General features: G+C 72.0%; 47 protein-coding genes (2 of these 47 running past the window's edge). 18 read left to right on the top strand and 29 right to left on the bottom strand.

The genetic code is table 11. The features are described 5' to 3' along the window. On the bottom strand, window positions 1-780 hold the 5' portion of the coding sequence (locus tag ACZ4NB_RS05785; RefSeq protein WP_467658544.1) for an aldose epimerase family protein. 75 nt of this gene lie to the left of the window's left edge; the window shows 780 of its 855 coding nt (coding positions 1-780); the start codon lies at window positions 778-780; the stop codon falls past the left edge of the window. 500 nt (window positions 781-1,280) lie between these two features. Further along, window positions 1,281-2,564: a DUF6986 family protein gene (locus ACZ4NB_RS05780; RefSeq protein WP_467658543.1), complete on the bottom strand. Its 1,284-nt coding sequence runs from the start codon at window positions 2,562-2,564 to the stop codon at window positions 1,281-1,283. A gap of 203 nt (window positions 2,565-2,767) precedes the next feature. Here ACZ4NB_RS05780 and ACZ4NB_RS05775 point away from each other — a divergent pair, with 203 nt between their 5' ends. Then, a complete protein-coding gene (locus tag ACZ4NB_RS05775) occupies window positions 2,768-3,286 on the top strand; it encodes a DinB family protein (RefSeq protein ID WP_467658541.1) in 519 nt (172 codons plus the stop codon). A gap of 146 nt (window positions 3,287-3,432) precedes the next feature. Here the strand turns inward: ACZ4NB_RS05775 and ACZ4NB_RS05770 are convergent, their stop codons facing one another. The 4 genes from ACZ4NB_RS05770 to ACZ4NB_RS05755 all read right to left on the bottom strand — a co-directional run bounded on the left by ACZ4NB_RS05770 (window position 3,433) and on the right by ACZ4NB_RS05755 (window position 6,607). Beyond that, window positions 3,433-4,395 carry an electron transfer flavoprotein subunit alpha/FixB family protein gene (locus tag ACZ4NB_RS05770; RefSeq protein ID WP_393495381.1) on the bottom strand — a complete coding sequence of 321 codons (963 nt, stop codon included), beginning with the start codon at window positions 4,393-4,395 and terminating at the stop codon, window positions 3,433-3,435. Between the two features lie 50 nt (window positions 4,396-4,445). Continuing rightward, a complete protein-coding gene (locus ACZ4NB_RS05765; RefSeq protein WP_393495383.1) occupies window positions 4,446-5,234 on the bottom strand; it encodes an electron transfer flavoprotein subunit beta/FixA family protein in 789 nt (262 codons plus the stop codon). A gap of 212 nt (window positions 5,235-5,446) precedes the next feature. Next, entirely contained in the window at window positions 5,447-5,953 is a 507-nt protein-coding gene (locus tag ACZ4NB_RS05760; protein WP_399144509.1) for a flavin reductase family protein, read from the bottom strand. Window positions 5,954-6,178: 225 nt separating this feature from the next. Further along, entirely contained in the window at window positions 6,179-6,607 is a 429-nt protein-coding gene (locus ACZ4NB_RS05755; RefSeq protein ID WP_467658539.1) for a thioredoxin family protein, read from the bottom strand. Between the two features lie 76 nt (window positions 6,608-6,683). Between ACZ4NB_RS05755 and ACZ4NB_RS05750 the strand changes: the two genes are divergently transcribed. Then, the gene (locus ACZ4NB_RS05750; RefSeq protein WP_467658538.1) at window positions 6,684-7,100 is read left to right on the top strand and encodes a DUF4395 domain-containing protein; all 417 of its coding nucleotides are present in this window, start codon (window positions 6,684-6,686) and stop codon (window positions 7,098-7,100) included. Between the two features lie 166 nt (window positions 7,101-7,266). Next, window positions 7,267-7,974: a lysophospholipid acyltransferase family protein gene (locus tag ACZ4NB_RS05745; RefSeq protein ID WP_467658537.1), complete on the top strand. Its 708-nt coding sequence runs from the start codon at window positions 7,267-7,269 to the stop codon at window positions 7,972-7,974. A gap of 76 nt (window positions 7,975-8,050) precedes the next feature. Here ACZ4NB_RS05745 and ACZ4NB_RS05740 read toward each other — a convergent pair whose 3' ends face one another. From ACZ4NB_RS05740 to ACZ4NB_RS05725, 4 genes are all read right to left on the bottom strand, one after another. After that, entirely contained in the window at window positions 8,051-8,746 is a 696-nt protein-coding gene (locus ACZ4NB_RS05740; RefSeq protein WP_467658652.1) for a B3/B4 domain-containing protein, read from the bottom strand. Between the two features lie 233 nt (window positions 8,747-8,979). After that, complete coding sequence (locus ACZ4NB_RS05735; protein ID WP_399143964.1) at window positions 8,980-10,068, bottom strand: threonine aldolase family protein; 1,089 nt, start codon at window positions 10,066-10,068, stop codon at window positions 8,980-8,982. Beyond that, entirely contained in the window at window positions 10,047-10,871 is an 825-nt protein-coding gene (locus ACZ4NB_RS05730) for an SDR family NAD(P)-dependent oxidoreductase (protein ID WP_467658535.1), read from the bottom strand. The genes ACZ4NB_RS05735 and ACZ4NB_RS05730 overlap by 22 nt, the downstream gene beginning before the upstream one ends. Beyond that, window positions 10,868-12,265 (bottom strand): DUF6421 family protein, encoded by a 1,398-nt coding sequence (locus ACZ4NB_RS05725; RefSeq protein WP_467658534.1) that lies wholly within the window; start codon window positions 12,263-12,265, stop codon window positions 10,868-10,870. Before ACZ4NB_RS05725 ends, ACZ4NB_RS05730 begins: the two co-directional genes overlap by 4 nt. Before the next feature lie 464 nt (window positions 12,266-12,729). Here ACZ4NB_RS05725 and ACZ4NB_RS05720 point away from each other — a divergent pair, with 464 nt between their 5' ends. The 4 genes from ACZ4NB_RS05720 to ACZ4NB_RS05705 all read left to right on the top strand — a co-directional run bounded on the left by ACZ4NB_RS05720 (window position 12,730) and on the right by ACZ4NB_RS05705 (window position 16,142). Beyond that, window positions 12,730-13,413, top strand: a complete 684-nt coding sequence (locus ACZ4NB_RS05720; RefSeq protein ID WP_467658532.1) for a glycerophosphodiester phosphodiesterase — start codon at window positions 12,730-12,732, stop codon at window positions 13,411-13,413. Window positions 13,414-13,528: 115 nt separating this feature from the next. Further along, window positions 13,529-14,410 carry an ABC transporter substrate-binding protein gene (locus ACZ4NB_RS05715; RefSeq protein WP_467658530.1) on the top strand — a complete coding sequence of 294 codons (882 nt, stop codon included), beginning with the start codon at window positions 13,529-13,531 and terminating at the stop codon, window positions 14,408-14,410. Continuing rightward, on the top strand, window positions 14,407-15,315 hold the full coding sequence (locus ACZ4NB_RS05710) for an amino acid ABC transporter permease (protein ID WP_467658528.1): 909 nt from the start codon (window positions 14,407-14,409) through the stop codon (window positions 15,313-15,315). The genes ACZ4NB_RS05715 and ACZ4NB_RS05710 overlap by 4 nt, the downstream gene beginning before the upstream one ends. Beyond that, entirely contained in the window at window positions 15,312-16,142 is an 831-nt protein-coding gene (locus ACZ4NB_RS05705; protein WP_467658526.1) for an amino acid ABC transporter ATP-binding protein, read from the top strand. Before ACZ4NB_RS05710 ends, ACZ4NB_RS05705 begins: the two co-directional genes overlap by 4 nt. A gap of 38 nt (window positions 16,143-16,180) precedes the next feature. Here ACZ4NB_RS05705 and ACZ4NB_RS05700 read toward each other — a convergent pair whose 3' ends face one another. Next, window positions 16,181-16,714 (bottom strand): GNAT family N-acetyltransferase, encoded by a 534-nt coding sequence (locus tag ACZ4NB_RS05700; protein WP_467658524.1) that lies wholly within the window; start codon window positions 16,712-16,714, stop codon window positions 16,181-16,183. Between the two features lie 151 nt (window positions 16,715-16,865). Between ACZ4NB_RS05700 and ACZ4NB_RS05695 the strand changes: the two genes are divergently transcribed. The 6 genes from ACZ4NB_RS05695 to ACZ4NB_RS05670 all read left to right on the top strand — a co-directional run bounded on the left by ACZ4NB_RS05695 (window position 16,866) and on the right by ACZ4NB_RS05670 (window position 22,074). Further along, window positions 16,866-17,252, top strand: coding sequence for a VOC family protein (locus tag ACZ4NB_RS05695; protein ID WP_467658523.1), 387 nt, complete (start codon window positions 16,866-16,868; stop codon window positions 17,250-17,252). Window positions 17,253-17,639: 387 nt separating this feature from the next. Next, window positions 17,640-18,791 carry an ABC transporter substrate-binding protein gene (locus ACZ4NB_RS05690; protein ID WP_467658521.1) on the top strand — a complete coding sequence of 384 codons (1,152 nt, stop codon included), beginning with the start codon at window positions 17,640-17,642 and terminating at the stop codon, window positions 18,789-18,791. Between the two features lie 252 nt (window positions 18,792-19,043). Next, a complete protein-coding gene (locus ACZ4NB_RS05685; protein WP_467658519.1) occupies window positions 19,044-19,622 on the top strand; it encodes a DUF5134 domain-containing protein in 579 nt (192 codons plus the stop codon). A 137-nt stretch (window positions 19,623-19,759) separates the two neighbouring features. Beyond that, window positions 19,760-20,695, top strand: coding sequence for a M56 family metallopeptidase (locus ACZ4NB_RS05680; RefSeq protein WP_467658518.1), 936 nt, complete (start codon window positions 19,760-19,762; stop codon window positions 20,693-20,695). 9 nt (window positions 20,696-20,704) lie between these two features. Then, a complete protein-coding gene (locus ACZ4NB_RS05675; protein WP_467658517.1) occupies window positions 20,705-21,370 on the top strand; it encodes a phosphatase PAP2 family protein in 666 nt (221 codons plus the stop codon). A gap of 5 nt (window positions 21,371-21,375) precedes the next feature. Next, window positions 21,376-22,074, top strand: coding sequence for an HAD family hydrolase (locus ACZ4NB_RS05670; RefSeq protein ID WP_467658516.1), 699 nt, complete (start codon window positions 21,376-21,378; stop codon window positions 22,072-22,074). Between the two features lie 57 nt (window positions 22,075-22,131). On the opposite strand, the gene ACZ4NB_RS05665 is transcribed toward ACZ4NB_RS05670, so the two are convergent. Both ACZ4NB_RS05665 and ACZ4NB_RS05660 read right to left on the bottom strand, forming a co-directional pair. Next, window positions 22,132-22,665 (bottom strand): HAD domain-containing protein, encoded by a 534-nt coding sequence (locus ACZ4NB_RS05665; protein WP_467658514.1) that lies wholly within the window; start codon window positions 22,663-22,665, stop codon window positions 22,132-22,134. Window positions 22,666-22,792: 127 nt separating this feature from the next. Continuing rightward, entirely contained in the window at window positions 22,793-25,012 is a 2,220-nt protein-coding gene (locus ACZ4NB_RS05660; RefSeq protein ID WP_467658513.1) for an NADP-dependent isocitrate dehydrogenase, read from the bottom strand. Between the two features lie 286 nt (window positions 25,013-25,298). On the opposite strand from ACZ4NB_RS05660, the gene ACZ4NB_RS05655 reads away from it, so the two are divergent. Further along, on the top strand, window positions 25,299-26,078 hold the full coding sequence (locus ACZ4NB_RS05655; RefSeq protein ID WP_467658511.1) for an SDR family NAD(P)-dependent oxidoreductase: 780 nt from the start codon (window positions 25,299-25,301) through the stop codon (window positions 26,076-26,078). A 90-nt stretch (window positions 26,079-26,168) separates the two neighbouring features. Here the strand turns inward: ACZ4NB_RS05655 and ACZ4NB_RS05650 are convergent, their stop codons facing one another. From ACZ4NB_RS05650 to ACZ4NB_RS05625, 6 genes are all read right to left on the bottom strand, one after another. Then, window positions 26,169-26,714 (bottom strand): hypothetical protein, encoded by a 546-nt coding sequence (locus ACZ4NB_RS05650; RefSeq protein ID WP_467658510.1) that lies wholly within the window; start codon window positions 26,712-26,714, stop codon window positions 26,169-26,171. Window positions 26,715-26,777: 63 nt separating this feature from the next. Beyond that, complete coding sequence (locus ACZ4NB_RS05645; RefSeq protein WP_467658509.1) at window positions 26,778-27,005, bottom strand: hypothetical protein; 228 nt, start codon at window positions 27,003-27,005, stop codon at window positions 26,778-26,780. Between the two features lie 176 nt (window positions 27,006-27,181). Beyond that, a complete protein-coding gene (locus ACZ4NB_RS05640) occupies window positions 27,182-28,303 on the bottom strand; it encodes an amidinotransferase (protein WP_467658508.1) in 1,122 nt (373 codons plus the stop codon). Window positions 28,304-28,560: 257 nt separating this feature from the next. Continuing rightward, the gene (locus ACZ4NB_RS05635) at window positions 28,561-28,791 is read right to left on the bottom strand and encodes a DUF7683 domain-containing protein (RefSeq protein ID WP_467658506.1); all 231 of its coding nucleotides are present in this window, start codon (window positions 28,789-28,791) and stop codon (window positions 28,561-28,563) included. After that, window positions 28,788-31,757: a colicin E3/pyocin S6 family cytotoxin gene (locus ACZ4NB_RS05630; RefSeq protein ID WP_467658505.1), complete on the bottom strand. Its 2,970-nt coding sequence runs from the start codon at window positions 31,755-31,757 to the stop codon at window positions 28,788-28,790. The genes ACZ4NB_RS05635 and ACZ4NB_RS05630 overlap by 4 nt, the downstream gene beginning before the upstream one ends. 80 nt (window positions 31,758-31,837) lie before the next feature. Continuing rightward, window positions 31,838-32,293, bottom strand: coding sequence for an ALF repeat-containing protein (locus tag ACZ4NB_RS05625; RefSeq protein ID WP_467658504.1), 456 nt, complete (start codon window positions 32,291-32,293; stop codon window positions 31,838-31,840). A 247-nt stretch (window positions 32,294-32,540) separates the two neighbouring features. Between ACZ4NB_RS05625 and ACZ4NB_RS05620 the strand changes: the two genes are divergently transcribed. From ACZ4NB_RS05620 to ACZ4NB_RS05610, 3 genes are all read left to right on the top strand, one after another. Further along, window positions 32,541-33,125: a hypothetical protein gene (locus ACZ4NB_RS05620; RefSeq protein WP_467658502.1), complete on the top strand. Its 585-nt coding sequence runs from the start codon at window positions 32,541-32,543 to the stop codon at window positions 33,123-33,125. A 185-nt stretch (window positions 33,126-33,310) separates the two neighbouring features. Further along, complete coding sequence (locus ACZ4NB_RS05615) at window positions 33,311-34,912, top strand: S1 family peptidase (RefSeq protein WP_467658501.1); 1,602 nt, start codon at window positions 33,311-33,313, stop codon at window positions 34,910-34,912. Window positions 34,913-35,150: 238 nt separating this feature from the next. After that, on the top strand, window positions 35,151-36,227 hold the full coding sequence (locus ACZ4NB_RS05610) for a S1 family peptidase (protein ID WP_467658500.1): 1,077 nt from the start codon (window positions 35,151-35,153) through the stop codon (window positions 36,225-36,227). Between the two features lie 170 nt (window positions 36,228-36,397). Here ACZ4NB_RS05610 and ACZ4NB_RS05605 read toward each other — a convergent pair whose 3' ends face one another. After that, entirely contained in the window at window positions 36,398-36,691 is a 294-nt protein-coding gene (locus ACZ4NB_RS05605) for a hypothetical protein (RefSeq protein WP_384428364.1), read from the bottom strand. A gap of 259 nt (window positions 36,692-36,950) precedes the next feature. On the opposite strand from ACZ4NB_RS05605, the gene ACZ4NB_RS05600 reads away from it, so the two are divergent. Next, complete coding sequence (locus tag ACZ4NB_RS05600) at window positions 36,951-37,466, top strand: hypothetical protein (RefSeq protein WP_467658498.1); 516 nt, start codon at window positions 36,951-36,953, stop codon at window positions 37,464-37,466. Window positions 37,467-37,478: 12 nt separating this feature from the next. Here the strand turns inward: ACZ4NB_RS05600 and ACZ4NB_RS05595 are convergent, their stop codons facing one another. The 9 genes from ACZ4NB_RS05595 to ACZ4NB_RS05555 all read right to left on the bottom strand — a co-directional run. Next, window positions 37,479-38,096 (bottom strand): GDSL-type esterase/lipase family protein, encoded by a 618-nt coding sequence (locus tag ACZ4NB_RS05595; protein ID WP_467658497.1) that lies wholly within the window; start codon window positions 38,094-38,096, stop codon window positions 37,479-37,481. 53 nt (window positions 38,097-38,149) lie between these two features. Then, window positions 38,150-38,704 carry an EF-hand domain-containing protein gene (locus ACZ4NB_RS05590; RefSeq protein WP_467658495.1) on the bottom strand — a complete coding sequence of 185 codons (555 nt, stop codon included), beginning with the start codon at window positions 38,702-38,704 and terminating at the stop codon, window positions 38,150-38,152. 120 nt (window positions 38,705-38,824) lie between these two features. Continuing rightward, window positions 38,825-39,217, bottom strand: a complete 393-nt coding sequence (locus ACZ4NB_RS05585; RefSeq protein ID WP_467658494.1) for a hypothetical protein — start codon at window positions 39,215-39,217, stop codon at window positions 38,825-38,827. A gap of 133 nt (window positions 39,218-39,350) precedes the next feature. Then, a complete protein-coding gene (locus ACZ4NB_RS05580) occupies window positions 39,351-40,562 on the bottom strand; it encodes a cytochrome P450 (RefSeq protein ID WP_467658492.1) in 1,212 nt (403 codons plus the stop codon). Between the two features lie 114 nt (window positions 40,563-40,676). Next, entirely contained in the window at window positions 40,677-41,528 is an 852-nt protein-coding gene (locus ACZ4NB_RS05575; protein WP_467658491.1) for a methyltransferase domain-containing protein, read from the bottom strand. Between the two features lie 318 nt (window positions 41,529-41,846). Beyond that, window positions 41,847-42,863 carry an NADP-dependent oxidoreductase gene (locus ACZ4NB_RS05570; RefSeq protein WP_467658489.1) on the bottom strand — a complete coding sequence of 339 codons (1,017 nt, stop codon included), beginning with the start codon at window positions 42,861-42,863 and terminating at the stop codon, window positions 41,847-41,849. A 31-nt stretch (window positions 42,864-42,894) separates the two neighbouring features. Beyond that, complete coding sequence (fabD, locus tag ACZ4NB_RS05565; RefSeq protein ID WP_467658488.1) at window positions 42,895-45,228, bottom strand: ACP S-malonyltransferase; 2,334 nt, start codon at window positions 45,226-45,228, stop codon at window positions 42,895-42,897. Between the two features lies 1 nt (window position 45,229). Next, on the bottom strand, window positions 45,230-51,214 hold the full coding sequence (locus tag ACZ4NB_RS05560; RefSeq protein WP_467658487.1) for an SDR family NAD(P)-dependent oxidoreductase: 5,985 nt from the start codon (window positions 51,212-51,214) through the stop codon (window positions 45,230-45,232). Then, a protein-coding gene (locus tag ACZ4NB_RS05555; protein WP_467658485.1) for an SDR family NAD(P)-dependent oxidoreductase crosses the window boundary here: on the bottom strand, window positions 51,211-57,443 show its end. 18,022 nt of this gene lie beyond the right edge of the window; 6,233 of the gene's 24,255 nt are visible here — the last part of the coding sequence; its start codon lies beyond the right edge, outside the window; its stop codon occupies window positions 51,211-51,213. The genes ACZ4NB_RS05560 and ACZ4NB_RS05555 overlap by 4 nt, the downstream gene beginning before the upstream one ends.

Below are 57,443 nucleotides of genomic sequence, written 5' to 3'. Positions count from 1 at the left end.
CCACGGCATCGTGTTGAGACCGTTCGGCGGCCCGGACTGCGGCTCGACGCAGACCGCGGCCTCCTGCTCGTCGTAGATCACGACCCACTCGGCGCGGCTGGTGACCCTCAGCTCCAGACGGCCCGGCCAGGTGAGGGTGACGTCGACGCCCCGCGGCATACCGAAGCAGTCGTCCCAGGGCCCCGGCTGCGGCATGATCCGCCGCCCGGTCGGCAGATGGTCGGCGCCCCGCTCCTCCTGCCACTCCGGTGCGAAGTCGAGCTGCGCGTCCTCGCCGCCCTCGCCCAGATTCCGCCGGAACCATGGGTGCCAGCCGGCCTGCGCCGGGAAGGAGTCGGCGGCCGCCTCGACGCCCATGGTGAGGGTGAGCGAACCGCCGTCCTCGGCCAGTTCGACGATCTGGGTGACCTGCCCCGGGTACGGCCACGGAGCGGCCGGGTCCGCGAGGTCGTAGATGAAGACCGCCTGCGTCGCGCTCGAACGCGCGGTGCGCCAGCGGAGGTTGCGGCCGGTGCCGTGGATGGCGTGCGGTGCGGCGTTGACCGGCATCTGGTGCAGCTCCCCGCCGTTGCGGAACCGACCGTTCTCGATCCGGCCGCACCACGGGACCATGGGGAAGCAGCCGTAGTGGTCGCCCTGCCGCAGCAGCTCCGTACCGCCCACACGGAGGCTGCCGATGCGGCAGCCGTTGTCCGGATGAACGGTCACTTCGGCGGCCCCGGCCGCCAGCCGCACGCCCGCCGCCTGTGGCGCGGGCTGAGTGGGGTTGTCGGTACTCACGGAACCGACCTTGCCATGTCTTCATCCCTTTCGCCGGTTCGCTGCGCTTGGCCTGCTTCCCACGTTGTCGGCTGCGGCGCCATGGTGGTGTCTCGCCGTTGCTCCCCCACTGCCTAAAGGGCGTGGGAGGTACCCCCAGCGGCGGGCGTTTGTGTGTCGGGTGCGGTGACAGCCCTACGGACTCCGTCCTACGGTCTGTCCCCTCCCGTGGGTGGATGGTGAAGAGGCCGGTGGGGGCGGGCCTGATTCGTCGACCGCGCGCGCCCGAAGGCTGACGTCCACCCCCACGGTCTTCTCCCACCCCCAACGGGAGGGGGCGGGCCGGAGGGGCTGGGTGTCCGGACGTAAAGCGCAGCAGTCCGGACACCCAGCCCCGGAGGACCGCCACCGGCACCCGAACAGCCCCGCGCAGCGGACCCAGCCCGCCGCAGGCGAACCCAGAGAAACCCCCACGGCGGGACAGCCGAAAACGTGGGAGGCGGGCAAAGCGCAGCGAAAAGCTAGCCAAGCCCAGCCGACCGCCCCGCAAGCGCATCGAGGTCTGCCCGAGTGAGCCCCGTCAGGCGGGCGACCTCGGGGAGGTCGACCGCACCGCAGTCCAGGCCGCGCAGGAGGTAGCCGCTGAGGGCCTTGGCCGTGGCGGGCTCGTCCATGACGTCGCCGCCGGCCTTGGCCACGTAGGCGGCGAGGCGGGCCGCGGCCTGTTCGAGGCCCTCGCGGTAGAAGGCGTAGACCGCCGCGTAACGGGTCGGCAGATGGGCCGGGTGCATGTCCCAGCCCTGGTAGTAGGCGCGGGCCAGCGAGCGGCGGACCAGGCCGTGGTGCAGCCGCCAGGCGTCGTGGACCTGGGCGGTGGGGCCGACGGGCAGGACGTTCGTCGAACCGTCGGACAGCCGCACCCCCGTGCCCGCGGCGGCCACCTGCATGACGGCCTTGGCGTGGTCGGCCACCGGGTGGTCCAGGGACTGGTGGGCGGCGCTGACGCCGCAGGAGGCGCTGTAGTCGAAGGTGCCGTAGTGCAGCGAGGTGGCGCGCCCCTCGGCGGCCTCGATCATGCGGGCGACGGTGGCGCGGCCGTCGGCGCCCAGGATGGACTGGGTGGTCTCGATCTGGATCTCGAAGCCGATCCGGCCGCTCTCCAGGCCGCGCGCCTTCTCGAAGGCTTCCAGCAGCCGGACCATGGCGGTGACCTGCTCGGCGTAGGTCACCTTGGGGAGCGTGAGGACCAGGCCGTCCGGCAGGCCGCCGGCCTCCATCAGGCCGGTGAGGAAGATGTCGAGGGTGCGGATGCCGCGGTCGCGTACGGCGGCCTCCATGCACTTCATCCGGATGCCCATGTAGGGGGCGGCGGTGCCGTCGCGGTAGGCGGCGGCGACCAGCTCGGCGGCGCGGGCCGCGGCCTCGTCCTCCTCGGCGTCGGGGCGGGGGCCGTAGCCGTCCTCGAAGTCGATCCGCAGGTCCTCGACGGGCTCACGGGTCAGCTTGGCGCGGACGCGGTCGTGGACGTCGTCGGCGAGCTCGGCGGGGATGCCCAGGACGGCGGCGAGCGCCTCGGCGTCGGGGGCGTGCTCGTCGAGGGCGGCGAGCGCCTGGTCGCCCCAGGAGCGCAGGGTGCCGGCGGTGAAGACGTCCCCGGGTACGTAGACCGTGTGGACCGGCTGGCGGGTGCCGGGATCACCGGGGTAGCGCCGGGCCAGATCCGCGTCCACCTCGGCGAGGGCGGCTCCGATTCCCTCGCGTACGGTGTCGGCGAGGCTCGTCGCCACGGTCTCCTGCTGCCCCATTCGAATACCCTCCCGGTGCTTACGCCCGACGCCACCGCGCGAGCGTTTTCCGCTTAATGGAATCAACAATCCGTAGAGCGAAGTTAACTGGGTCAGTTGGCGAGGTCAACACCCTCCCCTCCGAGGCGGCGCAGGTCACGGGCTCGCGACCGGCCCCCGGAAATCCGTGGCGCGCCCCGGCGGACCCGGCCACACTCACCGTCATGACATGGATCGCACCCTCCGTCCAGCGCAGAGAACTCCCGACCGTGGCCGGCGAGCGGGAGATGCTGCAGGGCTGGCTCGACTTCCACCGCGACACCCTGCTCGCCAAATGCGCCGGACTCACGGGCGAGCAGCTCGCCCGGCACAGCAACCCGCCGTCCAGCCTCACGCTGCTCGGCCTGGTGCGCCACATGGCGGACGTCGAACGCGCGTGGTTCCGCATACGCTTCGCCGGCGAGGAGATCGGCAGCCACTACTTCACCGAAGCCGACCCCGACGCCGACTTCGACGACCTGGACCCGGCGGCCGCCGAGGCGGCGTTCGCCGCCCTCCGCACCGAGATCGCGGCCTGCGACAAGGCGGTGGCCGACCGCGGACTGGACGAGACCTTCGTGGCGCGCCGCGGTCGCACGCTGAGCCTGCGCTGGATCTACGTCCACATGATCGAGGAGTACGCGCGGCACAACGGCCACGCGGACCTGCTGCGCGAGCGGATCGACGGCGCGACCGGCGATTAGGGCCTGTCCGATGGGTCGCGGGCCCGGCCAGGACCCATCGGACCGGCCCTAGGGCCGGTCCGGGCCACGGCAGCGCGAGGCCCCGTACGCACCGCGCGTACGGGGCCTCGTGCGGTTGCCGAAGCGGGCCCGAAGGCCCGGCGGGGTCAGCCCTTGCGGGACTTGACCTCTTCGGTGAGCGCCGGGACGACGTCGAACAGGTCGCCGACCACGCCGTAGTCGACCAGCTCGAAGATCGGCGCCTCGGCGTCCTTGTTGATGGCGACGATGGTCTTCGAGGTCTGCATACCGGCACGGTGCTGGATCGCGCCGGAGATGCCCGCCGCGATGTACAGCTGCGGCGAGACCGACTTGCCGGTCTGGCCGACCTGGTTGGTGTGCGGGTACCAGCCGGCGTCCACCGCGGCGCGCGAGGCGCCGACGGCCGCGCCGAGCGAGTCGGCGAGCGCCTCGATGACCGGGAAGTTCTCGGCGCCGTTGACGCCGCGGCCACCGGAGACCACGATCGCGGCCTCGGTCAGCTCCGGGCGGCCGGTCGACTCGCGCGGGGTGCGCGAGACGATCTTGGTGCCCTTGGAGGAGTCGGCGACGGTCACCGCGAGCTGCTCGACCGTGCCGGCGGCCGGGGCGGCCTCCGGGGCGGCGGAGTTGGGCTTGACGGTGATGACCGGGGTGCCCTTGCTGACGCGGGACTTGGTAGTGTACGAGGCCGCGAAGACGGACTGCGTGGCCACCGGGCCCTCGTCGCCGGCCTCCAGGTCGACCGCGTCGGTGATGATGCCGGAGCCGATGCGGACCGCGAGGCGGGCGCCGATCTCCTTGCCCTCCGCGGAGGACGGCAGCAGGACGGCGGCCGGGGAGACCGCGTCGTAGGCGGCCTGCAGCGCGTCGACCTTGGGGGCGACGAGGTACTCGGCGAACTCGGGGGCGTCGGCGGCCAGCACCTTGACGGCGCCGTGCTCGCCGAGGACCTTGGCGGCCGCGTCGGCGTTCGGGCCGAGATGAACGGCTACCGGCTCGCCGATGCGGCGGGCGAGGGTGAGCAGTTCGAGGGTGGGCTTGCGGACGGCACCGTCGACGTGGTCGACGTAGACAAGGACTTCAGCCATGGGATTGCTCTCCTGCGGGAAGAATGAGGGCGGTTGAGGTGCGGTCGGGCTCAGATGAACTTCTGGCCCGCGAGGAACTCGGCGAGCTGCTTGCCGCCCTCGCCCTCGTCCTTGACGATCGTGCCCGCCGTGCGCGCCGGGCGCTCGGTCGCGTCCTCGACCTTGGTCCAGGCGCCCTCCAGGCCGACCTCGTCCGCGTCGATGCCCAGGTCGTCCAGGTCCAGGCTCTCCACCGGCTTCTTCTTGGCGGCCATGATGCCCTTGAAGGAGGGGTAGCGGGCCTCACCCGACTGGTCGGTGACCGACACGACGGCCGGCAGCGCGGCCTCCAGCTGCTCGCTGGCGGAGTCGCCGTCGCGGCGGCCGGCGACCTTGCCGTCGGCCACGGAAACCTCGGAGAGCTGGGTGACCTGAGGGACGTTCAGCCGCTCGGCCAGCAGCGCGGGCAGCACGCCCATGGTGCCGTCGGTGGAGGCCATACCGCAGACGACCAGGTCGTAGCCGGTCTTCTCGATGGCCTTGGCGAGCACGAGCGAGGTGCCGAGCGCGTCGGTGCCGTGCAGATCGTCGTCCTCGACGTGGACGGCCTTGTCGGCGCCCATCGACAGGGCCTTGCGCAGCGCGTCGTTGGCGTCCTCGGGACCGACGGTCAGGACCGTGATCTCCGCGTCGTCGTCGGCGGCTTCCTTGATCTGAAGGGCCTGCTCGACGGCGTACTCGTCGAGCTCCGAGAGCAGACCGTCCACGTCGTCACGGTCGACGGTCAGGTCCTCGGCGAAGTGCCGGTCGCCGGTGGCGTCGGGCACGTACTTCACACAGACAACGATCCTCAAGCTCACGCCGGCTCTCCTACCTGCTTCGTCTCTTCAGAACTGCCTTGTGCTGGCAGCATAGGCGCCTGTTGGGGCGGCTCCCGGTTGGTTGCGGATCCCCGCGCCGACCGTCATGTTACCCACCAGTACATCCAGTCTCGTGCCCCGAATCAAGGCCGTCGAAATGTGACCTTGCCAACGGCCCTGATCGGGGGTCGGCGAAGCGGAACGGGAACCCGTCAGTCCCGCAGCGCGTTGAAGCGACCCTGGTGGTACAGCAGCGGACGGCCGGGGCCCGCGGGGTCGCCGACGACGGGCCGGGCGAGCACGATCCGGTGGTCGCCGGCCGGGACGCGCGCCACGACCTCGCACACCAGCCAGGCCAGTACGCCGTCGAGCAGGGGCACGCCTTCGGGGCCGGTGCGCCAGGAGGTGGCGGGGCCGAAGCGGTCGGCGCCGCTGCGCGCGAAGGTGGCGGCCAGCTCCCGCTGGTGCTCGCCGAGTATGTGCACGCCTATGTGCGCGGCCTCGGAGACGGCCGGCCAGCTGGAGGCGCCGGTGCCGATGCCGAACGACAGCAGCGGCGGGTCGGCGGCGACGGAGGTGAGGGAGGTGGCGGTGAAGCCGACGGGGCCGGCGCCCTGTGCGGTGATCACCGCGACACCGGCGGCGTGCTGCCGGAAGACGGAGCGCAGGAGTTCGGGGGAGGCGGCGCGGGGCGTGCCGAGATCGGGCGAGGCCGTCATGGAGTTGTCCTTCTGCTGGGGTGTACGGGCCCGGGCGAAGCCGTCGGCAACCGCGCGGCCGCCGACGACCGTGATGTCGTCGTCGCTCACACGCCCGGACAGCGGGCGCTGGCAGTCCGCAGAAGGTCGACGTGGGCGCGTCCGTAGAGAAGGGTTCCTGGCCGCATCACGTCAGAGTGACGACGGGTGACCCAGAGCGTCAAGGGCCGCCCGCCATCTGGGAGATCAATCACGGACCGCCTCTCCCAGCGCCGCGATCACATCGGCCCTGCGGGGCTGCCCCGAGGCGCGGCGCACGATCGCACCGTCCGCGTCGAGCACCAGCACCGTGGGGGTCCGCAGCACGTTCAGCTCCCGTACGAGGTCGAGATGGGCCTCGGCGTCGATCTCCACATGGGCCACCCCCTCGACCATGCCGGCCACCTCGGCGAGCGTGCGGCGGGTGGCGCGGCAGGGCTGGCAGAAGGCGCTGGAGAACTGCAGCAGGGTGGCCCGCTCCCCCAACTCCCGGCCGATCGCCGCGGCGCCCAGCCGCGGCGCCCCATCCCGTTCGTCCCGCTTTCGCACCGTCAGCCTCCCATTGCGGCGCCGGTGCCACACGCCGAAGGCGCTCGCCGCCGCGAGCACCGCGATGCACACCATGAGTCCGGTCATCTCCGGATGCAGCGTTCACCGGACCGAAAGAATTCCCGGCGCCGCGAGCGGCCCGATGTGCGGGATGGTGGGGGGCATGAGTGCCAAGAGGATTGACGTACGCGGTCCGAGGTTCGCGGCGGCGCTGACGACGGTGGTGCTGGCGGCCGTACTGATCAGCGGGAGCGGCCCGCTGCTGGCCCTCCAGGCGCTGGTCTTCGCCGTCGGGGCGGCGGCCGGTGTCCAGCGCTCCCCCTACGCCTGGCTGTTCAGGGTGGCGGTGCGTCCGCGGCTGTCCGCGCCGACCGCCTTCGAGGACCCCGCCCCGCCGCGCTTCGCCCAGAGCGTGGGGCTGTTCTTCGCGGTGGTGGGGCTGATCGGCTACGTCGCGGGCCCGCAGTGGCTGGGGCTCGCGGCCACCGGGTGCGCGCTGGCGGCGGCCTTCCTCAATGCCGCTTTCGGGTACTGCCTGGGGTGCGAGATGTACCTTGTACTGCGGCGAACGGTGGGCTGACCCGGTCTCCACGTGACGAGAATCTCCCGTCCGCGGCGCCCCGCACGCTGGCCGCCGCGGCCTCGATCGGGCACGATCTCCCAAAAGCCGCAGTTACGCCTGCGTAGGTTTCCGCCGGGAGAACCCTCCCCAGGCATGGAAAAGGGAAAAAGGGGTCCTCCGGACAATGGCAGAGCTCGTCTATCCGCCGGTGATCGGCGCCGCACGCACGCTCTTCAAGGCGCTCGATCTCAAATTCGACATCGCCGGGACGGAGAACATTCCGCGCCGCGGCGGGGCGGTGCTGGTGAGCAATCACATCGGATACCTCGACTTCGTCTTCGCCGGCCTGACGGCCCGGCCGGCCAAGCGGCTGGTGCGCTTCATGGCGAAGGAGTCGGTGTTCCGGCACAAGGTGTCGGGGCCGCTGATGCGCGCGATGAAGCACATCCCGGTGGACCGCGCGCAGGGCATGCACGCCTACAAGCACGCGCTGTCCGCACTGGGTTCGGGCGAGATCATCGGGGTCTTCCCCGAGGCGACGATCTCCGAGTCCTTCACCCTGAAGAACTTCAAGTCGGGTGCGGCGCGGCTGGCCCAGGAGGCCGGGGTGCCGCTGCTCCCGGTGGCCCTGTGGGGCACCCAGCGCCTGTGGACCAAGGGCCACAAGCGCAACCTGGGCCGCAACCACTTCCCGATAACCATCCGGGTCGGCGAGCCGCTGGAGGCCGATCCCGCCGAGCAGGCGGAGAAGATCACCGACCGGGTGCGGTCCCGGGTGCAGGACCTGCTGGAGGCGGCCCAGCGCGCCTACCCCGTACGCCCCAAGGGCCCCGAGGACACCTGGTGGATCCCGGCGCATCTGGGCGGCACCGCACCGGCCCCCGGCGCGTAGCCACCGCCCGCACCCCACCACGACGTCAGCCGCCGAAGGAGCTCTCCTTCGGCGGCTGATCGGCGTCCGGCCCCGGTCACCCGGACCAGACGTCACCGATCTCGATCCGGGCGTCCGGGCACGCCTCCCCCAGTGCCTCGGCCAGCTCGGCGCCCGCGGCCGACAGCTCGTCGAGCGTCATCGGGGCCATCCGCTCCAGCAGGAACAGGGCGCTGACGGAGTCCTCGGTGAGACGGGTGCGGACGCCCTGGCGCCAGTTCCAGCGGCGGCAGGTGACGCCCTCGTCGTCGCACCAGACGACCTCGCCGGCGTCGGGGTGCTCGACGACCTCGGCGCCGCCGGCCGCGGTCGCGAACGGCTCGTCGCCGGTGGCCCGGACCAGCCGCATCCCGCCCTGGATACGGTCCAGGTCCTCGCCGCCCACCGGAACGAGGTGGGCGACGCTGATGGCGTTGTAGAGGTCGACGAGCCGGTTGATGCGCGGCAGCCCGTCCGCGAGCGCACGCCTGGCCAGCGCCTCGGCGGAGTTCCGGGTGCGCGACGGCTTGCTGCCGAAGGCGCCGTACGCGGCGCGCCAGGCGGCGATGTGCCGGTCGTCCTGCGGGGCACGGCCGTCGAGCCGTCCGGCCAGCCGGCGGGTGGCCTCGTCCAGGAGCCCGGAGCTCAGCTCGTCGCTGGGCCCGTTGGTCAGACCGTGCGCTTCGACGGCGAGGTAGCCGAAGCCGGGCGCCAGGGCGCGCACCTCGTCGGAGACGTGCAGGGAGCAGGTCAGGCTGGACATGGGCCGTTCCTCGGGGATCGGTGGGAGTAGCTGCAGGCCGGGACCGGTCGACGGCCGGCCATCCGCAGGCATTGGAGCACGACCCGGCGCAGTTCAGCAAACTGCACGAAGAAGTCCAGCGCAGTGAACTTTCCACTGCGCTGGACTCGCTTGCCACCTTTGCGGTCGGCCGCCGTCGCCGCGCGACCGGCCGGCACCCACCGGACAGGCCCCGCGGGCAGGCCCTACCGGGCGATCTCCTCCCGCAGCGCCTCGACGAAGCCGTCGACGTCCTCCACCTTGGTGTCGAACGCGCACATCCAGCGCACATCGCCGGCCTGCTCGTCCCAGAAGTAGAAGCGGTAGCGCTTCTGCAGCCGCTCGCTGACGTCGTGCGGCAGCCGCGCGAAGACCGCGTTGGACTGGACCGGGTAGAGGATCTCCACCCCGTCGATCGCCCGCACTCCGGCCGCCAGCCGCTGCGCCATGGTGTTGGCGTGCCGGGCGTTGCGCAGCCACAGGTCCTTGGCGAGCAGCGCCTCCAGCTGGACCGAGACGAAGCGCATCTTGGAGGCGAGCTGCATGGACATCTTGCGCAGATGCTTCATCGCGCGCACCCGGTCGGGGTTGAGCACGACCACGGCCTCGCCGAAGACCGCGCCGTTCTTCGTGCCGCCGTAGGAGAGGATGTCGACGCCCACCGCGTTGGTGAAGGCCCGCATCGGGACGTCGAGGGTCGCCGCGGCGTTGGCTATCCGCGATCCGTCCAGATGCACCACCATGCCGCGCTCATGGGCGTGTTCGCAGATCGCCCGGACCTCGTCGGGCGTGTAGACCGTGCCCAGCTCCGTGCTCTGGGTGATCGAGACGACCTGCGGCATCGCGCGGTGCTCGTCCTCCCAGCCCCACGCCTGCCGGTCGATCAGCTCGGGGGTGAGCTTGCCGTCCTCGGTGGGCACGGTCAGCAGCTTGAGCCCGCCGACCCGCTCCGGCGCACCGCACTCGTCGACGTTGATGTGTGCGGTCTCGGCGGCGACCACGGCGCCCCAGCGGTCGGTCACGGCCTGGAGGGCGACGACGTTGGCGCCGGTGCCGTTGAACACCGGGAACGCCTCGGCACGCTGCCCGAAGTGGCTGCGGAAGACCCGCTGGAGGTGCGCGGTGTAGTCGTCCTCGCCGTAGGCGACCTGATGGCCGCCGTTGGCGAGGGCGAGCGCGGCCAGGACCTCGGGGTGGGCGCCCGCGTAGTTGTCGCTGGCGAAGCCGCGTACCTCGGGGTCGTGGTGCTGCCGGGCGTCGGTCTTCGCTCCGGTCACGGCTCGGGGGTCAGCCACAGACGCTTTCCATTCACTTCCTGGGCGGGCCGGCTCCAGACGCCGGCGATGGCCTCGGCCAGCTCCTTGACATCCGTGAAGCCCGCGAACTTCGCATTCGGTCGTTCGGCGCGCATCTGGTCGTTGACGAGCGCCTTCACGACCAGGATGGCAGCGGCGGCGCGCAGCCCCTCCTCACCCCCCGACTTGCGGAAACCGTCCGCCATGGCCAGCGTCCATGCCTCGGCGGCGGCCTTGGAGGCCGCGTAGGCGGCGTTGCCGCCGGTGGGCTTCGAGGCGCCGGCCGCGCTGATCAGCAGGAAGCGGCCGTTGCCGCTCCGCTCCAGGGGCTCCTGGAAGGCGAGGGAGGTGTGCTGAACGGTGCGGATCAACAGCTTGTGCAGCAGGTCCCAGTCCGCGAGGTCGGTCTCGGCGAACGTCGACGAGCCGCGCCAGCCGCCGACGAGGTGTACCAGGCCGTCGATCCGGCCGAATTCCTTCTCCGTACGGGCCGCCCACTCGCGGGTCTGGTCCAGGTCGAGGAGGTCGACGGTGTCCCCTATGACCGTGGCGCCGCCGTGCGCGTAGCGGGCCGCGTCCACGGCCTCCGCCAGCCGCTCGGGGTTGGAGTCCGAGCCGACCACCACGGCCCCCGCTTCGGCCAGCCGCAGCAGGGTGGCGCGGCCGGCCGGTCCGGCCGCTCCCGCCACCGCGATGACCGCACCCTCCAGCGGCCCCTGGCCGCCCGTCGAAGTAACCATCTCCGTCGCCTCCTCGTCCTGCTCCTGGACGGCCTGTGGCCGGGTGTTCCGGTCGTTGTTCATGCCGCCGCCAGCACGTCGCTGTGGGCCGTGATGCCCTTGGTAGAGGTGATCACAGCGCGCAGCTTCTTGGCGAGCGCCTCGTAGAACATGCTCAGCGGGAACTCGTCGGGGAGCACGTCGTCCACGAGTTTGCGCGGCGGCTGGTCCAGGTTCAGGGCGTCGGGGCCCTTGGCCCAGACCGAGCCCGGGTGCGGTGCGAGGTAGGTCGAGACGAGGTCGTACGCGGCGAACCAGTGGACCAGCTTCGGCCGGTCGATGCCGTCGCGGTAGAGCTTTTCGATCTCGCCGCACAGCTGGTTGGTGACCTTGGGCGCCCGCTCCCAGTCGATGTGCAGTGTGTTGTCCGTCCAGCGTACGACGTCGTGCTTGTGCAGGTACGCGAAGAGCAGCTGGCCGCCGAGGCCGTCGTAGTTGCGGACCCGGTCGCCGGTCACGGGGAACCGGAACATCCGGTCGAAGATCACCGCGTACTGCACATCGCGGGCCTGGGAGTACCCCTCGGCCTCCAGCTTCACGGCCTCCTTGAAGGCGGTGAGGTCGCAGCGCAGCTCCTCCAGGCCGTACATCCAGAACGGCTGGCGCTGCTTGATCATGAAGGGGTCGAACGGCAGGTCACCGTGGCTGTGGGTGCGGTCGTGCACCATGTCCCACAGCACGAACGCCTCCTGGCAGCGCTCCTGGTCGTCGAGCATCTCGCGGATGTCCTGCGGGAGTTCCAGGCCGAGCGTCTCGACGGCGGCCTGGCTGACCCGGCGGAAGCGGGCCGCCTCGCGGTCGCAGAAGATGCCGCCCCAGCTGAACCGCTCGGGGGCCTCGCGCACCGCGATGGTCTCGGGGAAGAGCACGGCGGAGTGGGTGTCGTAGCCGGCCGTGAAGTCCTCGAAGGTGATGCCGAGGAACAGGGGGTTGTCGTAGCGGGTGCGCTCCAGCTCCGAGAGCCACTCGGGCCAGACCATGCGCAGGACGACGGCCTCGAAGTTGCGGTTCGGGTTGCCGTTCTGGGTGTACATGGGGAACAGCACGAGGTGCTGGAGGCCGTCGGCGCGCTGCTGTGCGGGCGCGAAGGCGAGCAGCGAGTCCAGGAAGTCCGGCACGCCGAAGCCGTCGTCGGCCCAGCGGCGCAGGTCGGTGACGAGCGCCTGGTGGTAGGCGGCGTTGTGCGGCAGCAGCGCGCCCAGCTCCGTGACGGCCGCGGCCATCCGCTCGACCTCGGCGCGGACGGCCCCGGCCTTCGGCGCGCCCTCCGCCGTCAGATCGATCGATCCGTCCTTGGACTGCCAGGGCCGGACGGTCTCGACCGCGTCCTTCAGGACGGGCCACGCCGGGTGCTCCACGACACGCTCTGCGGTCGGAGTGCCTTCCCGGACACCCACAGGCGAAAGAATTTCCGTCATGACTGCCCTCCGGCGGTAGATCGTCTTGTCAGCACACGGTAACCAGGCAAGGTTCGCTCACTCAAGTGGGCCAGCTGAAAATTTTTCTGCTGACACCCGGCGCTCACGCATTTTTTTCCTGCCGGGCGTGGTATCAGCGGGACTTCCTGCCAGTTGCGCCAAGGGATTCCGCGCTTCCTCCCGGCCTGCGAGCGCCGCGCGGGCACGGCCGGACGGTGCTATGGCATATGCCACACGGCCGCCGCCAGCCCGGAGCGGGACGCACCTGCGTCGGAAGAAGGCGGTCTGCCGACCGGATATGGCGGGTACCCGTACTGGACACACCGTGGTCGCGTCCGCAACCGGTTCATCTGCACTTGTCCCCGTTAGGCTGAACGCCATTTCGGAACGCCGTTGCCGACGGTCGACGGTCGACACTGACAACGAGCCGACAGCAGTACCGAGCCGACAGAAGCGAGGCAGCCTTGTCCTTTCTCACCATCGGACACCGCGGGATCATGGGCGTGGAGCCGGAGAACACCCTGCGCTCCTTCGTACGCGCCGAGCACGAGGGCCTCGATGTCATCGAACTGGATCTGCATCTGAGCAAGGACGGCGCGCTCGTGGTGATGCACGACGCGGACGTCGACCGCACCACCGACGGCGCCGGGCCGATCGCCGAGCGCACCCTCGCCGAGCTGCGCGAGCTGGACGCCGGGCAGGGCGAGCGGATCCCCGTCTTCGAGGAGGTCCTGGAGGCGGTCAAGGCGCCGCTGCAGGCCGAGATCAAGGACGTCGCGGCCGCACAGGCGCTGGCCGAGGTGCTGCGCTCGCGCGACCTGACCGGCCGGGTGGAGGTCATCTCCTTCCACGACGAGGCGCTGGCCGCGATCCGCACCCTGCTGCCGGGGGTGCGCACCGCGCTGGTCGGCAGCCGCTACGGCGCCGATGTCGTCGACCGCGCACAGGCCGTCGGCGCGTCGATGCTCTCGCTGAACATCCGCCGGCTCACCCTCGAACTCGTCGAGCGGGCGCACGCCGCGCATCTGAAGGTCCTGGGCTGGACGGTCAACACCCACGATCAGCTCCGGCTGGCGCGCGGCCTGGGCCTGGATGGCGTGGTGACCGACATGCCGGAGATCCGGCGGGCGGTGCGCTTCACCGCGTAAGCGGCCCGCCCACCGGGGAAATCCGCAGTTCACAGGCGCGCAACGGGCTTCCAGCATGCGGACGTTTTCCGCAATGATCTCGACAGACGGCCTTGTGCGCTGCCACTCTCCGGGCATGCGCCTCGTCAACCGCCCTCTTCGCCTTGCCGCTTGTGCCACCGCCGTGCTGCTCGCCGCGGCTGTCGGCTGTGCCCCGCAGGACGAGTCCCCCGGTGGCCCGCGGGCCGCCGGGCAGGGCAAACAGAGCTGTGACCGCGGCAAGCTGGCCACCGTGACGGCCGGCCGGCTCACCGTCGGCACCGACAAGCCCGCGTACGCCCCCTGGTTCGTCGACGACGACCCGGCCGGCGGCAAGGGCTTCGAGTCGGCGGTCGCCTACGCCGTCGCCAAGCGGCTGGGCTACGGCAAGGGCGCCGTGGACTGGCAGACCGTGCCGTTCAACAACGCCTTCGCGCCCGGTGCGAAGAAGTTCGACTTCGACATCAACCAGATCTCCATCAGCGCCGAACGCAAGCGCGCCGTCGCCTTCTCCTCCGGCTACTACGACGTGCGCCAGGCGGTCGTCGCGCTCAAGGGCTCCAAGGCCGCGCACGCCAAGAGCATCGCCGACCTCAAGGACGTCAGGCTCGGCGCGCAGGTCGGCACCACCAGCCTGGACGTCGTCAACGACACCATCCGCCCGACCCGGCCGGCCGCGGTCTTCCAGAAGAACGACCTCGCCAAGTCCGCCCTGAAGAACGGGCAGGTGGACGCGATCGTCACCGATCTGCCGACGGCCTTCTACATCACCTCCGCGGAGGTGAAGGACGCCGAGGTGGTCGGCCAGTTCCCGGTCTCCGGTGCCGCCAAGGAGCAGTTCGGGCTGGTCCTGGACAAGGAGAGCCGGATCACCGGATGTGTGACGGCGGCGGTGGACGCGCTGCGCAAGGACGGCACGCTCGCCGCGCTGGAGAAGAAGTGGCTGAGCGACGCCGTCGACGCCCCGGTGCTCAAATGACCGGCGGGGAAGGGTTGTTGAAGAAGAACGACGAGGGCGTGCGGGAACCGGCCGGCGACGGTTATGTGCCCTCGGCGCGGCGGATCGAGCGGGAACGCGTCAAGCGGGCCAGGGCCCGGCGGGCCACCGCGATCGCCGCGCTGAGCACGCTGATCACCGCCGTCGCGCTCTTCCTCGTCATCACCGGCTCCCCGGGCTGGCCGCGCACCCGCGAGACCTTCTTCAGCGCCGAGTACGCCCGCAAGGCGCTGCCGCAGGTGCTGGAGGGGCTGCTGCTGAACCTGCGGCTGCTGGCGGTGTGCGGGGCGGCGGTGCTGGTGCTCGGGCTGCTGCTGGCGGTGGCCAGGACGCTGCGCGGCCCGGTGTTCTTCCCGCTGCGCGCACTGGCCACCGCCTACACCGACTTCTTCCGCGGACTGCCGTTGATCATCTGTCTGCTGATGGTGGTCTTCGGCGTCCCGGCGCTGCGGCTGCAGGGCGTGACCACCGATCCGGTGGTGCTCGGCGGCTCGGCGCTGGTGCTGACGTACTCGGCGTATGTGGCCGAGGTGTTCCGGGCCGGCATCGAGTCGGTGCACCCCTCGCAGCGGGCGGCGGCCCGGTCGCTGGGGCTCTCCAGCGGCCAGGCCCTGCGGTTCGTCGTCCTGCCGCAGGCGGTGCGCCGGGTGGTGCCGCCGCTGCTGAACGATCTGGTGTCGCTGCAGAAGGACACCGGTCTGGTCTCCATCGCCGGCGCGGTGGACGCGGTGTACGCGGCGCAGATCATCGCCGGCAAGGACTTCAACTTCACGCCGTACGTGGTGGCCGGGCTGGTCTTCGTCGCGCTGACGATCCCGATGACGCGCTTCACGGACTGGATCACGGCGCGGATGGACCGCAGGCGCGCCCAGGGGGGTCTGGTATGAGCACGACGGAGAACACGCCGGTGCCGGCCGCCGGGAAGGCCACGGCCGACAGGGACCTCACGAAGGGGTCCCCGGACGGCGGCCCGGTGCTGCGGCTGGAGTCCGTGCGCAAGACGTACGGGCGGGGCACGGTCGTGCTGCGGGACGTCGATCTGGAGGTCCCCCCGCACACCGTGACCGCGCTGATCGGCGCGTCCGGTTCGGGCAAGTCCACGCTGCTGCGCTGCGCGAACCTGCTGGAGGAGATCGACGACGGTGCGATCTTCCTGGACGGCGAGGAGATCACCGACCCGCGGGCCGACGCGGACGCGGTGCGCCGCCGGATCGGCGTGGTCTTCCAGGCATACAACCTCTTCCCGCATATGACGGTGCTGGACAACATCACGCTGGCACCGCGCCGGGTGCACGGTGTACCGCGCGCCGAGGCGGAGGCCCGCGCCCACGAGCTGCTGGAGCGGCTGGGGCTCGGCGGGCGGGCCGGCGAGTACCCGGACCGGCTCAGCGGCGGTCAGCAGCAGCGGGTGGCGATCGTGCGGGCCCTCGCCGGGCGCCCCCGGCTGCTGCTGCTCGACGAGATCACCGCGGCGCTCGATCCCGAGCTGGTCGGCGAGGTGCTCGGCGTGGTCCGCGATCTCAAGGAGGAGGGCCTGACGATGGTCCTCGCCACCCATGAGATGGGCTTCGCGCGGGAGGTCGCGGACCAGGTGTGCTTCCTGGACGGCGGGGTGGTGCTGGAGCGCGGCACCCCCGAGCAGGTCTTCGGCGAACCGGCCCACGAGCGCACCCGGCGGTTCCTGCAGCGGATCGTCCGGGCCGGGCGGCTGTAGGACCGGCCCGAGCCCGCCCGGAGAGCGCCGCGGAGCGCTCAGACCAGCGGCTTGACCAGCAGCTCGAACTCCAGGTCGGCGCGCCGCGGGATGCCGAACCGCTCATCGCCGTACGGGAACGGGCTGAGCTCGCCGGTGCGCCGGTAGCCGCGGCGCTCGTACCAGGCGATCAGGTCCTCGCGCTGCCGGATGACCGTCATCCGCATCTCGCTGGAGCCCCAGGTCTCCCGGGCGGTCCGCTCGGCCTCGGCGATGATGATCTTGCCGAGGCCGCCGCCCTGGAGCTTCGGGCGCACCGCGAACATTCCGAAGTACGCGTGGTCCCCGCGGTGTTCGAGCTGGCAGCAGGCGACCAGCTCGCCGTCCCGCTCGGCGATCAGCAGCCGGCCGGTCTCGTTGCGGACCACGGCGGCGACGCCCTCGGGATCGGTGCGCTGCCCCTCCAGCAGGTCCGCCTCCGTCGTCCAGCCGACCCGGCTCGCGTCCCCTCGGTAGGCCGACTCGATCAGCTCGACGAGCCCGGGGATATCGGCTTCGAGGGCGGTACGAAAGGTCGGCTCGCTGGTGGGCATGGTGCGCGGAGTCCTCTCAGGCCCGGGAGACGCGGCCGGTGACAGGGCGGAATCGACGGAATCGAGGCTAACAAGAGCCGTGCGCGTCATGTCAGGGCCGTCCGCCGGGTCGTTCGGCGGGCCCCGCGGACCGGCGGCGTAGGGTCCTGGCATGGTGCACGTACTGAGCAGCAGGGTGTTGTTGCGGCCGTCCGACCCCGAGCGGTCCCGGGCGTTCTACGGCGAGGCGCTGGGGCTGGAGATCTACCGGGAGTTCGGAACCGGCCCCGAGCGCGGCACGGTGTACTTCCTCGGCGGCGGCTTCCTGGAGGTCTCCGGCCGCGCCGCCGGCCCCGGCACTCAGACCCTCCAGCTGTGGCTCCAGGTGGCGGACGCGGCGGCGGCGCACAAGGAGTTGCTGGCACACGGGGTGGAGGTGCTGCGGCCGCCCGTACAGGAGCCCTGGGGGCTCATCGAGATGTGGATCACCGACCCGGACGGCCACAAAGTGGTCATCGTGGAAATCCCCGCGGACCATCCACTCCGATACCGAGCCTGACGACGACGCGGTCCAAGGGGGCCTCGGGGCCCGAGCCATAGGCCCTTGGAATGCGCCGCCCTCGCTTGGGGCACGGTGCCCCCATTGCAGCCGATCGTGTGCGAACGGTGCGTTTCCCTGCAGAAAGGCCCCATCCCCGGCGCGCCCCCTCGGCCATGACCGCGCAGCCGACGCTCTGCATGCGCGGCACAGAGGAGGTACCGATCCGTATGCGCCAGAGATGTGCAGAAATGGCCGTCGAGAGTTTCGAAAATGTTACGGACCAGACATCGACAGCGTGCCTACTATGGCCAACTTGTTCAGGCACGTTATTCGCACAGCCGCTCCCCCACCACGCGAATCCCCGTCTGTCCCCTGTGCCCCTTTGCGTACCCCTCTGGAGAGACCGTGACCAAGACCCTGCCGAGATCCGCCGTGCTCGCCGGCGGCCTCGTCGCCGCCACACTCGTCCTCAGCGCCTGTGGCGCGGGCTCCGACGCGTCGACCAACGACGACGGAGAGAGCGCGGCCACCGCGATCTCGGCGGAGGACTTCGGGGGCATGGACGAGCTCGTCAAGGCGGCCAAAGAGGAAGGCACCCTGAACGCCATCGCGCTCCCCCGGGACTGGGCCAATTACGGCGCGCTGATCGACGGCTTCGAGAAGAAGTACGGCATCAAGGTCAAGGTGGAGAACCCGAACGGCGCCAGCCAGGACGAGATCAACGCCGTCACCTCCCACAAGGGCCAGGACCGGGCGCCCGACGTCCTCGACCTCGGCAGCTCCTTCGCGTTCAGCGCCGCCCAGAAGGATCTGCTCGCGCAGTACATGGTCGCCGATTTCATCGACATCCCCGACGGCCAGAAGGACACGCTGAGCCGCTGGTACAACGGCTACGGCGGCTACATCTCCATCGGCTGCGACGCCGGTCGCGTGAAGACCTGCCCGACCACCTTCAAGGATCTGCTCAAGCCGGAGTACAAGGGGCAGGTCGCGCTCAACGGCATCCCCACCAAGTCGGGTTCGGCCTTCGCCAGTGTGTACGCGGCCTCCCTCGCCAGCGGCGGCTCCTTCGACTACATCCAGCCCGGCCTCGACTTCTTCGCCAAGCTCAAGAAGAACGGCAACTACACGCCCGTCCAGTCCACCTCGGCCACCGTCTTGAAGGGCCGGACACCGATCGTCCTCGACTGGGACTACCTCAACGCCAGGTACACCGACGAGCTCAAGAGCAAGGGACTCGACTGGCAGGTCACGGTCCCAGAGGACGGCAAGTTCTCGCAGTACTACTCGCAGGCCATCAACAAGGTCGCCCCGCACCCGGCGGCCGCCCGGCTGTGGCAGGAGTACCTCTACAGCACCGAGGGCCAGAACCTCTGGCTCAAGGGCTACGCCCGCCCGGCCCTGATGGCCGCCATGGAGAAGCACGGCACGCTCGACAAGACCGCGGCCGCCAAGCTGCCGAAGGTCTCCGGCACGCCGAGGTTCCCGACCGAATCGCAGCTGGACCGGGCCAGGGACGACATCGCCCAGGGCTGGGGCAAGGTCGCCAACCGATAACCGCGACTCCCACCAGGGCCGATGCGGTGCCCGCCGTTCCTTCGGAGCGGCGGGCACCGCGCCGCCGGCCGGTGTCCCGGCGGACCGTCCGCCGCGCTACCGGCCCTGAGAACCGCCGCGTCTCCCCTCCGCGGTCCCGGTGCACGGTCCGCGCTCCCCTCGTGTGCGCCCGTGCGCTCCCGTGTGCCGGGCACCGGCCGGGCATCTAGCAGCCGACGCGTACGGGTACCAGGGGCCCTGGGGAGGCGCTTCGTGCACCAACCACCGTTGGTCGGCTGGCTGCTGGTGCTGCTCTGCGCCGGCACCGGCGGGTACTGCCTGGTCCGGGCGCACCGCGGTCCGGCCGCACAGCGGGTCGCCGCGCGCGGTGAGGGGCTGATGGCGCTGGGCATGGCGGTGATGGGGCTGCCGGCGTCCGCGGTGCCGCCGCCGGCGTGGTCGCCCTGGCTGTTCACCGCGGCGTTCGGGGCCGCGGGCGTATGGGCGCTGACGCATCGGCATCTGCATCACGCGGTGGGGGCCTGGGCGATGGTGTACATGGCGCTGGCGATGGCGGTGCCCGCCGGCGGGATGCGCCACGACGAGCCGATGGGCGCCATGACGCATGCGGCGCCCGGCGGGGTGCCGTTGCTGACCGGACTGCTGCTCGCCTACTACACGGTGTACGTCCTCGCCGCGGGGCTCCGCCTGGTGCCGGCCTCGGGAGCGGTGGCCGGAGGGCCGGTGGCGGACGGGCCGGTGGTGGCGACGGCCGCCGGGCCGGCCGGAGTGCTGCGGGCCTGCCGGCTGACGATGGGCATCGCCATGCTGGCGATGCTGCTGGCCCTGTGAGCTGCGCCGGACACCCGCGGGATGCCCTTCCGGGGTGCGTACGCCCTTCCGGAACGCACCTCTGCGCCGTGCGTGGCGTACATCACTTCCGATGCGTGACCGTACCAACGAGTATCCGGCGCTCATAGGGTGACGGCATGATGGTCCCGATCGCGCTGATGGTTCTCGGCGCGCTGGCCGCGGCGATGGCGCCGCGGCTGATGGCCCGTTCCGACTGGCCCGACCGCGAGCCGGTGCTCGCCCTGTGGGTGTGGCAGTGCGTGGTGGCCGCCGTGCTGCTGTGCTGTGCGCTGGCGATGTCGCTGAGCGCGGCCGCGGCCTGGGAGTCCGTCCGCAGCCCGGTGTTCGGGTTCGCCCCCCGGGTGGTCGTCGAGGCGTACGCGCTCAAGGGGTACGGGCCCTGGGCCGGTGTGCTGGCGCTGCTCCTGGCGGGCGGCGGTGCGTGGACGGCCGTCGCGCTGACCCGCGAGGTGCGGGCGGCACGGGCCCGCCGCCGGCAGCGCCGGGCCGACCTCCTGCGGCGCGCACCCCTGCTGCCCGGCGAGAAGCCCTTCGGGGAGCGGCTGGTGGTCCTGGAGGGCGACCGGCCGGGGGCCTGGTGGCTGGCACATCCGTCGTCCCAACTGGTCATCACCACCTCCGCGTTGCGGCGCCTGAAGGGCCGTCAGCTCGATGCGCTGATCGCCCACGAGCAGGGCCATGCACGGGCCCGGCACGATCTGCTGCTGTACTGCGCCTCGGCGCTCGCGGTCGGCTTCCCGCAGATCCCGGTCTTCGCCGCGTTCCGCGACCAGGTGCACCGGCTGGTCGAACTGGCCGCCGACGATGCCGCCTCGCGCCGCTTCGGCCGGCTGACGATAGCCCTGGCGCTGGTCGAACTCAACGAGGACCGCGGGGTGTTCGGCCCCTGCCCGACGCAGCTCGCCCAGGTGCCCCAGCGGGTGGACCGGCTGCTCGCCCCCGCGCCCCGCTTCACCCCCGGCCGCCGGCTGCGGATGACGGCGTTCGCGGCGCTGGTGCCCGCCGTACCGCTGCTGGTGACGTTCGTCCCGGGGTTGCGCGCGCTGACGTAGGGTCCGGGTATGCCCCACGGCACCCGCCCCGCCCTGGTCTGCGCCGCCCTGTTCACGGTGCTGCTCACCCTGGTCGTGCTGCGCTGGGGGCCGCTGATGTCGCTGGATGCCGCCGTCACCGGCGCCCTGCACCCCGTGGCCGTCGGCTCGCCCGACTGGACCCGCCTGAACCGGGTGCTCAGCGACTGGGTGTGGGACCCGTGGACGATGCGGGCGGAGCTCGCGGTCGCGGTCTGCCTGCTCGTACGGCGCGGTGCGCGGCTGCTCGGGGCCTGGGTGGCGGTCACCGCGCTCGCCGGTGCGGCCCTCCAGCAGGCCGTCAAGGCGCTGGTCGGCAGGCCGCGCCCGGTCTGGCCGGATCCGGTGGACTCGGCGCACTATGCGGCCTTCCCCTCGGGACATGCGCTGTCCGCGCTGGTCACGGGGGTCCTGCTGCTGTGGCTGCTGCGGGAGTACGGGGTACGGCCGGTGTGGCGGTGGATCGCCCGGACGGTGGTCGCGGTCTCCGTCCTCGGTGTCGGCCTCACCCGGGTGTATCTGGGCGTGCACTGGCCGTCGGATGTCCTCGGCGGCTGGCTTCTGGGGGGCGCGCTGGCGGCCGGGGCGGCCGCGGCGTACACCGCCCGTGCGTCCGGGCGGCGGTCTGGGCCCGGTGCCGCGCGCGGGCCAGGATGAGACCCATGACCACGATCAAGGGTGTGCTCTTCGACTTCTCCGGGACCCTGCTGCGCATCGAGTCCGCCGAGTCCTGGCTGCGCGCCGCGCTGACCGCGTGCGGCTCGGCCATGGACGACGCCGAGCTCGCCCGCCGGGCGGCCGAGCTGGAGCGGGCCGGCGCCCTGCCCGGCGGCTCGCCGCCGGCCGAGCTGCCCGCCGCACTCGCCGCACTGTGGGAGCTGCGCGACTGCGACGCCCGCCACCACCGCGCGGTGTACACCGGTCTGGCCCGCCAAGTGCCGCTCCCCCGACCGGAGTTGTACGACGCACTGTACGAGCGCCATAGGACGGCGGATGCCTGGCACCCGTATCCGGACGCCGCCGAGGTGCTGGCCGAGCTGCGGCGGCGCGGCGTCCGCGTCGGCGTACTGAGCAATATCGGCTGGGATCTGCGGCCGGTGCTGCGCGCCCACGGCCTGGAGCGGTACGTGGACGGCTGTGTGCTCTCCTTCGAGCACGGCCTCCAGAAGCCCGATCCGCGGCTCTTCGCCCTGGCCTGCCGCCAGTTGGGGCTCGCCCCGTCCGCCGTGCTGATGGTGGGCGACGACCGCCGGGCGGACGGCGGCGCCACGGCGATCGGGTGCGGGTTCCTGCCGGTGGACCCGCTGCCGGTGGACCGCCGCCCGGACGGGCTGCGGCCGGTACTGAACCTCGTGGGCTGAGGACGGCGGGCGCAGGCGGGCAGCGGCGGCGGGTGGCGCGCGGCCGCCGTGCGGACCTTAGGGCCTGTCCCCGGCGCCGGACTGTCCGGCGGCCCAGGTCCGGAGCGTCGCGAAGTCCTCCGGGAGGAGTCCCTTGGTGGGGTCGACGCGGTGCGGGAGGGCGTGCCCCTTGTGGTGGTGGGCGATCCAGGCGTGGTCGCGGGCGCCGATCTCGTCGTCGACCCAGGCGAAGGGGCGGCCCGCGGCGGCGGCGACGAGATGGCGGGTCTTCCAGTGGACGCCGTCCGGGTCCTGATGGTGCATCCGGGGCCAGTCCAGTGCGGGCAGCTCGGGCAGGCCGAGTACGGGGCCGATCCAGGTGTTGGCCTCCGCCTTCCAGGTCGTCGCCCAGATGAGCCGGAAGCCCAGGCCCATCAGGAGCGGGCCGTGGTCGGGATTGAGCCATACCCGCAGGGCCGGGCGGGGCGGCTCCCAGCCGGTGGGGCGCATCCGCAGCGTGGTGTAGCCCTCGGGGCGGCGGTGCGGCTTGGCCAGCCAGGGGTTGAGCGGGCCGTCGACGTCGAGGAAGAGGAGCGGCTCGGTGGAGTTCACGGCGTGATGATGCCGCGTACGACGCCGGAGCAATCGCTTCCGGGCGGCGGCGCGCCCGTGGGAACGGGGCCGCCCCGGCCGGGCGGGATGCCGGCCGGGGCGGGGTGGACCGTGTGCGGCGCTCGCGTCAGGAAAGGGTCGCGATCGCCTGGTTGAAGGTCGCCGACGGACGCATGACGGCGGCGGCCTTCACCGGGTCGGGCTGGTAGTAGCCGCCGATGTCGGCAGGCGAGCCCTGCACCGCGATCAGCTCGTCGACGATGGTCTGCTCCTGCTCGCCGAGGGTCTTGGCGAGGCCGGCGAACGCCTGCGCGAGCTGGGCGTCGTCGGTCTGCTTGGCCAGCTCCTGGGCCCAGTACAGGGCCAGGTAGAAGTGGCTGCCGCGGTTGTCGATACCGCCCAGGCGGCGGCTCGGCGACTTGTTCTCGTTGAGGAAGCTGCCGGTCGCCCGGTCGAGGGTGTCGGCGAGCACCTGGGCGCGCGCGTTGCCCGTCTTCTGGGCGAGGTGCTCGAAGCTGACCGCGAGCGCGAGGAACTCACCCAGGCTGTCCCAGCGGAGGTAGTCCTCCTTGACGAGCTGCTGGACGTGCTTGGGCGCGGAGCCGCCGGCACCGGTCTCGAACAGGCCGCCGCCGTTCATCAGCGGGACGACCGAGAGCATCTTGGCGCTGGTGCCGAGCTCCAGGATCGGGAACAGGTCGGTCAGGTAGTCGCGCAGCACGTTGCCGGTGACCGAGATCGTGTCCTCGCCGCGGCGGATGCGGTCGAGGGAGAACTTGATCGCGTGGACCGGCGCCATGATCTCGATCTGCAGACCGTCGGTGTCGTGGTCGGCGAGGTAGGTCTTGACCTTCTGGATCAGCTGCGCGTCGTGCGCGCGGTCCTCGTCGAGCCAGAACACCGCCGGGTTGCCGGTCGCCCGGGCGCGGGTGACGGCCAGCTTGACCCAGTCGCGGATCGGCAGGTCCTTGGTCTGGCACATCCGGAAGATGTCGCCGGCGCCGACGACCTGCTCCAGCACGGTGTTGCCGGCCGCGTCGACGACCCGCACGGTGCCCGTGGTGGGGATCTCGAAGGTCTTGTCGTGGCTGCCGTACTCCTCGGCCTTCTGCGCCATCAGACCGACGTTGGGCACCGAGCCCATGGTCGACGGGTCGTAGGCGCCGTGCGCACGGCAGTCGTCGAGGACGACCTGGTAGATGCCGGCGTAGCTGCTGTCGGGCAGCACCGCGAGGGTGTCGGCCTCCTGGCCGTCCGGGCCCCACATGTGGCCGGAGGTGCGGATCATGGCCGGCATGGAGGCGTCGACGATGACGTCGCTCGGTACGTGGAGGTTGGTGATGCCGCGGTCGGAGTCGACCATCGCCAGCTCGGGGCCGTCGGCCAGCTCGGCGTCGAAGGACGCCTTGATCTCGGCGCCCTCGGGCAGCAGCTCCAGGCCCTTGTAGATGCCGCCGAGGCCGTCGTTCGGGGTCAGGCCCGCCGCGGCGAGCGCCTCGCCGTACTTGGCGAAGGTCTTCGGGAAGAACGCCCGGACCACGTGGCCGAAGATGATCGGGTCGGAGACCTTCATCATCGTGGCCTTGAGGTGGACGGAGAACAGCACACCGTCGGCCTTGGCACGGGCCACCTGCGCGGCGAGGAACTCGCGCAGTGCGGCGACGCGCATCACGGAGGCGTCGACGACCTCGCCGGCGAGCACGGGGACCGACTCGCGCAGGACCGTGGTCGAGCCGTCGTCGCCCGACAGCTCGATGCGCAGCGAACCGGCTTCGGCGATCACCGCGGACTTCTCGGTGGAGCGGAAGTCGTCGTTGGTCATGTGCGCGACGTGGGTCTTGGAGCCGGCGGTCCACTCGCCCATGCGGTGCGGGTGGGCCTTGGCGTAGTTCTTCACCGACGCCGGCGCCCGGCGGTCGGAGTTGCCCTCGCGCAGGACCGGGTTGACGGCGCTGCCCTTGACCTTGTCGTAGCGGGCGCGGATGTCGCGCTCCTCGTCGGTCTTGGGGTCGTCCGGGTAGGCCGGCAGCGCGTAGCCCTGCTCCTGCAGCTCGGCGATCGCGGCCTTCAGCTGCGGGATCGAGGCCGAGATGTTGGGCAGCTTGATGATGTTGGCCTCGGGCGTCTTGGCCAGCTCACCGAGCTCGGCGAGGGCGTCCTCGATGCGCTGCCCCTCCTCCAGACGCTCGGGGAAGCTCGCGATGATGCGCCCGGCCAGAGAGATGTCACGGGTCTCCACATTGACGCCCGCCGTCGACGCGTACGCCTGGATCACAGGCAAGAACGAATACGTCGCCAGGGCCGGGGCCTCGTCAGTGTGGGTGTAGATGATGGTCGAGTCAGTCACCGGGTGCTCCGCTCCACGTCTGCAACATTGCTCGACATCAAGATATCTCGTGATCGCCCCCCACTCGACAGGACCCCGCCCGGGGCAAAAGCGGAGGATGTGGTTCCGATGCCTCTGAACCACCGCACACCGGTCTGGAGGAGAGATCGGCACCGGGCGACGGGAGGCCGGATGACACGGTGCCGTACCTCTCCGGCAAGATCACCTCGGTACCCGTACCAGCACCGGTACCCGACCGCCGGATCACCCCCGTACGGCCGCACACCATCAGGAGGCACCGCAGACCATGACCACCACCGCCTACCTCGACGCGCTCTTCTCCCTCACCGGCCGCACCGCCCTGGTCACCGGCGGCAGTTCCGGCATCGGCCTGGCCATCGCGGAGGCGCTCGGCCGCGCCGGGGCCGAGGTGGTGCTGCTGGCCCGGCGCGCGGAGCCGCTGCGCGCTGCCACGGAGCGGTTGCGGGCGGCGGGCTGCACGGCGGACTGGACAGCCGCCGATCTGCGCGACCGGGAGGCGGTCCGCGAGGGCGCGGAGGAGATCGTGCGGCGGCACGGCGAACCGGACATCCTGGTCAATGCCGCCGGGGTCAACCCCCGCCCCCCGCTGGACGAGCTGACCGCCTCCGAATGGGATCGCACCATGGCCGTCAACCTCGATGCGCCGTTCCTGCTCGGGCAGCGCTTCGGGCCCGGCATGGCGGACCGCGGCTGGGGGCGGATCATCCATCTCGCCTCACAGCAGTCGATCCGCGCGTTCGGCAACAGCGGCGCCTACGGGGTGTCCAAGGCCGGGCTCTCCGCGCTGACCCGCTCCCAGGCGGAGGCATGGTCGCGCCACGGCGTCAGCGTCAACGCGATCGCGCCCGGCTTCGTCCGCACCCCGCTGACCGAGGAACTGTTCACCGACCCCGACCGCCCCGCGGCGATGGCCGGCCGGACGATGGCCGGACGCAACGGCGAACCGGACGACTTCGTCGGCGCGGCGGTCTTCCTGGCCGGTCCCGGTGCGGCGTATGTGACGGGCCAGACGGTGTTCGTGGACGGCGGGTTCTCCGTGACGTGAGCCGTGGCCGGGTGAGGCGGGCTCCGGGGAGGCGGCTCCAGGTGAGGTGGGTTCCTGACGGCATGGGGAGGCGTTCCCGGCGCCGCATCGTCATCCGGACTCCGGCACCGGACCCGACACCGGCGCCTGGATGCCGTACACATCGCCGACCCGTAGATCGTCCGGTGTGCTGTATGTGCCGTGGGTGCGAATGACGGAGACGGCCACGCGGGAATCCGGCTGCCAGAACTTCCGGTAGTACGGCACGTTCGCCGGGTATTCCGGGATCTCCAGCAGGGGGACGCCGCGCCGCTCCAGCAGGCTCTGCAGCTTCTGGAACCGAAGCCTGGGGGTGAACCGCCCGTACCGGGCGCGGAGCGCGCCGCCGACGAGCTCGTTCGTGCGGCGCCGATAGGCGAGCCGGTGCACATGCACGGTGAAGTGGTGCCCCGACCAGGGGGATTCGGCGCCATCGCGGTCCCAGTGGAACTCGGCCAGGCCGTAGTCACGCCACATGATGGTGTCACCGGACCTGTTCTCACCGAAATCCGTCCCCAGGACCTCGGTGACCCGGTCAGGAGAGTCCGTGGGACGCACGCCGAGCACGGTGCCGGTGGCGACGACGTCCATATAGAACGCCAGGGAATACGGGGTCAACTGCGGTTCCTCACATGCGGTGTGCCGAAACGCCTCTGACGGCGCACCCCGACGATGTCATGGTCACGCCCTGCCCCCGTCCGCACGGCTGCTGCGCACCACGCGCCGCACGGCCTGGTTGACCGCTTCGAGAAGCAGGACGACAGCGACCGCGGCCAAGAAGCGCAGCCACCACGGGGCACCGAAGTACTCACCGAGGACGAAGCAGACGAGGAAGACGACGGGGGCAGTGACCCAGAAGGGCAGGTTCGGCATCTCCGACTTCTTCGGTCGGCTCGCTGTGGGGGGCATGGTGGTTCCTTGTCTGCTCGTGCTGAAGCCCCCGGCGTACCGGCGCAGTAGGGCTTCCGTACATCGGGGAACGGCCGGCACGCCCGTCCAGGTCGCGCCGCCCGCGCACCACCGTAAGCCCGCACCAGGACGGGACCCGGTGCGGGCGCAGGGCGCGGGCGAGGGCCGCGACCGGCTCAGAAGTACGACTGGAGGGTTCCCCGGCGTCGGACGTCGACCGTGGCGCAGTGGAACGATCCGCCGAAGGTGTTGAAATTGCGGAAGTTGCAGGGGATCGGCCGGAAGCCGAACGTCTTCATCGCCGCGATCATCGGCTCGTCCTGCGCTTCGACGATCACCCGCTCCTCGTCCAGCATCAGGATGTTCATGTTGATCCACTTGCTGGTCATGTACAGCGGATGCGTATCGGGAATGACCGGAGCCGGCGCGGCCATCACATCCCAGCCCTTGAAGAGCTGCGGCACCTCGGGCACCCGATCGGGGTGAATGAGCAGCTTGCCCGGCGCCATCGGGACGAGTGTGGCGTCGATGTGCATCGGGTGCGAGTCGTTGAACTCGAATACATGGATACGGTATTCGTCGCCGAGATGCCGGCGCAGCCACTCGATGCCGAAGTCATTGGTGACATTGCTCTTCTGGGCGATGATGTCGCGACCGCAGCGGGTGAAGTCGGCCGCGTCGAAGGTCGGCTCGAATTCGGTGACCACCAGTCGCTGCGGACCGTCCTCACCGGGATCGGTCCAGTCCTGGTCGAACTGCTCGTCCGTCAGTTCCGGCTTCGGCGCCGCGGTCCATTTCGCACCGCCGCGGAAGTACTCCTTCAGCAGCGGCCGGTAGGCGAGGTTCTCGTAATAGCGGGAGCGCCAGGCCATGGGGCATTCGATGATGTCGTCGCCGACCACAAGAATCGCGTCCCGGGGCATCGCCGCGTACATCCCGGTGCTGGTCCAGTCGAGGGTGGTGTACGGCGTCCGCTGGGGGATGGTTTCCGGCCGCCGGACGGTCACCCCCTCCCCCTCCAGGATGTGCACCAGCTCCTCCAGCTCGGCGCGGGCGGCGGCGACCTGCTCGGGCGGGAACGGCCGCCCCGCGTTGCGGCGGAAGGTCGCGTGCTGGTCGCCGGGGAGCACGGGCGGCAGAGCCATGTGCCAGGTCGGGAAGCTCGCCTCGTCGACGATGCCGACGATCACTTCCTCCAGCGGGTCCCACTCCGTGTAGGAGCACACGGGGCTCTCCGACCGACCGTACGAGGTGTAGGAGTCACCCGGGTCGATGTGGGGGGTATCGGCGGCGTTCACGCAAACTGCTCCTCGTTCAGGCGGCGCACGGCAACCGAAGACCCGTGCTCCCGCGATGAAGATCGATTGAACGTGCCGAACAAGCGAACGGGCAACTTCCCCCGCCATGTTGGCCGGAACCCGGTGCCTCGAACAGGAATACATCCCGGTGGCCGGTGCGGGACGGCACATCTGGGGGCCGGCACCGGCCCGGACGTCCAGCCCGAGCCCGTACCGGCCCCTTGATGTCGTGTCAGATTTCCCAGAATGCGGCGACGCTAGTCCGCTTCGGGTTCCAGGAAGTATTCATAGGTGTCCAGGTCGAAGACGATCCCGGTGAGCCGGGTGAGCGCGGCTGCCCGGCTCTCGTCCAAGGGGTATGCGTCGAGGAACCCTTCAGCGGGGACACCGGCCAGCCCGGCGGCGGCCGCCAGACCGATTTCCGAGACGTCCAGCTTGCTGTCGAGGAAATCGGCGTCCTTCCTGAACACCGTGACGACGATTCTCACTTCTCCACCTCGCGCGTACGGTCTTTCGGCTTCGTCTGCTCCCCGGTGTACGGGTCGAACTCACCCTGGTGTTTCCCGTTTTTATTGTACTTCTCGACGGTTCCGTGCTGGGAATCCCACTCGTAGATGTTCCCCTTGGGGTCCTTCCACCGCTTGCGAAGGCCGCCACCGCCCTGGACGGGCGTCTTGCGCTTGGCGGTCTTCGCGCGGGGGAACGCCTCCAGGGATTCCGGAGCCGGCTTGGGGCCGGGGTCGGTCTTCCGGGTGACGCCCGCCTTGCGCTGGGCGTCGCGCAGCGCCGTACCGAGTCCGTCGTTGAAGCGCCCCACGCCGTCGGCGACACCGTATGCGCCGCCCACGACCAGTGTCGTGCTCACGGCGATCGCGGGGGCTCCGGCCAGGCAGCCGACCCCGGTGATGCACACGGCGCCGCCCGCGACATCGCCCGAGGCGCCGACCCCGATCGACAGGACGCCGAGGAAGGTCTCCCCCAGCCCCTGCCAGACGTCGGCGTTGGTGACGATCGCGGTGCCGTAGGTGGCGACGGTGTCCAGGCCGTCACCGACCTTCTCCACGCCGTCCTTCAGCCAGCCGGGAGTCCAGCCCGGCCAGCCGTCGTCCGGTTCCTCGTCCTCGGCCGGTGCGTCGGCCGCGGCCTTGCGCCGCTCCTCCTCGGCCTTCCGCCAGGCCGCTTCCTCCGCCCGCTGCTTCTTGACGGCGGCCCCGAACGCCTCGGTCGCCGCGCGCGTGGCGGCCGCCGCGTCCTTGCCCGCTGCGGTGGCCGAGGACCGCGCCCGGTTGGCGGCGCTCCATGCCTCGTCGGCGGAGCCGCGCGCCCAGTTGGCCGAACTCTGCGCGCTGGTGGCGGACTTGACGGCCCGGGACGCCGCGTGGTTGGCGTCGGCCTCGGCCGCACGGGCCTGCTCGGCCGACTGGGCGGCCCGGGCCGCGGACGCCGCGGCGTCCTGCGCGGACTTCTTGGCCTGCTTGGCGTAGCCGTCGGCGGTGGCGGCCGACTTCTTCGCGGCATCGGCGGCGTTGCGCGCCTCGGCGGCCGCGTTCTTGGCCCGCAGCGCGTGTTCCCTGGCCCGGTGTGCGTTCTCCTGCGCGGTCGCCGCGACCCCCGCGGCGTCGGCGATGAGCCGCTTCATGTCCGCATCGTGGGTGGCCGCGAGCCGGTCCTTGCGGGCCGCCTTGTACTGGCCGACCTCGATGAAGCGGTGCAGCTGCTGGGGCGGCCCCACCAGGGCGGTCTTGGCCGCGGCCCGCAGCTCCGGGCCGCCGCTGCCGGCCAGCTGCGTGGCCCGGGTCCGGTCGTCCGCCAGCCGGGCGTCGAACTGGTCGGAGGTGAGGAACTCCAGCAGCTTCTCCGGCGAACCGGCCTTGATCGCGGCCTTGGCGGCCTCCCGTACGTGGGTGCTGCCCGTGCTGGACAGCTGCACCGCCCGGGTGCGGTAGGCGGCCGCGGCGGCCTCGTGTCGGCCGGTGCGCAGGAACGCGTCGATCTGCCGCGCGTCGCCGTTGAGTGCCTTCTCGGCGGCCTCCCTGAGCGCGGCGGAGAAGCCCTCCTCGGCCAGGAACTCCACACGGGCCCGGTCGTCCTGCTCCGCGGCCTGACGCCGGCCCTTGAGCACATAGTCGCGCACGGCGGCGTCGGAGCCCGCGAGGGCGACCTCGGCTGCGGCCTTGCTCCACGGCCCCCGGATCTTCAAGTCCAGCAGCGCCACCTTGCGGCCCTTGGCCGCCACCTCGTGGGCGTCGGTGCCCGGTTCGGCCGCCTGGGCGGCGAGGTCGGCGGCCCGGGAGTCCAGGTCCTTGAGCTCCTTGACGGCGCGCTGCTGCCGGGCCCTGCGCTCGTCGTCCTCGGCCTTGAGGTCGCGGGCCTGCTCCATCGCGGCCGAGGTGCGGTTCTTGAGCTCCTCCGCCTCGATCTCCTGTGCCAGGGCGTGCACCTCACCGGCCTTCTTGGCCGCGTGGGAGGCCCCGTCGGCCGCCTGCTGGGCCGCGGTGGCGTGCCGCCCCGACTCACCCGCGGCCTGCTCCGACTCCCCGGCGTGTGCGGCGGCCTTGTCGGCCTCCGCCGCGGCGTTCTTCGCGTGCCGGGCGGCCTCGTTGGCCGCGTCCCGCGACGCGTACGCCGCCGTCGCGGACCGCTTGGCCAGGCCGGTGGCGGACCGTGCCGCGCCGGCCGCCTCGCGGGCGTGCCGCTTGGCCTGGTCCGCCGCGGCCCTGGCCTCGGCCGAGTGCGCACCGGCCGCGTCGGCGTAACTGCTGGCCCGGCCCGCCTCGTTGGCGGCCGCGTCGGCGTTGGCGCTGGCGCTGAGGGCCGAGTGCGCGGCCCGTCCCGCGGCCTCCGATGCCTTGCCGGCCTGGTCGGCCGCCTGCGCCGCCTTCTCCGCTCCCTTGGCCGCACCCCGGGCCACCTCGGCGGCCTTACGGGCGTCCGCCGCCTTGCCCGCGTCCGTGGCCGCGTCGGCGGCCGCGTTCCGGGCCCGCGAGGCGGCGCCGGCCGCACCGGCCGCGGCCGCCGCGGCCTGGGACGCGGCGCCGGCCGCGACCCGGGCGGAGGCGTTGGCGGCACGGGCCGCGCCGATCGCCTGCTGGGCGGCCCGGGCAGCGCCGCGGGCCGCCTCCGCGGCCACCGCGGCCGCGCTCGCCGCCTCCTGGGAGCTCTTGCCCGCCTTCGCGCTCTCCCGGGCGGCGTTCTCGGCGGCCTCCTTGGCCAGGGCCGAGGTCTCGACCGCGCGGTCCGACGCCTCCTTGGCGGCATCGGTCTCGCGCTCGGCCTTCTCGCCGGCCTCCTTCGCGTTCTGCGCCAGCTCCTCGATGCTGGCGCGCTCCTGGTCGCGTGCGTGGGCCACATACCGGCCCACCTCCAGGAACTCGTGGATGTCCGCCGCTCCCCCGCGCAGTGCGACCTTGCCGGCCTGCTTGGTCGCCGGGCCGCCGGCGCTGACGAGCTGCACGACCCGGGTCCGCTCGTCCGCCTCCCGGGCCGTGTACTGGCCGTTTTCCAGGAACGCGCGAATATCGCCGGCCGAACCCTTCAGGGCCTTTTTCCGGCGTCCTGGACGTTTCTGTCGCCGATGCTGACGAGCTGTACGACCCGGGTCCTGCGGTCCGCCTCCAGAGGGCTTTGCCAGCCGTCCTTCAGGAAGTTCCGCAGCTCCTCCCGGGAACCCTTCAACGCCTTCTTGGCGGCCGCGCGCAGATGGCGTCCGGCGACGGAGTGGATCTGCACCGCCGAGATGTACTCGTCCCGGTACCGGCCGCTGTCCTGCCCGCTTTCCAGGAAGCGTCGGACCTCCTCGTCGGAGCCCGTGAGCGCGGCCTCCGCGGAAGCCTTCAGACCCGGCCCTCCGGATTCCCAGATTGTGACGACCTTCCCGCGGTCGGTCGCCGGGACCGGGTCGATTCCCGTGCCCTGTTCCCCCGTTGCGTGAGCCGGGCTCGTGCCCAGCACTCCGGCGACGAGTGCCAGCGGCAGCACTGTAGTGCACATGGCACTTATGGAGTGCGGCCACTTCCCTCTCGATCTCACCTCGTCAACCCTTCTTGTCTTTCCAGGAGTTGTTGATCTTCGAAGAGGTGAACATAACGGCGCGGGAATGTCGAATCGCACTCGCGCCGTTCCGCGGACGGCCAATGGAGTAGGGGGTTGTACGGAAAACCGGCATCGTTTCTGACTCGTTATCAAGTCTCGCAATTCACGTCGTGAGTTCCATGGGTGATACGTTCGCGGCTGCCCTTTGACTGAATTCTGCGGCGGCCGCGCCTTGTCGCCGCAGCCCCTCCGGAAGGAACCTCCGTTGAGAATTCGCGCACGCAGGGCGCTGGTTGCCGGGGTCATCGGCACCGCCACGGCCATCGCCGTGATATCCAGCTTTGCCGCAGCTCAGGCCGCCCCTCAGGCCACGAACGACACCGCCAGGGCGGCCGCCGACACACCGCCCTCCGCGGTGGAGGAATTCGAGTACCCGAACGCCGGTAAAATCCTTGAAGAACAGGGAGTCAAGCTCGTCAGGGGTGACGGTCACATCCTCCTGGCCGACTGCAGGACCTCCCCGGACCTTGAGGTCATGGCGGTTAAGAACCAGAAGCCCGTCAACTATTGCTTCACGGTCACCGGGAAGACCGGAAATCTGTCCCTGGAGATCCCGGAACTCGTCGGAATCTGGGAGAACGACGGCCGCACGGCCAGCGCCACGGTCACGTCCGAAGGAAAGTCCAAGACCGTCGGCCTGAAGAAGAACGACCTGACGGAACTCGGCGAGGGCAACCTCGGCACCGGCGCCAAGGAAGCGACCCTGATCGAACTCCGGGTATCGGGCTGACCCGACCGCGAGCCCATCGGCGAACCCCCCTCGGGATCCTGTACGGGAACTCGGAGGCGCAGGAAAGGCCCCCGCGGAAATCACCGTCCGCACGAGCCGCAGCGCGTCATCACGGCGACGGTGCATCCGCACACCTGAGGGTCGTCTCAACTTGCGCCCGCCATCTGTGATTTAGGAATCAAAACATGCTCAGCTCACGTCCGCGCGCCGCGTGGATGACCGGACTCCTCACCACCACCGTCGCCGCGGGTGTACTGACCGCCGCCCCGGCGCACGCCGTGGTCGGTGAATCCGTCAAGGACGGTACGTACGCCTTCGCCGCGAAACTCGATATCGATACCGGTAACGGCAGACGCAGTTGTTCGGGCGCCCTGGTCGACCGGCAGTGGGTGATATCCGCAAGCAGCTGCTTCGCCCAGGACCCCGGCAAGGGCTTCAAGGTCGCCAAAGGCGCGGCCAAGTGGAAGACGTCCGCCACCGTGGGCCGCACCCCTCTCACGAAGACGGCCGGCAGCACGACCGGCGTCGTCGAACTCGTCCCCTATGAGGGGCGCGACCTGGTGATGGCGAAGCTCGCCGAACCGGTCACCGGCGTCACTCCGGTACCCATCGGTACCACCGCGCCCACGCCGGGCGAGGAGCTGAACGTCGCCGGCTACGGCCGCGCCAAGACCCTGTGGGTGCCCGACGGGCTGCGCAGCGCCGCCTTCACCGTGGACTCGGTGCGGGACGGTGCCCTCGACATCAGCGGCAGGACCCCCGCGGACGGCGCGGTCTGCAAGGGCGACACCGGCGGTCCGGCGGTCCGGGAGACCGCGGGCCGGGTGGAGCTGGTGGCCGTCAACAGCACGTCCTGGCAGGGCGGCTGCCTGGGCACCGACCCGTCGGAGACCCGCCGTGGGGCCGTCGACACCCGGGTGGACGATCTCAACACCTGGGTGCAGAAGGTCCGCTACCGTACGGCCTTCCCCAACGCCCCCTGGAACAAGGCGACCCACATCGCGTCCGGGTACTTCACCGGCGGCTCGGCCGGCGGCACCCGGCACATGGACATGATCGTGCGCTGGATCGACGGCGAGGTCACGCTCTACCAGGGCGCGGACGACAAGGACGCCCGCCACCCCTTCACCGCCGAGTTCCGCCTGGCGAAGGCGAAGAGCACCTGGCGGTACGCCCGGCAGATCACCGGCGCCGGCTTCGGGGGCGGCTCGGACGGCCTGGTGGTGCGCTGGGTCGACGGGGAGCTGACGCAGTACACCCACGTGGACCAGAACGGCTTCCACGGGGAGAAGACGCTGGCCAAGGCCAAGAACAAGACCTGGCCGCACGCCCAGCAGATCACCGCCGGCGCGTACACGGCGAACGCGCGGCGCGACGACCTGATCGTCACCTGGACGGACGGCGAGGTGTCCCTGTACACCGACGTGAACACCAAGGGGCTGAGCGGCGAGCGGAAGCTCGCCAAGGCCAAGAACACCACCTGGCCGCACGCCGAGCAGATCAGCGCGGGTGAGTTCACCGGCCGGAAGACCGCGGACCTGCTGGTGCGGTGGTCCGACGGCGAGGCCACCATCTACCCGGGCGTGGACGCCGCAGGGTTCCACGGCGAGATCAAGCTCCGGCCGGCCAAGTCCCCGTGGACCAGGGCGACGGTGGTCACCACCGGCGCGTTCGTCGCCAACGACCGCCCCAACGATGTGCTGGTGCGCTGGGAGAAGGGCTCGCTGGGCCTCTACCCGGGCGTCGACGCCGACGGTACGCACGGCGAGATCAAGATCGTCGGCTGAGTCGGACGCCGCACACTCCGGCCGGCCGATCGCACGAGGGCGACGGCCGGCCGGAGTCGCGGTGACCTCGGTGGACCAGGCCCCCGACACCGGCCGTACAGGTGATTCCGTCTCAGCTGCGGCCTGTGCGGGTGTAGTACGCAGCAGGGGCAGGGGAGAGATTTGACGACCGGGGAACGCCCCGCATCCTCCAGGGCCGGACATCCGCTACCGGCCCAACTCCACCAGAGGTCCTGAATTGAAGAGCACGAGAGTATCGAAGCCTCGCACCCTCGTCGCCGGTGCCGGGGCCCTGGCCCTGCTCACTGCCGTACTCACCCAGCCGAGCGCCGATGCCGCTCCCGGCCCGCCCTCCGACCCGCCGACGGCGACCACGGCCGCCCAGCGCGCCAAGGAGATCAGCTCCAGTCTCGGCGACGAGGGGGCGGGTTCGTACTACGACGCCGAGAACCGCACGCTGGTCATGAACGTGACCAGTGAGGCCGCCGCCGCCAAGGTCCGTGCGGCGGGCGCCCAGCCGAGGATCGTCAAGCACTCCCTCGCCACCCTGGACAGCGCCCGTGCCACGCTCAAGGAGCAGGTGCGGATTCCCGGGACGTCCTGGGCGATGGATCCCCGCGTCAACAAGGTGGTCATCGTCGCCGACCCCACGGTCAAGGGAAAGAACCTCGACCAGCTCAAGGCGGCCGCCACGGCGCTCGGCGACCGGGCCACCCTCACCCATTCGTCGGCGGAACTGCGACCGCTGCTCGCCGGCGGCGAGGCGATCTGGGGCAGCACCGCGCGCTGTTCGCTCGGCTTCAACGTCGTCAAGGGCGGCCAGCCGTACTTCCTGACCGCCGGACACTGCGGCGAGGCGGTGCGGGCCTGGTCCGCGACGATGGGGGGCACCGAGGCCGCGGTGACGGAGGCCGCCACCTTCCCCGGCGACGACTTCGCGCTCGCCCGGTACACCGCGGCCGACGTGGTGCACCCCAGCACGGTGAGTCTCTACGACGGCAAGACGCAGACCATCTCCAAGGCGGCCGAGCCGATCGTGGGCCAGCAGGTGCAGCGCAGCGGCAGCACCACCCATGTCCGCAGCGGTGTGGTCATGGCCCTCGATGTGACCGTCAACTACCAGCAGGGTGCGGTCGACGGTCTGATCCAGACCACCGTCTGCGCGGAGCCCGGCGACAGCGGCGGCCCGCTCTTCGACGGTGACCAAGCCCTCGGCCTGACCTCGGGCGGCCGCGGCGACTGCACCCTGGGAGGCCAGACCTTCTACCAGCCGGTGCACGAGGCCCTGCAGAAGACCGGATCAGAACTGGGCTGAGACCGCCCGCGTATGCTGCCGGCCCGCGCACGGTGCGCGGGCCGGTGCCATGTGCGGACGCCGTGGCCGGGGCGGTGGGCGGAGCCTTCCGGAGCAGCCGTCGACCGGCGGCCCCCACACGCAGAAGGGCCCGGTGCCAGGCTTGCGCCTGGACACCGGGCCCGTTGTGCTTACTTGCCGCCGCCGCCGACCAGGTTGTTGCAGCCCATGCTCGAACCGATCGGGGTGGACTGGGCGCCTGCCGGGCCCTCGCCGTTGAGGGCGTTGCCCAGTACGCCGTTGAGGATGCCGACCTCGCCGAGGACGTCGACGTTCAGGTCGTGCGACCGGCAGGAGCTGCCCGACTTGACGACCCAGGTGTCGCCGCCTCCCTTGCCGTCGTGGGCCTGAGCGGTGCCGGCGCCGAGGAACGCGACGCTGCCGAGGGCCGCGACCACAACGGCAGCCTTGTGAAGCTTGCGCATTGATTCATCTCCGGTAAGTTGGACGGATGCGATCTGTGAGTGATCGACTTCGTACAGTTACCGAAGGCTAATACGACATATCCCACAACCACTTCAACGACGCGCCGATCACTTGACGGTCGCCGTGTCGGTCTCGTCGCCCGCCGATGCACCCTCGGGCGGACACGGCCGGTGGTTTGCCAGGTGGCTCAGCGGCGCCGGCGGTGCGCATACCCTTCCCGCAGCGGCCCTCCGAGCAGGTCGAGCAGGCGGTGACCAGGTGCGCCGCCTCGCGCAGGGCGCGGTCGGCGAGGGCCGGCCGCTCGTACCGGTCGGTGGGCGAGGTGTCGACCAGCCCGTGCGGGTCGTACGAGGGCAGGCCCTCGGCACAGAGGAGCAGGCCCGGGTCCAGGAGGTGATCACCCGTCACCTGGTGGGCTTCGCCACCCAGGAGGACCTCGCCGTGGAGTGGTCCGCCCCGATCGACCTGCGCCTCGCCCCCGCACTGGAGACGCTCGGCACGCTCGACGCCGAGCCGGTCATCGACATCGCCTTCATCGACGCCGACAAGGCCAACTACCCCGCGTACTACGAGGAGATCGTGCGCCGACTGCGTCCCGGCGGACTGGTGGTGCCGGACAACGTCTTCCTCGGCGGCCGCGTCCTCGACCCCGCGTACCAGCAGGAACACCATGTGGCGATGTGGCGGCTCAACGATCTGGTCGCGGCCGACGAGCGGGTGGACGCGGTGATGCTGCCGGTGTGCGACGGGGTGACCCTCGCCCGGCGCCGCTGACGCGCCGTCCGCTCAGCTCCGGTGGTGGTCCGCGCGGGCGATCCATTCGTGCCATGGGCCGGCGAGGACGAGGCCGGCCAGCGTCCGGTAGCCGCCGGCGCCGGGGTGGGCACCGTCACCGGCCATGGCTTCCCGGGTCCAGACGGGGTCGTCGGCCAGGTCCCGGGTCGTGGCGATGAACGGGATGTGCCGGGCGCGGCAGAGGGCCGCCATCCCGTCGGCGAGGTGCAGGGTCCGTTGCGTATGCGCTTCGCCCGCGTCGACGACCGGTGGCGGGCCCACCACCAGCGGTGCGATCGCCCGGCGCCGGCTCTCGTCCAGGATGGCGGCCAGGTTGTCCAGACAGCGGGCGGGGTCGACGCGGACCGTACCGGCCTCCACCACCGCGTCGTTGCTGCCGAAGGAGACGACCAGCCTGTTGTCCGCGTCGGTCAGGGTGCGGGGCAGGACCTCCCGCCAGCAGCGGTGCCGGACGTCCTCGGAGGTGTTGCGCCGGATACCGAGGTTGAAGGCCGTGATGTCGCCGCGGGTCTCCGCAAGCACCCGGCCGACCCAGCCCCGATACTCCGGGTCGCCGATCCCCTGGACGAAGGAGTCACCGATGAAGCAGATGCGCGTATCCCTGATCATCGCGCCCACCCTACGGGCAGGGGCCGACGCCCTCGCCCCCGCCCTCGCTCGCCCTATGCGGTCAGCGGGCCGAGCAGGTCGTTGCTGCGGGCTTGGGGGTCGGCGCTGGTGCTGTACTCCAGGGACGCCTCGACCATCTCGTCGACGGACAGCAGACCGTCGCTGTTCACGTCGAGCACGGCGAAGGTCGCTTCGGCGTCCGCGGCCGAGACTCCGAAGGCCCGGTAGAAGCGCCGGTGCTCGTCCAGGCCGATGGTTCCGTCGCCGTCGCGGTCCATGACCCCGAAGAGCAGGCGCCGCCGTTCCTGCCGGGTCTTCCTGCGCGATGCGGCCGCACCGTCTCGCGCCGCGTCGAGCTTGTCGGCGATGAACTCTTCGAGGGAGATGCGCGCGTCGGAATCGACGTCCATACGGGAGGCCATGTCCTCCCACGTGTCGTTGAGGACGGCGGTCACCTCGGCGGCTCGCGGCGAACCGGTGTCCGCGAAGCTCTCGTTGATGCGTCGTGCGAGGGCTTCGAAGTCGCCGCGCTCGATGTACCCGTTGCCGTCGATGTCATAGACGTCGAACAGCCTGCGCATCTTCTCGCGGAGAAGGTGTTCGGACATTTCCTCTCATCCCTGTCCCGAGAACATGGGGCATGGAGCCCGCTGTCGACCGGGCCCACGCGACCGTGCTCGCGTGGGCCCGGCACCGCGCCCGCGGCTGGGGTCGGGGCGCGCCTTCCGTTACCTGCGGATGATGTTGTTGCAGCCCACGTGCGTGCCGACCCTGGTGTGCTGCACGCCCGAGCTGCCCTCGCCACCGCCGGCGTTGGCCAACAGGCCGTTGAGGATGCCTACGTTGCCGAGGATGTCGACGTTCGCCTCGTGCGTCCGGCAGGAGGTGTGCTGGCGGATCTCGACCCTGTGGCTGTGCGACTTGCGGCGGTGGTGATGGTCGCCCCACTGCTGCCCGATGTCCTGGCGGACCGTCTGCTGTTGGGGGGCCTCGACACGGGTCGCCTGGGCGCGGCCGGGGGTGCCGCCGCCCGTGCCGCCGGCGTAGGCGGTGCCGGTGCCGACGAGGCCGACGCTGGCGAGGACGACTGTCACGACGGCAGCCTTGCGAAGCTTTTGCATATCATCTCCGGTAGATCGAATGGATTTGGTCGGTAATCGATCGAATCCATACAGTTACTGAAGGCTAATGCGAAATACCCCCCGCCACTGAGTGACGCGCCGAATCCCCGGCGCTTGCGCGCGCGGACCTCGCCTACCAGGTGACCGGGAGCTCGTGCAGGCCGAAGATGGCCGCGTCGTTCTTCAGCGGGAGGGCTTCGGCGGGGCCGGCCGGGCGGAGCGAAGGGATGCGGCGGAGCAGGGTGTCGTAGACGATCTCCAGTTCCATGCGGGCGAGGCTCTGTCCGAGGCACTGGTGCGCGCCATGGCCGAAGGCGAGGTGCTGGCGTGCGCCGCGGTCGACGTCCAGCTTCCCGGGGTCGTCGTAGACGTCCGGGTCGTGGTTGGCCGCGCCGCCCAGTGCGAAGACGCCCTCGCCGGCGCGGATGGTCTGCCCGCCGATCTCGACGTCCTCCTTGGCCACGCGGGTGGTGATGATGTCGGTGATGGTGAAGTAGCGCAGCAGTTCCTCGACGACCTGCGGTGTGCTGCCGGGGTCGCCGGTGATGCGGGCCCGCAGCTCGGGCGACTCCATCAGGGCGAGCATGCCCAGCGAGATCATGTTCCCGGTCGTGTCGTGCCCGGCGGTCAGCAGCAGGAACGCCAGGTCGACCAGGGCGTCGTGGTCGTAGGAGGCGTCCGTGCGGCCCTTGGCGATCTGGCGGCTGAGCAGGTCCTCCCCCGGGGTCTTCTCCTTGGTCGTGACGAGTTCGTCCAGGTACGCCTGCAGGTCGAAGAACGCCTGCTGCCGGGTCAGCGGCGGGAGGGTCATGCTGAGCATGCGGGAGGTGCGGTCCTCGAAGAAGTCGCGGTCGTCGACGGACACGCCGAGCAGCTCGCAGATGACCAGGGACGGCACCGGGAAGGACATCGCCTTGACCAGGTCGGCGGGTTTGGGGCCGGCGAGCATCGCGTCGACGCACTCGTCGACGATCTCCTGGATCCGCGGCCGCAGCGCCTCCATCCGACGGAAGGTGAACTCGCCGACCACGGCGCGCCGCGCCCTGGTGTGCTCGGGCGCGTCCATGCCCGCCAGGGACAGGGTGGAGTCCTTGTCGCTGCGGGCCATCTCGACCAGCATCGGGAAGTTCGGATCGGCGCGGTCGGAGCTCAGACGCGGGTCGAGCAGCGCCTTGCGCACATCGTCGTAGCGGGTCAGGATCCACGCCGGCTTGCCGGTCGGCAGCACCACCTGCGCTACGAGCCCGCTCTCGCGGAGGCCGGAGTACTCGGCGGGCAGCCGGTAGGGGCAGGTGCGGGGGAAGGGGAAGGCGGGCGGGGTGCCGCCGTCGGTCGGTTCGGTCACGGGATCTCGCTCCTGGTGGGTGGTGGGTGCGCGGTGGCGCCGGAGGTGCGTGGCGTCGTCGCCCGGCGGCCGGGACGGCGCTCCTGCGGCGCCACCGCATGAGAACGTCCCCGGTCAGAGGGGCTTTTGAGCGGTCAGCAGCACGGAGCCGAACTCATCGACGTCGATCATGGAGGCGGGGCTGAACTTCTCCTCCGCCTCGTCGTCGAAGACGGTCTGCATCTCCTGGGAGCCGCGGCTCATCTGCTCGAAGGTCTGGCGCACGCTCTGCTCGGTGATGTCGAGGAGCTCGACGAAGCGGAGGCCCGCGTCGCGCAGCAGGGGCACATAGTCCTCGGGCCGGGCCAGCGTCATGATGAAGTCGCGGAGCAGCCGGTCCACGGCGGGCTGCTTCTCGGCGGGGATGGGGCCGCGCTCGAAGAAGTCGGTGAGGACCAGGCGGCCGCCGGGGCGCAGGACGCGGCGGATCTCGCTGAGGACCCGCCCGCGGTCGGGCATGTGGAAGATCGACTCGATGGCGACGGCGGCGTCGAAGGAGTTGTCGGGGAAGGGCAGTTCCATGGCGTCGGCGTGCCGGAACTCCACCCGGTCGCTCAGGCCGGCGCTCTCGGCGAGGGCGGTGGCGCGGGCGATCTGGTCCTTGCTGATCGCGATGCCGGTGACGTGCGCGCCGGTGCGCCGGGCGATCCGCATGGCCGGCTGGCCGACTCCGCAGCCGATGTCGAGGACCCGCCGGCCCTCGACGATCCGCAGCCGGTCGGTCATCTCGTCGGTGAGCCGGTCGGCCGCCTCCACCAGCGGGGTGTCGTTGTCGTCGACGTCCCAGTAGCCGAGGTGGAGGCTGCCGCCGACCGCGTCGGTGTCCAGTGCGGTGAGGCGGTCGTAGAGGCGTCCGACCTCTTCGGGGACGGGGGTGGCCGTGACGGCGGACTCGGCCGGGGACGTGGGCGTGGAGGTGCTGGACATGAGAGTTCTCCGTTTTCTTTCCGGTGCATCAGACGGTGGTGTCTGCACGGTGGATGCCTGGGTGCGCGGGTTCGGTCGGCCGGAAACCGCCGACGCGCCGCGGGCCGAATTGCCGGGAACGGCAAGACCGGTGGGGAAGTCGATACGCGGGGCGTAAAGCGCGCCCGCTGCGCGCCGGTGATATGGCGTCCGCAGGGGATCCGCGCGTGAGATCACCATACCGACCGGAGGGCGATGAGGGAACATGTGCCCGGGATTTTCCATGGAGTCCGGGAAATGCGGGGAGTTCGCCGAATTCCGCTGCGCGGCGCGGCGGCCTCATTCGGCGATTCTCACGAGCATTTTCCCGGTGTTGGCGCCGCGCAGCATGTCGATGAACGCGGTGGGCGCGTTCTCAAGCCCTTCGACGACGGTCTCCCGGTAGGAGATCCGGCCGGATGCCAGCCAGCCGCCCATGCGGGCGGTGAACTCCTCGCTCAGGTCGCCGTGGCCCCAGACGAGGAAACCGCGCAGGGTGATGCCCTTGGCGATGGCCTGTGCCAGGTTCCGTGGGCCGGTCGGGCCGTCCTCGTCGTTGACCTGCGACACATTGCCGCAGAGGGCGAACCGCGCGCCCAGCCTGGCCACCATCAGGGCCGCGTCCAGATGGTCGCCGCCCACGTTGTCGAAGTAGACGTCGATGCCCTCCGGTGCGGCCCTCGCCAGCTGTTCGAGGACCGGTCCGTCCTTGTAGTCGAAGGCCGCGTCGAAGCCCAGCTCTTCGGTGAGATAGGCGACCTTCTCGGCGCTCCCCGCCGATCCGATCACCCGTTTCGCGCCGCAGAGCCGGGCGATCTGTCCGACGAGGGAGCCCACCGCGCCCGCGGCCCCGGAGACGAACACGATGTCGCCGGCACGGAATTCGGCGGCCTTGAGCAACCCGGTGCAGGCGGCGTGACCGGGCATGCCGAGCACGCCGAGGTAGGCGCCGGGCGGTGCGAGCGCGGGGTCGACCCGGACCACGCCGGCGGCGCCCACGACGGCGTACTCCCGCCAGCCGAGGCCGTGCAGGACCAGGTCGCCGACGGCCAGGCGCGGTGACTTCGAGACGACGACCTCGCCGACGGCGCCCCCGTCGAGGGCCTTGCCGACGGCGAACGGCGGCACGTAGGACCTGGTGCTGTTCATCCGCCCGCGCATATACGGGTCGACGCTCATCACCAGGTTGCGGATCAGCACCTGGCCGGTCCTGACGGCGGGCAGTTCCGCCCGGACGACCGAGAAGTCCGCGGTGGTCGGCCACCCCTCGGGGCGGGCGGCGAGCCGGACTTCGATGCCCGTGGACGGAGCGGTCATCACGTTCTCCTCGACTGCGGTGGGGGGTCCGTCACGCACGGGGCGCTCCGAGGGTGTCGTGCCAGTGCCGGCAGGCGGTGGCGATGTGCTCGGCGGCGCCGTCGAGCAGCATCAGGCCGATCCGGTCGACGTGGCGGCGCCGCCACGAGGCGAGTTCGGTGCCTTCGACCCAGTGGTTGAAGGCGCCCAACGCCGGCCCGGTCTGGATCTGGTAGTTCACTTTTCCCGAGCCTGCGCCGTTCATCGCCAGGCGTGTGGAGTGGAAGAAGTACCAGCGGAACACCAGGGCCATTTTGTGTTTGGGTTCGGTTTCGGCCCGGTCGATTTCGGGCTCGCGTCCCTGCGATCGGAGATAGCGGCATACCTCGTCCCAGACCTCTTCGACGCTCTTTCCGAAGTAGGTCCGTTCCAGCAAGGAGCGGGTTTTCTCCGGTATTTCTTCGAGGCCGTCGTAGTGCGAGTAGAGGGAGAACAGTTTGTTGGCCCGGGTGGGGAAGAAGACGCCCTTTCGGAGCACCTGCACCTTGGCGCCGAATTCGAACATGTCGCCCGCGGGCGCGTAGCCGGTGTCGGCGATACCGGCGTCCTGCAGCATGTCCTTGACCTCGTTGCTCATACCGGATTCCACCGTGCACTGGTTGATGGATCCGGTCAGGACGTAGTCGGCGCCCAGCATGAAGGCCGCCGCCAGCGCCGCGGGGGTGCCCAGGCCGCCGGCCAGGCCCAGGCAGATCGGCTCGTGGTAGCCGTACCGGTCCTGGGCGCGCTGCCGGAGCCCCAGCATGGCGGGCAGCAGCACCGTGGCGACCCCGCCGTCCGTGTGCCCGCCGGAGTCCGCCTCGACCGTGATGTCGTGGCTCATCGGCACCGTCCGGGCGAGCCGGACCTGTTCGTCGGTGAGGGCGTTCTCCCGGCGGAGCCGGTCCAGGACGGGCTCGGGGGCGGGCGCCATGAACTGCTCGGCGACCTCCGGCCGGGAGACCTTGGCCATGACGCGGTGGTCGCACACGGTGCGGCCGTCGGCACCGCGGCGCAGTCCGCGCGCCCGGTACAGGACCAGCGCGGGGGTCATCTGCATGAAGGCCGACGCCTCGATGACGGGGACGCCCTGGCGCAGCAGCAGGTCGACCAGGGCGCGTTCGGCCGCGGGGTCGTCGTGGTCGGCCAGGACGTTGACGCCGTAGGGCTGCCCGTCGGCCAGGCCGTGCTGGACCTCCTTCACCCGCTGCTCGATCTCCGGGAGCGGCAGACCACCGGTCCCCAGGAAGCCGAGCATGCGGCTTCGGCCGAGCCTGACGACCATCTCGGCCGAGGCGATGCCCCGGTACATACCGCCCACGGCGTAGGCGTGCCGCACGCCCATCCGGCGGCGGAACACGGGGCTGCCGAGCGCGGCGGCCGGTGTGCCGGGCTGCGGGCCCCGTGCGCCGTCCGCCGCATCGAGCGGTGCGGCCGGTGTGTCGATGGGGGCGGCCGGCCTTTCGAGCGGTGCGGCCGGTACCTCGGGGCGGGCGGCCGGCCGCGGGGCGGAGCGGATCTGGTCGATCAGCTTGCCCAGTACCCGGCCGCCGAGTTCGACGAAGTCGGTGACGCCCTGGTCGAGGAGGTGGTGCACGCTCTCGGTCCAGCGCACCGGCCGCACGATCTGGTCGACGAGCGTCTGCGCGGTCCGGCCGGGGACGTACGAGCGCGCCGTGGCGTTGGCGATCACCGGCGTCGCGGGGGCCCCGAGGGCGAACCCGTCGACGAAGCGGGCGAAGTCCTGCTGTGCCTGGCGCATCAGCGGCGAGTGGAAGGCGCCGGAGACGTTCAGTCGCACACAGCGGACGTCGCGCGCGTCGAGGTGGGCCACCAGCGCGTCGACGGTCGCGGTGTCACCGGACACGACCTTCTGCCGCGGGGCGTTGTCGTTGGCGACGGTCAGGCGGCCCGAGAAGCCGCCCTCGTCGAGGAGTTCGCCCAGCCGGGCCGCGTCGAGCCCGACCACGGCCGCCATACCGCCGCCCCGCGCCTGGGCCATCAGCGCACCGCGCCGCTGGACCAGGCGCAGGCCGGTCGCGAAGTCGAAGGCGCCGGCGGCGTGCAGGGCGCAGTACTCCCCCAGGCTGTGCCCGGCGAGGAAGTCCGGCTCGCCGCCGGTGTTCTCGCGCCACTGCCGGTGGGCGAGCGCGCCGACCACGAACAGCGCGGGCTGGGTGTACTCGGTGCGGCCCAGTTGCCGCTGCGGATCGTCCAGGCACAGCGTGCGCAGGGAGTAGCCGAGGATCTCGGATGCCTGGTCGACGAGTTCGGGGTAGGCGTCGAACAACTCGCGGCCCATGCCGCGCTGTTGGGCGCCCTGTCCGGGAAAGACCACTGCCTTCATCTCAGCGGCCCTCCTGCCCGGAGGTCGCCGGGGCGGCGGCGTCCTCGGCGGTGTAGAGCCGGTCGGCCAGGCGCATCAGCTTGTCGAGGGACTGCGGGGCCGTCATGACCTCGGCGTGCATCGAGGTGTCGACGTCGATGGTGAAGAAGTCGTCGATCTGGTCGGCCCACTCCTGCCAGTAGGCGACGCCGTCCACGGTGGGCAGGTCGGGGTTCGGGAAGAGCACCATGTGCTCCTCGAAGGCTCCGAAGAACTTACCGCCCCGGTTGCGCAGGTAGTAGCAGCGCAGTCCGTCGCGCCGCGGCAGCGGGTCCACCGTGTACGTCTCGCCCTGCGTGGCCTCGAAGTAGCGGGAGAGCTGCCGGACGCGGGAGCGCAGCTGCGCCTCGGTCTTCCGCACGCCGCGGTCGAGGGCGGCGGCGATCAGGGAGTCGAGGAACGCCGCGGGGTCCAGGGCGGTGTCGACCTCGTCGCGGTTCAGGATGGGGCTGGCGCCGCCGTGCGAGTCGAAGCGGTCGTTGCCGAGGATCAGGTTGACGGCGCGGAAGTCGCTCACCTTGGTGACCACGTCGGCGTCGAAGTTCCCGCCGACGATGAGGGCGTTGGCCTTGTTGGTGGATGCGGCGTCCAGCGTGTCCAGCATGACCAGTGTGCGCACATCGGCGCCCTTGAGCTGGAGCTGGCGCACGGTCTCGTACGCGAACAGGCCGCCCAGGGAGAACCCGCCGATGTCGTAGGGGCCTTCCGGTTGTACGGCGAGGATGAGGGACGCGTAGTGCTCGGCCATGGCGTACTGGCCGGTGAGGATGTCGGTGGAGTCGATCCAGCCCTTGGGCTGGATTCCGTAGAAGGGGCGCGGGCAGCGGGCGGCCAGCGGGGCGTAGGACTCCACGCCGCCGTTGCCGTGGTGGACCCAGAACACCGGTCGGCCGGAGGTGACTCCGTTCATCCGGACCAGTTCGGGGAAGTCGCCCGGCGAGGCGGGCTCGGCGCGCCGGGCCGGGGCGGCGGCCGGCGCGGGGGCGGTCGGGGCCGGCTCCACCGGGGCCTCCTCGACCGGCGCCTTCGCGGCCGGCTCCGGGGCGGCGGCCGTGCCGGCGATCGCGTCGACGACGTCCTGGAGCGTTTCGCAGCCGGCGATGACGTCGAGGGTGAGGGACGCGTCGATATGGGTCTGCGCCTGGGTGAGGAACTGCATCATGAAGATGGAGTCGAAGCCGTAGTCGCCCAGGGACTTGTCCCACCGCAGGGTCTCCACGTCGACCTCCAGCAGCGTCGCCATGAGGTCCGCGACCAGCTCTCCCACGGCCTGCGGATCGGCCGGCTCGTCGGCCGGTGCGGCGGCGGGCGTCGGAGCGGCGGCGGGCGCCGGTGCGGTCGCGGGCGCCGGCTCGATGGCCGGTGCGGCGACCGGTGTCGGCGCGGCGGCCGGCGCAGGTTCGGCGGCGGCCTCCGGCTCGGGGAGCGTCTCCGGCACGGGGAGCGGCGGCAGGAAGCGCTCGCGCATCCGGGCGTGGTCGCCGTCGAGGGCGATGGCGCTGGGCAGACCGGCCGCCCAGACCCGGTCCAGGGCCGCGACGCCCACGGATGCGCGCATCGGCCGCATGCCCACGGACTCCAGGAGGTGGACGGTCGACGGGTCGGCGCCCATGCCGCCCTTCTCCCACAGCGGCCAGTTCACCATCAGGGTGCGGCCCGATCGGCTGCCCCGGTCCACCAGCAGGGCGCGGTGGGCGGCGTATCCGTCCATGAAGGCGTTGGCGGCGGCGTAGTCGGCCTGTCCGACGTTGCCGAAGGCGGCCATGGAGGAGAAGCCGATGAAGCAGTCGAGCGGGACGGCGGCGGTCGCCTCGTCGAGGTGGTAGAGCCCGGCCACCTTGGCCGCGAACACCGCGCGGAGGTCGTCGGCGGTCTTCCTGGCCACGAAGCCGTCGCGCAGCACTCCGGCGGCGTGCACGACGCCGTGCAGCGCGCCGTACTCGGCCCGGACCTCGCGTACGGCCCGGGTCACGTCGGCCCGGTCGGCGACGTCGAGCACCCGGTATTCGGCACGGGCGCCCAGGGCGCGCAGGGCGGCCAGCAGTTCGCGCTGTGCCGGGCCCGCGGGGCTGCGGCCGCACAGGACCAGGGCGGGCGACTCGACGCGCAGGGCGATGTCCTCGGCGAACAGGGCGCCGAGCCCTCCGGCGCCGCCGGTCAGCAGGTACACGCCGCCGTCGCGCCAGGGCAGTTCGGGGGCGGCCGGTGCCATCTCGCGCCACTGGGAGACCTGCCGGCGTCCGGCGCGGTAGCGCACCGCCTCCTCGGCCGGGTCGGCGCCGTCGCACCGCAGCCGTCCGGCCAGCTCGGCCGGGGACAGCTCCCCGGCACCGTCCAGCTCGATCCACTGCGTCAGCAGCTTGGGGTGCTCCATGCGGGCCGTGCGGAGCATGCCGCTCAGCCCGCCCAGCCAGGGCGCGTGCGCGGGGGTGACGACCTGGACCAGGCGCGGCGCCCGGGTGGTCTGCCGCGCCTGGTCGCGCAGCAGCTCCAGCAGCCGCTCGGCGTACTCGGTGTAGCGGGCGGGGGTCTCGCCGTCGGCCTGCCAGGTCTCGCAGGTGGCGCCGGTACCCAGTGCCCCGGCGAGCGCGGTGGCGTCCGTCTCCGGGAGTTCGCACAGGACGATATGCCGCTCGACGTCGTCGCCGAGGTGCCGCGGTGCCGCGGCGTCGCGCCAGTCCGCCTGGATCAGCAGGGCGGGCGCGGCGGCCGGTTCGGCGGCGCGGGGCGCCGGGCCCGGCTTCATCCGTGTGCTGAAGCCCAGCAGCCGTACGCAGACGTTGCCCCGCGCGTCGCACAGGTCGATGTCCAGGCGGCGTACGCCGGAGTCGGGGCGGTCGTCCGCGGCGCGGCTCACCAGCGCCCAGCCCTCGACCGGGGTGGGGGCGAGAACCTGTACCTCGCGCACGGTGAACGGCAGCGCCGTCCCGTCCGGGGCGTCGGCGTGCTCGGCGAGCGACAGCCCCAGGGTCGCCTGGAGGGCGGCGTCGAGCATGCCCGGGTTGAGCGTCGACGTGTCCGCCGCCTCCTCCGGGAGGAGCAGCCGCGCAAGGGCGGTGTCCGCACCGTGGTACAGCTCCCGCACGCCCCGGAACGCGGGGCCGTATGCCAGGCCCATGCGGGCGAACAGCGCGTAGCACTCGGCGCCTTCGCGCCGGGAGGGGAGGTTCGCGCACAGGGCGTCGATGTCGTGGGTGTGGTCGGCGGCGAGGAGGGCGGGGTCGGTGTGCGCGGTGCCCTGCGCGTGCAGAACGCCGTCGGCGTACACCTCGAACGCCCCACCGCCCTGGGCCACTTCGACGGTGAGGGTGCGCGGCGCCGTCACCTCCAGGGGACGCAGCCAGGTCACCTCGCGCAGGCGCACGCCCGTGGCGGTGCCGTGGGCCGTGGCCCGGGTGAGCGCGTCGCGCACGAACTCCAGGTAGGCGGCGCCGGGCAGGACGGGCGTATCCGCCACACGGTGGTCGCGCAGGTAGAACTCCTGCCCGGTCAGCTCGCGGCGGTAGGGCGACGGTGGTGCGGTCGGCGCCGCGGTCACCGGTGCCGGGGGCCGCGGTGTGCTCGGCGCAGCGCGCCCGGCGTCGGCGATCCAGTAGCGCTGGAGCTGGAACGGGTAGACGGGCAGCGGGATGCGCCGCATCGGACGGCCGGCGTACAGGCGCCGCCAGTCCACGTCGAAGCCGGTGACCCAGAGCTTGAGCAGGCGTCCGAGCTTGCCCTTGGCTATCCAGCTGTCGATGGCGAGGGCGATGTCGTCGTCGCCGGCCAGCTCGTTCCACGGCCCCTGGCGCTGGGCCCGCCCGGTGTGCAGCCCCTGTGCGGTGCCGCGGTCGAGGAAGGTGCCCAGCCGCTCGCGCAGATCGGTGAGCGAGTCGGTCAGGAAGGCGAGGCGCTCGTCCATCGCGACCCGGCCCACCTGAAGCGTGTAGGCGAGGTCCGGCAGGTCGGACTCGCCGAGCCGGCCCGAGTCGATGCGGTCGGCCAGCTGCCGGGCCCGGGCGCGCAGCAGCTCGGGCTCCGGGGCGGACAGGACGACGGCCACCGGTTCCGGCGTGCGCACCGGCGGCGCGGCGGGCGGCAGGTACTCCTCAAGGACGACATGGGCGTTGACGCCGCCGAAGCCGAACGAGCTGACGCCGGCCCGGCGCGGCAGCTCACGGCCCTCCGCATCGTGCGGTGCGGGCCAGGGCTGCTGCTCGCGCACCAGGTGGAACGGGCTGCCGTCGAGGTCGATGTACGGGTTGACGGTGTCGCAGTGCAGGCTCTTGGCGAGCGTGCGGTGGCGCATCTGGAGCAGCACCTTGATCACACCGGCGACGCCCGCGGCCAGTTCGAGATGGCCGATGTTGGTCTTCACCGAGCCGACACCGCAGTGGGCCTCCTCGACCACCGCACCGTGCTCCTCGTACAGCTCGCGGAACGCCGCCTTGAGCCCGTTGATCTCGATCGGGTCGCCGAGCGCGGTGCCGGTGCCGTGCGCCTCGATGTAGCCCACGGTCCGCGGGTCGATGCCGGCGGCGCGGTAGGCCCGGCGGATCAGTGCGGCCTGGGCCCTGGGGTTGGGCGCGGTCAGGGAGTTGGAGCGGCCGCCGTGGTTCTCGGTCGTCGCGCGGATCAGACCGTAGACGTGGTCGCCGTCGCGCTCGGCCGCCGACAGGCTCTTGAGCACCAGCATCCCCACGCCCTCACCACGGGCGTAGCCGTCGGCGCGGTCGGAGAAGGTCCGGCAGCGGCCCTCGACGCTGAGCATCCCGGACTTGCCGAAGCTGATGTGGCCGTCGGGGATCACCATGGTGTTGATGCCGCCGACGACGGCCATCTCGCACTCGCCGCGTTCGAGCGCGACGACGCCGCGGTGCATGGCGACCAGGGAACTCGAACAGGCGGTCTCGATCGGCTCGCTGGGCCCGTGCACGTCGAGGAAGTAGCTCATCCGGTTGGGGCCGACGGAGGGCACGCTGCCCGTGGGCGTGACGCTGTCGCCCCGGCCGCTGCTGCGCTCGGAGAGCAGGCCGTAGCCGGTGTCGCTGGTGCCGACGAACAGGCCGAGGCTGCTGCCGGCCAGCGCGTCGGCGGCGTAGCCGGCGTCCTCCAGCGCCTTCCACACGTACAGCATCAGCAGGCGCTGCTGGGGATCCATGTGGACGGCGTCCCTCGGGGCGATGCCGAAGAACAGCGGATCGAAGTCGGCGACGCCGTCCATGAAGCCGCCCCACTTGACGTTGGTCCGGCCCGGCTCCTGCAAGGGGTCGCCGAACAGGGCGCGCCAGTCCCACCGGTCGGCGGGGACCTCGGCGATGCAGTCGCGGCCGTCGCGCAGGTTCCGCCAGAAGGCGTCGAGGTCCTCGGCCTGGGGGAAGCGGCCGCTCATGCCGACGACCGCGATCGGGTCGCCCTGCCGGTCGGCGGGCGCGGGGACGGGCACGGCGGCCCGGGCGGGGAGGGCCGCGGGCGGCGCGGGCGGGCCGGTGGGCGGTGCGGCGGCGGGCTCCGCGGCCGGCGGCTCCGCGGCGGCGCCGGGCGCGAGGAGCCCCAGGCGGGCGGCGAGCGCCGGGCCGTACTCGTCGACCAGGTGGGCGCCGAAGGCCCGGATCGTCGCGTGCTCGAACAGCACGGTGGGCACCAGCTCCAGGCCCAGGGCGTCGTTCACCATGTTCACCAGCTGGGTGATGACGAGGGAGTCGAGCCCGTACTCGCTGAGGTCGACCTGCACGTCCAGGTCGTCCGGGGTGACCTTCAGCAGTTCGCAGACCTTCTCCACCACGACGGCGCAGACCCGCTCCGTCAGGTCCTCGGTGTCGGCGGCGTCGGCCGGGCGGGCGGCCGGTGCCTGCGCCTGCGCCTGCTTCCAGTCGCGGATCAGGCGGAGCGCCTCGTCCTGCCCCAGCTGTCCCTCGCGTATGAGCCGGTGCAGATCGTCCAGGGATGTGATGCGGGTGGTGCTCATGCCAGGCTCCTCTTGAATTCGTCCGCGCTCATCTCGCGCCGGCCAATGGCTTCGATCAGGTCCAGCAGGTAGGCGTCGTCGGACCCGGACGGCGACCGGGGTGCCGCTTCGGCGAGCCGGGCGGGCCCGCCGTCACCGGTGGGCTCGCCGCCGAGCGTGCGGACGCTGAAGCCGCGCAGGCGTACGCACACCTCGCCGTCGTCGTCGCACAGGTCGAGGTCGAGGCGGCGCACCGCGCCCGGGTGGTCGTCGTCGGCGAAGCGGACGACCACCCAGCCGGTGTCCGGGACCGCCCTGGGCACCTCCAACTCGGCCAGGGCGAACGGCAGTGCCGTACGGGGCGTGCCCGGGGCGTCGACGAAGAGGCCGACCGTGGCCTGCAGGGCGGCGTCCAACAGGGCCGGGTTGAGTACGTGGCCGCTCTCGCGGGACGCGGCGGCGGGCAGCCGCAGCCGCGCCACCGACTGCCGCGAGCCGGTGTGCAGGCGCTCGATACCGCGCAGTGCCGGACCGTAGGCCATGCCGATGCCGGCGAAGCGTGCGTAGCAGGCCCCGGCGTCGAGCACGGGGCCGTCGCACTGCGCGCGCAGCGCCGCGAGGTCCAGCCGCTCGGCGGGCGCGGCGGTCGCGGCGCGCAGCTGGCCGCGGCCGAAGACGACGCGTTCGCCGTCCTCGTCCACCACGTACACCTCGTAGCCCAGTCCGCCGCCGGCCCGGGTGGTCAGCGCGGTGTGCACGTCGGTCGCCTGCTCGACGGTGAGCGGGCGCAGCCAGGAGGCCAGCTTCAGCGACCAGGAGTGGGCGTCGCCGCCGGCCGCCTGGACCGCGGCGGCGCGCGCCATCTCCAGGTAGGCCGCCGCCGGCAGCACCGGTACGGCGGCGTCCGCGGGGCCGTCGGAGGCGGTGGGCCGGCCGCCGGGCCGCCAGGTGGAGACCGTGTCCATCACCTGGGCGCGTACGCGGTGGTCGGTGAGGTAGAACTCGCGGCCGGTGAAGTGCGAGGTGTAGCGGGTCCCGTCGAGATCCGAGGTGTTGGTGTGCACCAGCGGGTGCAGTGCCGCCGGCTGGGTGCCGCTCGCGGGCCGCGTGGTGTCGACCCAGTAGCGCCGGAGGCGGAAGGGGTAGGTCGGCAGGGCGATCCGGCGCGGGCGGCGCCCGGTGTGCAGGCGGTCCCAGTCGACGGGGGCGCCGTCGGCCCAGGCCCGGAGCAGACGGGTCCACTCGGGCCGGTCCGCGGCGGAGCGGTCGTCGTGCGGGCCGAACCCGGCCGGTGCGTCCGGCAGGTCGACGCCGCGCGGGACCGTGCCGCGGAAGACGCCGGCGACGGGCTCGCCGCGCAGCCAGGACTCCAGTGCCTCCCGCAGTTCGCCGGTCGTGCGGGCCAGGCAGGCCAGGCGCTCGGTCATGGGCGTGCGCCCGGTCTGCGCGGTGTAGGCGATCGAGGCCATGTCGGTGTCGGCGTAGTCGCCGCGGCGCAGCGCCTCCACCCAGCGCTCGGCGAGTGCGCACAGCACGTCGGGGTGGCTCGCCGACAGCACGACGGGGACCGGTGCGGTGGGCCCCGGGTCCGGCTCGGGTGCCGTGCGCGGCACGTACTCCTCAAGGACGACATGGGCGTTGACGCCGCCGAAGCCGAACGAGCTGACGCCGGCCCGGCGCGGCAGTTCACGGCCCTCCGCATCGTGCGGGGCGGGCCACGGCTGCTGCTCGCGCACCAGGCGGAACGGGCTGCCGTCGAGGTCGATGTACGGGTTGACGGTGTCGCAGTGCAGGCTCTTGACCAGAGTGCGGTGCCGCATCTGGAGCAGCACCTTGATCACACCGGCGACGCCCGCGGCCAGTTCGAGGTGACCGATGTTGGTCTTCACCGAGCCGACACCGCAGTGGGCCTCCTCGACCACCGCGCCCCGCTCCTCGTACAGCTCGCGGAACGCCGCCTTGAGCCCGTTGATCTCCACCGGGTCGCCGAGCTTGGTGCCGGTGCCGTGCGCCTCGATGTAACCGACCGTCCGCGGGTCGATCCCGGCCTTGCCGTATGCCTCCTTCAGGAGGGCGGCCTGGGCCTTGGGGTTGGGCGCGGTCAGGGAGCTGCCCCGGCCGCCGTGGTTCTCGGTCGTCGCGCGGATCAGACCGTAGATATGGTCGCCGTCGCGCTCGGCCGCCGACAGGCTCTTGAGCACCAGCATCCCCACGCCCTCACCACGGGCGTAGCCGTCGGCGCGGTCGGAGAAGGTCTTGCAGCGGCCCTCGGGGCTCAGCATGCCCGCCTTGGAGATGCTGATGTGCCCGTCGACGCTGACCATCGTGTTGACGCCGCCGGCGATGGCCAGGTCCGACTGGCCGTCGCGGAGGGCCTGGACGGCCCGGTGCAGGGCGACGAGCGCGCTCGAACAGGCCGTGTCGACGGGCTCGCTGGGGCCGTGCAGGTCGAGGAAGTAGCTCATCCGGTTCGGGCCCATCGAGGGGGCCGCGCCGGTGATGTCGTACCCCTCGATCACCGGTGAGTACCGGGTGACCAGGGTGCTGTAGCCGGTGCTGGTGGTGCCGGCGATGAGGGCGGTGTTCGTGCCGGCGAGGGCGCCCGCCGAGTATCCGGCGTCCTCCAGCGCCTTCCACACGTACAGCATCAGGAGCCGCTGCTGCGGGTCCATCAGCTCCGCTTCCTTGGGGGAGATGTCGAAGAACAGCGGGTCGAAGTCGCCGACGCCGTCCATGAAGCCGCCGGACGTCACATGGGAGGTGTTGGGCTCCCTGACGGGGTCGCCGTAGTGGGCGCGCCAGTCCCAGCGGTCGGCGGGGACCTCACGGGTGCAGTCGCGGCCCGCGCTGAGGTTCTCCCAGAACGCGTCGAGGTCGTCGGCCATCGGGAAGCGGCCGCTGATGCCGATGACGGCGATCGGCTCGTTGTCGGGCGTCTGCGTACGGGACGTGCCGGCGCCGGCCGTCACGGGCTCCGGGGCGGCGGGGGCCGCCGCGGGCTCCGGGGCGGCAGGGCCCGCCGCGGGCGGTGCCGACTGCTGTGCCGCGGTGGCGGCGACGCGGTCGGCGTGGTGGTCGAGGAGGTGGTCGACCACCCCGTCCAGGGTGGGGTTCTCGAAGAACAGGGTCGGGGCCAGCGAGAGCCCGAACTCGGCGTTGAGCTCGTTGGCGAAGCCGATGAACGACAGGGAGTCGAAGCCGTAGCGGGTCATCTCGGCCGCGCCGGTGATCCGTTCGGCGGGCACGTCCAGCAGGACGGACACGCGGGCGATCAGCCTCTTCAGCAGCGCCTTGTGCTGCTGCTCCCGGGCGGCCGGCGCGGCGGGCGCCGCGGCGGGCGCGGGCCCGGCGGCGCGCTCGGGCGCGGGAGCCGGCGGGAGTGTCCCGAAGCGGTCCGGATGGTTGTCGAGCAGATGGTCCACGACCTCTCCCAGGGTCAGGTGTCCGGCGAAGGGCTTGGGCGCGGGCGGGAGCCCGAACTCCGTGGTGAGGCGGGCGGCGAACGCGGTGAGCGAGACCGGGTCGAACCCGTACTCGCTCAGCTCCACCGCGCCGTCGAGCTCCTGCGACGGCACGCCCAGCACCGCGGAGGCGTGCCCGAGGGCGCGGCCGAGGACCTCGGCGTGCAGGGCGGCGCGGTCGGGTGCGATCACCGCCGGTGCGGCGTCCTCGGGCCGCGGGGCCGCGAGGAGGGTGGCGTCGATGCGGGCGCGGTCGCCGAAGACCGCCAGGACGTGCGGGTCGCCGGTGCCGAAGGCGCGTTCCAGCGCTTCCACGCCGTGCGGGGCGCGCATCGGCACCATGCCGACGCGCTCGTGCAGGCGGCGTTCGGTGGCGGCGTCGACCGTCATGCCGCCGTCGGCCCACAGGGGCCAGCCGACGACCAGGGTGCGGCCGCGGCGCTCACCGCGGGCCACCCGCTCGTGGCGGAGGCCGGCGTAGGCGTCCATGAAGGCGTTGGCCGCGGCGTAGTCGCCCTGGCCCTGGTTGCCGTAGGCCGACAGCGAGGAGAACCCGATGAAGCAGTCCAGGTCGAGGGCGGCGGTGGCCTCGTCGAGGTGGACAAGGCCGGCGACCTTGGCGGCGAGGACCTCCCGCAGCTCCGCGGCGCTCTTACGGGCCAGGTAGCCGTCGCGAACCACACCGGCGGTGTGCACGACGCCGTCGAGGCGGCCGTGCTCGGCGACGATGTCCTGTACGCAGGCGGTCACGGCGTCGCGTGCGGCGACGTCCAGCACCCGGTAGGCGGCCGTCGCCCCCAATTCGCCCAGTTCACGCAGGAGTTCACGCTGGGCGGGGCCTTCCGGCGAGCGCCCGCAGAGCACCAGGGCGGCGCCGGGCGCCTGCCGGGCGATCTCGCGGGCGAACAGCGCGCCGAGCCCGCCGGCTCCCCCGGTGAGGAGGTAGACACCGCCGGCCTTCCACGGGCGGACCGGCCGGGTGTCCTCGACAGCGGTCCACTGCGGCACCCGGCGCTGCCCGCCGGAGTACCGCACGGCCTCGTCGCCGGGGCTCGCCGCGTCCTGGCGCAGACGCGCGCACAGCATGGCGGTGTCGACCGGCGTCGGCACCTCGACGAGCTGGGTCAGCAGCCTGGGGTGCTCCATGCGGGCGGTGCGCAGCAGGCCGCCCAGGCCCGCGAGGACCCGGTCGTCGCCGTCGGCGGGCACGACCACCTGCAGCAGGACCTGCCCGTCGCGGGTGGCCGGGACGAGCTGCTGGAGGCGGGCCAGCACCGTCTCGGCCTGGCGGGTGAAGCGCCGGGCCACGTCGCCGTCCTCGGGCAGCGCGGTGCAGGGCACGCCGAGCGCGTCCCGGACGGCGTCGGGGTCGGTCCCGGCGAGCGAGCCGAGCAGCACCTCGTGCCGCTCCGGCGGACGCGCCGCGCGGGCGGGCTCGGCCGGGCGCCAGCCGGCGCGCATCAGGGTGAGGGCGGCGTCCCCGGTGTCGCCGCGCCGGGTGCCGCCGTCCGCGGTGCGGTCGCCGCCGGCCGGGTCGTCACCGGCGGCCAGGACGCGGGCGGTGAACCCGAGCAGGCGGACGCACACCGCCCCCTCGTCGTCGCACAGTTCGATGTCGATACGGCGTACGGCTCCGCCGCGGTCGCCCGCCGCGGGCCGCACCACGGCCCATCCGTCGGCCGGGCCGGGGGCGAGCAGCTGCACCTCCTCCACGACGAAGGGCAGCGCCGCCGCCACGGTGTCGGTGTCCTCGGCCAGCGACAGGCCCAAGGTGGCCTGTACGGCGGCGTCGAGCAGCGAGGGGTGCAGGTCCCAGCCGGCGCCGTCCCGGGCGGCCGGCGGCAGGCTCAGGCGGGCGACGGCGAGCCCGGCGCCGACGTGGAGCCGCCGGATGCCCCGCATGGCCGGGCCGTAGCCGATGCCCATGCGGTCGAAGAGCCGGTAGCAGTCGTCGTGTTCGACGGTGCGCAGATCGCACCGGGCGCGCAGCGCGGCGATGTCCAGGCGCGCGGGTGACGGCGGCGCCCACCGCTCGATGCGTCCCTGCCCGTGGACCACGGGCCCTTCGCCGCCGGACGCCGTGGTGATCTCGTAGCCGAAGGCGCCGTCGCCGCCCGGCCGCAGCGTGATCTCGACCGGGGTCGGGCCGGTGACCGTCGCGGGGCGCGACCAGACGACGTTGCGCAGGCGGGCGCCGGCGGGGTCGACGCCCTCGGCACGGGCCGCCGCGTACGCCAGCTCCAGATAGGCCACGCCGGGGAGCACCGGCACCCCGCGCACCCGGTGGTCGTCGAGGAAGAACTCACGGCCCGTCAGCTCCACGGCGAAGGACGGCGATCCGGGATCGCGGTCCAGCCGGCGGCCCGCCAGCGGCGACGGGGCGGTGACCGGAGCGGGGGCGCCCATCGGGGCGGGGGCCGGGGGCGCGGCGGGTACCTCCGGGCGCGATCCGACCCAGTAGCGCTCGCCCGCGAACGGGTAGGCCGGGAGGGACACGATCCGGAAGCCGCCGTCGCCGAAGAGCGGGGCGAAGCGCAGGTCTTGGCCCTGGGCGAAGAGTTCGGCCAGCTCGGTGAGGCCGTCGTGGCGGTCGGGCCCGGCCATCAGGAGGTCGGCGCGGGCGGCGGCCGCGGGGTCCTGGCGGCGGTGCCCGTCGGGCGCCTCACCGGTGACCACGTGCGCGGCCCGGCCGTCGCGCAGCCAGGTCCGCAGGGCGGCGATGAGCTGCTCGCGGTCGGTGGCCACGCCCGCCCAGCGGTGGCTGCAGTGGCGGCGGCCGGTGGCCAGGG

Source organism: Streptomyces sp. NPDC026575 (assembly GCF_055567415.1).
Note: the sequence above shows the minus strand (reverse complement) of the source record. Positions and strands in the feature narration are given on the sequence as shown.

What these genes read in the sequence shown, in the direction of transcription:
- ACZ4NB_RS05780 (WP_467658543.1), bottom strand. Translation starts at nt 2,564, where the DNA reads ATGGGGCAGCAGGAGACCGTGGCGACGAGCCTCGCCGACACCGTACGC.
- ACZ4NB_RS05775 (WP_467658541.1), top strand. Translation starts at nt 2,768, where the DNA reads ATGACATGGATCGCACCCTCCGTCCAGCGCAGAGAACTCCCGACCGTG.
- ACZ4NB_RS05770 (WP_393495381.1), bottom strand. Translation starts at nt 4,395, where the DNA reads ATGGCTGAAGTCCTTGTCTACGTCGACCACGTCGACGGTGCCGTCCGC.
- ACZ4NB_RS05760 (WP_399144509.1), bottom strand. Translation starts at nt 5,953, where the DNA reads ATGACGGCCTCGCCCGATCTCGGCACGCCCCGCGCCGCCTCCCCCGAA.
- ACZ4NB_RS05755 (WP_467658539.1), bottom strand. Translation starts at nt 6,607, where the DNA reads ATGACCGGACTCATGGTGTGCATCGCGGTGCTCGCGGCGGCGAGCGCC.
- ACZ4NB_RS05750 (WP_467658538.1), top strand. Translation starts at nt 6,684, where the DNA reads ATGAGTGCCAAGAGGATTGACGTACGCGGTCCGAGGTTCGCGGCGGCG.
- ACZ4NB_RS05745 (WP_467658537.1), top strand. Translation starts at nt 7,267, where the DNA reads ATGGCAGAGCTCGTCTATCCGCCGGTGATCGGCGCCGCACGCACGCTC.
- ACZ4NB_RS05730 (WP_467658535.1), bottom strand. Translation starts at nt 10,871, where the DNA reads ATGAACAACGACCGGAACACCCGGCCACAGGCCGTCCAGGAGCAGGAC.
- ACZ4NB_RS05725 (WP_467658534.1), bottom strand. Translation starts at nt 12,265, where the DNA reads ATGACGGAAATTCTTTCGCCTGTGGGTGTCCGGGAAGGCACTCCGACC.
- ACZ4NB_RS05715 (WP_467658530.1), top strand. Translation starts at nt 13,529, where the DNA reads ATGCGCCTCGTCAACCGCCCTCTTCGCCTTGCCGCTTGTGCCACCGCC.
- ACZ4NB_RS05710 (WP_467658528.1), top strand. Translation starts at nt 14,407, where the DNA reads ATGACCGGCGGGGAAGGGTTGTTGAAGAAGAACGACGAGGGCGTGCGG.
- ACZ4NB_RS05705 (WP_467658526.1), top strand. Translation starts at nt 15,312, where the DNA reads ATGAGCACGACGGAGAACACGCCGGTGCCGGCCGCCGGGAAGGCCACG.
- ACZ4NB_RS05700 (WP_467658524.1), bottom strand. Translation starts at nt 16,714, where the DNA reads ATGCCCACCAGCGAGCCGACCTTTCGTACCGCCCTCGAAGCCGATATC.
- ACZ4NB_RS05695 (WP_467658523.1), top strand. Translation starts at nt 16,866, where the DNA reads ATGGTGCACGTACTGAGCAGCAGGGTGTTGTTGCGGCCGTCCGACCCC.
- ACZ4NB_RS05680 (WP_467658518.1), top strand. Translation starts at nt 19,760, where the DNA reads ATGATGGTCCCGATCGCGCTGATGGTTCTCGGCGCGCTGGCCGCGGCG.
- ACZ4NB_RS05675 (WP_467658517.1), top strand. Translation starts at nt 20,705, where the DNA reads ATGCCCCACGGCACCCGCCCCGCCCTGGTCTGCGCCGCCCTGTTCACG.
- ACZ4NB_RS05670 (WP_467658516.1), top strand. Translation starts at nt 21,376, where the DNA reads ATGACCACGATCAAGGGTGTGCTCTTCGACTTCTCCGGGACCCTGCTG.
- ACZ4NB_RS05655 (WP_467658511.1), top strand. Translation starts at nt 25,299, where the DNA reads ATGACCACCACCGCCTACCTCGACGCGCTCTTCTCCCTCACCGGCCGC.
- ACZ4NB_RS05645 (WP_467658509.1), bottom strand. Translation starts at nt 27,005, where the DNA reads ATGCCCCCCACAGCGAGCCGACCGAAGAAGTCGGAGATGCCGAACCTG.
- ACZ4NB_RS05625 (WP_467658504.1), bottom strand. Translation starts at nt 32,293, where the DNA reads ATGTGCACTACAGTGCTGCCGCTGGCACTCGTCGCCGGAGTGCTGGGC.
- ACZ4NB_RS05615 (WP_467658501.1), top strand. Translation starts at nt 33,311, where the DNA reads ATGCTCAGCTCACGTCCGCGCGCCGCGTGGATGACCGGACTCCTCACC.
- ACZ4NB_RS05605 (WP_384428364.1), bottom strand. Translation starts at nt 36,691, where the DNA reads ATGCGCAAGCTTCACAAGGCTGCCGTTGTGGTCGCGGCCCTCGGCAGC.
- ACZ4NB_RS05595 (WP_467658497.1), bottom strand. Translation starts at nt 38,096, where the DNA reads ATGATCAGGGATACGCGCATCTGCTTCATCGGTGACTCCTTCGTCCAG.
- ACZ4NB_RS05590 (WP_467658495.1), bottom strand. Translation starts at nt 38,704, where the DNA reads ATGTCCGAACACCTTCTCCGCGAGAAGATGCGCAGGCTGTTCGACGTC.
- ACZ4NB_RS05585 (WP_467658494.1), bottom strand. Translation starts at nt 39,217, where the DNA reads ATGCAAAAGCTTCGCAAGGCTGCCGTCGTGACAGTCGTCCTCGCCAGC.
- ACZ4NB_RS05575 (WP_467658491.1), bottom strand. Translation starts at nt 41,528, where the DNA reads ATGTCCAGCACCTCCACGCCCACGTCCCCGGCCGAGTCCGCCGTCACG.
- ACZ4NB_RS05570 (WP_467658489.1), bottom strand. Translation starts at nt 42,863, where the DNA reads ATGACCGCTCCGTCCACGGGCATCGAAGTCCGGCTCGCCGCCCGCCCC.
- fabD (WP_467658488.1), bottom strand. Translation starts at nt 45,228, where the DNA reads ATGAAGGCAGTGGTCTTTCCCGGACAGGGCGCCCAACAGCGCGGCATG.
- ACZ4NB_RS05560 (WP_467658487.1), bottom strand. Translation starts at nt 51,214, where the DNA reads ATGAGCACCACCCGCATCACATCCCTGGACGATCTGCACCGGCTCATA.